Raw genomic sequence first — 56401 nt, forward strand, 5'->3', positions numbered from 1 at the left:
CAAGGGCGCGCGATATCGTGGCCCCCCTCGTCGAGGGGGTCGACCTCTCCGACGCGGCGATGCCGCACATGTCGGTGCGCACCTGCCGGGTTTGCGGCGTGCCGGCGCGGCTCTTCCGCATCTCGTTCACCGGGGAGCGCGGCTTCGAGATCAATGTGCCTGCCGATCACGGCCTTGCCGTGTGGGAGGCCGTGTGGGCGCAGGGCGAGAGGCACGGCGCCGTCGCCTATGGCACGGAGACCATGCACGTGCTGCGTGCCGAGAAGGGCTTCATCATCGTCGGCCAGGATACGGACGGCACCGTGACGCCGGACGATGCGGGGCTTGCCTGGGCCATCGGCAAGAAGAAGACGGATTTCGTCGGCATTCGCGGGCTCAGGCGCACGGACCTCGTTGCGCCGGGGCGGCGCCAGCTCATCGGCCTGAAGACGCTCGACCCGTCGATCGTGCTGGAAGAGGGAGCGCAGATCGTCGCCGACCCGAATCAGAAGGTGCCGATGAAGATGCTGGGCTTCGTTACCTCCGCCTACTGGTCGGAGAACTGCGGGCATTCCATCGCGCTGGCGCTGGTCGAGGACGGCCGCGCCCGCATGGGCGAGCGCCTCTATGTGCCCATGCCGGACGGCACGATCGAGGTGGAGGTCACCTCCACCGTCTTCTTCGACGAGAAGGGAGAGCGCGTCCATGGTTGAGGCCGCCCGCCGCACTTCGCCGCTCGAAGGTCGCGCCTTCCGCGGCCACGGCATCGTTCTCGCGCCTGCCGCCCCCGCCAGCCGCCTGTCGCTGCGGGCTGCGGAGGAGGCGCTGCCCGCCCTCTCGAAGGCGCTGGGGCTTTCCCTACCGCGCCGGCCCAAGACAAGCGCCGCGGAAGGCGGGCGTGCGGCGCTGTGGCTCGGTCCCGACGAGTGGCTGGTGATCGACGAACAGGGCGCCGACCTGCCGGCGCTTGCCGCCGGCGTTTCCGCACTGCATTCGGCGGTGGACATCTCCCACCGCAACACGGCCATCCTGGTGTCCGGGAAGCGGGCGGAGGAGGTGCTGGCGGCCGGTTGCCCGCAGGATCTCTGCGAGGCCCGCTTTCCCGTCGGCGCGGCCTCGCGTACCGTCTTCGGCAAGGCGGAGATCGTGTTGTGGCGCACCGGGAAGACCGTCTTCCGCGTCGAGTGCTGGCGTTCCTTCAGCGACTATGTGTTCTCCCTTCTGGAGAAGGCGGCGCGCGAAACCATGTAGGCCCGCGCTGGAACCTCTGCAGGGTTGCGGCGTTCTTCCCCTCTCATGAGAAGGAACAGTGCCCATGCCCGACCCCGAGAAGCGCAAGGCTGCGGAGCGCGAACGCGCCCTGCAGGAGGGCCTGGAGGGAAGCTTCCCGGCCAGCGACCCGGTCTCCGTCACCCGCACCGGCCGCGCCGGCCGGCCGGAGGCCGGTGGCAGGAAGGAGAAGATCGAGCCCGGGCATGAGCATGACGAGGAGCTGGACGAGGGGCTGGAAGACACCTTCCCCGCCAGCGATCCCGTCTCGGTAACCTCCAGCACCCACGCCGGCGCACCCGATCGCAGGAGATAGGCGGCCTTACGGTTGCCTCAGTCGCGCGCCACCCGCCAGGCCGCCGCCGCTCCCAGCGCGGCAAGCGGCACGAAGGCGGCGAACACCCATATGGCAACGTCGTGCATTGCCGCCCCGTTCGCCCCCGCAAAGCCCGCCATATTGGCCACAATGCCCGACAGCGCTGCTCCCAGCGCGAAGGCCACCTGCTGCACGGTCGGCATCGCGGCGGAGGCCTGGTCGCGCTCGGCGGCGCTGGCGGCGGCCACCACGCGGCGGATGAGAAAGCCCCACAACATGCCGAAGCCCGCGCCCTGGGCGAGGGCAGCCAGAACGATGGCCCAGAGCGGCCCTTCGGCCATCAGGGGGCCGAGCACGGCGATGGCCAGCATGATGGCCAGCGCGCCGGTGCGGATCACCCACCGTTCCGCGGCCTCACCGGCGCCGGCCAGGGCCACCGCGGCAGTGCTCCAGGCCACCGATTCGGCGGCGATGATGTAGCCTGCGCCGAGCGCCGGCACGCCGTGGATGCGGTTGAGCAGAAAGGGTCCGTAGACGGTGAACGAAATCGCCGCCGTGCCGAGCGCCAGATTGGCGATGAAGCCGGCCCCCAGCGTGGTGCGCGGATCGAAGGCGCGGCGGGGAAACATCCTGTCGGCCGTTCGGCGCGCGTCGCTCGCCAGAAAAGCGACAAAGAGGCCCGCCCCCGCCGCTGCCATGAGAAGGGCGCGCCACGCCGCGCCTTCGAGGCCGGCCGCCGCCACCAGAAGGACGGCGCCGGTCAGCAGCGTCAGCCGCTGCAAGGGAAAGCGTTGCGGCGTGAGCGCCTGCGCGCCGACCGGGCTCATGAAGGCAGGCACCAGCACCGCCAGCGCCATGGCCTGCAGCGCAAAACTCCAGAAGCCCCAGCGCCATAGGCCGAGATCTGCGAAGAAGCCGCCGATCAGCGGTCCGCAGAAGGCCGACACGCCCCAGACGGCGGACATGAGCCCGATCAGCCGCGGCCACATCTGGCGTGGGAAAAGCCGGTGGATCGCCACATAGGTGAGCGCCACCAGAAGCCCGCCGCCCAGTCCCTGGGCCAGTCGCCCCGCCAGCATCACGATCATCGACGGCGCCAGTGCGCTTGCCGCACAGCCGGCTGCATAGACGAGGGCTGCGAGGATAAAGGCACGCCGAAGCCCCATGCTGCCGGCCGCCAGCGCTGCACCGGCGCCGGAAAGTATGGAGCCCAGCATGTAGAGCGAGAACGTCCAGCTCACCAGGCGGTCGCCACCGATGTCGGCCACCGCCGCGGGCATCGCCGTGGCCACCAGCAGCGAATCGGCGGCATGCAGCCAGATGCCGAGACAGAGCAGCGCATATTGCGGCAGGTGTCCGGTGCGGACGATCTCCGCCCAGCCGGCTTTGCCCGCCTGCGCGTCGGGGTCGGCGCTCATCTGTCCTTTCCTTTCCCGGTTGCCGCCTCGATGCGGTAGGCGCAGCGTCTCGCGCCGGCCAGGATGTGGTCGATGCGCGAGACGCGCACGCCGCTGCCCAGAACGGTGCGGAACACCGCAAGCTCTGAACGGCAGAAGCCCTGGCAGGCCGTGGCGGCGGCGCAGATCGGGCAGTGGTTCTCGATCAGAAGCAGCGTGCCATCTTCGAGCTTCTCCACCTCCGCCATGTAGCCCTCGCGCCGGCGCAGCCGGGCGAGGGCGGCGACGCGCTGCTCCAGCCCGGAATATGGCTGCAGGGCTTCGTCATAAGCCGTGCGCGCCGTCTCCTCCCGCTCCGCGATCAGGCGGTCGAGCCCCGCCTCGCCGAAGATGCGGCGGATGGAGGCAATGAGCTCCAGCGTCAGTTCCGCATGGCTGTCGGGAAAACGGGCATGGCCCTTCGCCGTCAGCCGCCACAGGCGTTCCGGCCGCCCGCGCCCCTCGGCAACTTCCCGGTAGGAGACGAGCCCCGCCTCCTCCAGTCGGACAAGCTGCTTGCGCGCGGCCACCACCGTGATGCCCAGCCGACTGGCCAGGTGCTGGGCGGTGGCGGCCCCCTTCGTCTTGAGCGCGAAGAGGATGCGTTCTTCTCCACGGGCGTGCGTGGCGTGCGATGCTGCGGCAGTGCGGATCGTCATGATGGCCTCCTCTATTAAAAAAACCATATGGTTTCTTTATTGTCAATCGGCCTGCCGTGCCGCGTGCGGCTCCATCCATCTTGTCGAATCGCCACATCTCATGCAGGGATGGGGCGGCGGGGCGCTAGACGATCGGAAACGCGGCGATGAACGTCTTTTCTGCGGCACCCGCCACAAGGGAATGCGATTCCTGGCATACGATTTCGCCCCAGGCGCGCCGCGCCGCGCTGGAGCGGTATGGGAATTTCGTGCTCGCATACTCCGTGGCCTTCCAGCCGGGGCTTTCGCATTTTGGCGACGAGGAGGGCTTCCTTGCCTATCGCATGGTCGGCCGCACGGCCTTCGTGCTGGCCGATCCGCTGGCTCCGCGGGCGCGCTGGGCGGCTCTGGTGGATTCCTTCGTGCGGGAGAAGGGGGACGTCACCTTCTGGCAGGTCTCTCGCCCCATGGCGAAGCTGCTTGCAGAACGCGGCTTCACGGTGAACGAGCTTGGCCTGGAAAGCTGGATCGCGCTCGACGGTTACGATTTCGCGGGGCCGCGCAAGCGCAGTTTTCGCACTGCGGTGAACCGTTTCGTGCGCACCGGCCACCGGGTGGCCGAGCTTTCGCCCGCGATGTTCGATCCGGCGCGTCTTGAAGCCATCTCGCTCGGCTGGCGCCGCACGCGCACCAACCGGCGACGCGAGCTTTCCTTCCTCGTGCGCCCCGTCGTGCTGGGGGAGGAACCGGGTGTGCGCAAGTTCTTCCTGCTCGACGGCGAAGGCCGGCCCGTCGCCTTTGCCTTCTTCGATCCGCTCTATGAGGACGGCCACATCGTCGGCTATCTCTCGGCAACCCGGCGCTGGCTGCCGGAAACCGATTCCCTGGCTGCCCATTTCCTGGTGCGCCGCGCCATCGAGACCTTCCAGGGCGAGGGCGTGCTGCGCCTCCATCTCGGGCTCATGCCCTTCCATCGCATCCACGACAAGGAGTTCACCAAGGACTGGCTTACCCGCCGGGCCTTCCGCTTCATGCACACCAACTGGCTTGCCCAGCGCCTCGTCTACCCGACGCAGAGCCTTGCCCGCCATAAGGAGAGCTACGGCGGGAAAGGCCGGCAGACCTACTGTGCCATGAACACGCCGCCGGCGCTGCCGCGGCTTCTCAAGCTGGTGCGCGCCTGCAACATTCTCTAGACCGGTTCATCGTTTCAATGAAACGCTGATCCGGTCCATCTCTTTGTTTTTGCGGCATTTGTGCGACGCCAGATGATTCCATCTGGCTGCAAAATGCTGCAGCGGCGGTCAGCCGGCGGCTGCGGCCTCCAGCCCGGCAATATCGAGCTTGACCATCTTCAGCATGGCCTCGGCCACGCGCTGCCTCTTCCGCGGGTCCGGGTCGCTCATCAGCTCGCTCAGCCGCCGCGGCACGATCTGCCAGGAGAGGCCCCAGCGGTCGCGCAGCCATCCGCACTGTTCCTCCGCCCCGCCGTCCTTCAAAGCTTCCCAGAGCCGGTCGATCCCGGCCTGGTCCTCGCATTCGACTGTGATCGAGAAGGCGTGGTTGAAGGTTGCCGGTCCCGCCGCCTCGAGCGCCATGTAGCGCTGGTCGCCGAGGGTGAAGCTGGCGACCTTCACGCTGCCGATCGGGCCGGACGGCGTGTCGGCGGGAAAGGTGGAGATCTCGCCCATGGACGAGCCGGGAATGAGCGCGGTGTAGAAGCGGATCGCCGCCTCCATGTCCTGCGTGAACCACAAGTGCTGGATGACCTTCATGGAACCTCTCCGTTCTGGTGCTGTCGCGTGTTCCGCTGGAAACACATGCCAAGGACGAAGAAGGCCCCCCGTTCCCGACAGGCCGGGCGGCCGGTGTCAGATTGCGGTGATTCCCCCATCGATGGCCAGCGCCTGGCCGGTCATGAAGCTGTTTTCGGGGTCGGCGGCAAAGAGGATCACCCGCACCACCTCGTCCACCTCCGCCAGCCGCCGCATCGGCACGCCGCGGGTCAGGCCCGCCTCCGCCTTGTCGGTCCTGGCGGGCGTCATCTTCAACGTCTCCGTGACCATTTCGGTGCGCGAGAAGGAGGGACACACGGCGTTCACGCGGATGCCCTTGGTGGCATATTCGGCGGCCGCGGCGCGGGTCAGGCCGATCACGCCGTGCTTGGCCGCCGTATAGGCGGCAAGCCGCGGCGCCCCGGCAAGCCCGGCGACGGATGCCACATTGACGATCGCTCCCTTGCGTCCCACCGTGCGGCGGCGCTGCTCCAGGGCCGGCAGCTGGTGCTTCATGGCGTAGAAGACACCCATCAGATCGATGTCGATGATGCGCCGCGCCTCCTCGGAGGGGATGAGGTGGAAGCGCACGAAAGGCTGGGCCACACCGGCATTGTTGATTGCGATGTCGAGGCCGCCGAATCGCTCCTGCGCCAGCCCCACCAGCCGCTCCGAAAGGCTTTCCTCGGTGATGTCGCCGGCCAGGAGCGCCGTTTCCGCGTCCAGCGAGGCTGCGAGCGCTTCGAGGGCCTCTTCACGCAGATCCGACAGGACGAGGCGCGCGCCCTCGCGGGCCAGCTCCCTTGCCAGGCGCCGACCGAAACCTCCGGCGGCGCCCGTCAGGAGCACGGTCAGACCGTCAAAACGCCCCATGCGTTCTTCCTCTCCGCATCGTCCGGTGAACCATGGGGGGCCTGTTTCCGGCGGCCTTCATGGTCCGTCTATCCCCTTGCAGGGCGTGGCTTGCGCTGACGGCCCGCACGTGAAATTCCGCTGCCTTTTCCCGGTTTGCAGCGGCACAGTCAAGCCGTTAACGGCCATCGGGGGCGGTTGTCCTCATGCGGCCGATTGGTCGGGCCGTTCCGGCATGGCAAGCGTCAGCCAGCGGGCGGTCAGCGCCGGCTTGGCGCTGTTTTCGATCTCGACCGTCACGTCGTAGTGGCATTCCACGATGCCGGAGGGGCGCAGCCTGAGCTGCGCGAGCACGAAACGGGCGCGGATGCGGGCGCCGGATTTTACGGGATTGAGAAAGCGAATGCGGTCGAAGCCGAAATTCACGCCGGCGCTCGTTCCCTCCAGCGGCGGCACGGCCTCGAAGATCATCGTCGAAAGCAGCGACAGCGACAGGAAGCCGTGGGCGATGGTGCCGCCATAGGGCGTTTCGCGCGCGGCGCGCTCCGGGTCGGTGTGAATGAACTGATGGTCATCGGTCGCCTCGGCGAAGCGGTCGATCATCTCCTGCGAGACGGTGCGCCAGTTCGACACGCCCACCTCTTCGCCCACCAGAGCCTTGGCCTCTTCGATTCCGATCCTCTGCTCGCGCAACTGCCTACCCCTTCCCGCACGGCCGATTTGCCCGCACAGATACCGTGTCATGCCGGCATTGTCATCCGGGTCTCCGGCTGCGTCGATCGGTGGGGCTCAGCGTCCTTGGGTGGAGGCGGCGCGTTCGAGCTCACCCTGAAGGCGGGCCTCCTCCTCGGCCTTGGGGGTGGTGAAGCGGCCAAGCAGCAGATAGGCCACGGGGGTCAGGTAAAGCGTGGAAAGGGCGGAAAGCCCCAGTCCGCCGACGATCACCCAGCCAAGGGCAATGCGCGCTTCCGCGCCCGCGCCCGTGGCCAGCACCAGCGGCACGCCGCCCACCACGGTGCAGATCATGGTCATGGCGACCGGCCGCAGGCGGATGAGCGCGGCCTGCTCCACCGCCGCGCGCACGCCGAGGCCCCGGTCGCGGAGCTGGTTCGCGAACTCGACGATGAGAATGCCGTTCTTGGCCATGACGCCGACCAGCAGCACGAGGCCTATCTGGCTGTAGACGTTCAGGCTGGTGCCGGTCAGAAGCAGCGCGAAGACGGCACAGGCGAGGCCCAGCGGCACTGTCGCCATGATGATGAGCGCGCTGATGAAGCTTTCGAACTGGGCCGCCAGCACAAGCAGGATGATGATCAACGCGAAGCCGAAGATGGTCAGCATGCTGTCGGCCGTCCCGCCGAGCGTTGCCGCCTCGGCCAGCGGGATGATGCGGGCCCCCTCCGGCAGGTGAGGGGCGGCGATCTCCTCCGCACGGGCCAGCGCGTCGCCCAGCGCAAAGCCGTTTTCCAGGCCGGATGTCACGCGCACCACGCGCATCTGCTCCTCGCGCTGCAGCGAGGGCGGTACGGCCTCCTCGCGCAGGGTGGCGACGGTCGAAAGCGGAACGAAGCGCGCATCGCCGGTGCGCACGAAGATGTTTTCCAGGTCTGTCGGGTCGTTCACCGGGTCGGTGGTGGAAACAAGCTTGATGTCGAAGCTCTTGTCCTCGATGAACAGCGAGCCGATCCGGCGCCCGTCGAGCAGCGCCTGCAGGGATTCGCCGAGGCCGGCGATCTCGATGCCCAGGTCGGCGGCGCGCTGGCGGTCAATCTCCACCTTGAGCTGCGGCTGGGTGGCATCCTGCGTCAGGCGCGGCCTGTCGAAGCGCGGGTCCTTCTCCATCTCCTCGACGATGGCGATGGCCGCATCGCTCAGCCGGTCGTAATCGTAGCCGGCCACGGCAAACTGCAGGCCGCTGCCGGAGCCGCGAATGCCCAGGCTGTTGGGCTGGAAGGCGAAGGCGCGCACGCCGGAGACGCCGGCCGCAAGCCCGTTCACCTCGTCCAGGATCTCCTGCTGGGTGCGCTCGCGCTCCTCCCAGGGGGCCAGGCCCAGCACCAGAAAGCCGCTGTTGGAACCGCCCCAGCCGACGATGGAGAAGGTGTTGCGGATCTCGCCACGCTCGCGCAGCGGCTCGATCAGCATCTCGATGCTGCGCATCTTGCTGGTCAGATAGTCGAGGCTCACCCCTTCCGGGGCGGAAACGCGCATGAAGGCCACGGCGCGGTCCTCGGTGGGCGTGAGCTCCGATTTCACCAGCCCGAACAGCCCGTAGGCGGCGCCGGCAAACAGTGCGGAGGCGAGCAGCACCACCGCCGGCGCGTCGAGGCAGAAATGCAGGGTGCGCGCATAGAGGCGGGAAAGCCCGTTGCCGAGACGACCGAGCGGGCCGGTGGCCGCTTCCTGCGCCGCGCCGCGCTCGCCGGAGACGAGCATGCGCGATGCCAGCATCGGACACAGCGACAGGGCGACGATGGAGGACAGGAAGACGGAGAAGGCTAGCACGAAGCCGAATTCGCGGAACAGCCCGCCCGCCTGGCCGGGCAGGAAGGAGAGCGGCACGAAGACCGCCATCAGCACCGCCGTGGTGGCGATGACGGCGAAGAAGACCTCCTGCGTGCCCAGCACGGCGGCGGCGCGCGGCCCCATGCCCTGGTTGCGCCGGCGCACGATGTTCTCCAGCACGACGATGGCATCGTCGACCACCAGGCCGGTGGCCAGCACCAGCGCCAGAAGGGTCAGGATGTTGATGGAAAAGCCGGCCAGATAGATCGCCGCCACCGTGCCGATCAGCGCCACGGGAATCGCCACGCCGGGAATGACGGTGGCCCGCAGGTCGCGCAGGAACAGGAAGATGACGACGAGCACGATCGTCACCGCAATGGCCAGCGCAATCTCCACCTCATGGATGGCGCCCTTGATGAAGATCGCGTCGTCGCTGGTGACGGCGATCTCCACACCCGGGGGAAGCACCGGGCGGATGCGCTCTACCGCCGCGCGCACGCCCTCGGAGATGTCGAGCGTGTTCGACTGCGCCTGACGCACGATGCCGAGCCCGATGCCGTTCTTTCCGTTGGAGCGCAGGCGGCTTTCGCCGATATCGGGGCCCAGCGCGACCGCCGCCACGTCGCCGAGGCGCACATTGCGTGAAAGCTGGATGTTTTCGAGATCCTGCGGCGTGGCGACGGTGGCCGTCGCGCGCACGATCAGGTCATGGGAGGCGCTTGTGAGCGAGCCGGCGGGGCTGTCGAAGGCGACGGTGGACAGCGCATTGCCGATGTCGCCCACGGTAAAGCCGAGGCTGGCAAGCCGCGCCTGGTCGATATCGACGCGGAAGATCTTGTCGCGTTCGCCATAAACCTGGACATCGGCAACCCCGGGCACGGTTGCCAGCTTGTCGACGATCTCGTCCTCGACATAGACCGTCATGTCCTCGATGCTCATCTCGTCGGAGGTCACGGCCAGGCGCATCACCGGCTGGGCGTCGTCGTCGGCCTTGACGACGGTCGGCACGTCGGCGTCCTCCGGCAGGTCGTTCTGCACGCGGCCCACGGCGTCGCGCACGTCTGAGGCGGCGGCGTCGATGTCGACATTCTCGTTGAACTCGATCGTCACCCGGCTGCGGCCGAAGGACGAGGAGGAGGAGATGGCCGAAACGCCGGCGATCCGTGTCACCGCGCTTTCGATGGTGGCGGTGATCTCGCGGTCGATGGTCTCCGCCGCCGCGCCCTCGAAGCGTGTCGTCACGGAGACGACCGGGCGGTCGACCGCCGGCAGCTCGCGCACCTCGACGCCGTAGAGGGCGGCCAGGCCGGCCACGGCGATGAGCGTGTTGAAGACGAAGGCGAGAACGGGCCGTCGCACGAAAAGCGCGGTGATGCCGCCATCGGCCTGTGTCATCCGTCTTGCCGCGCCCATTGCCCTGTCTCCGCTTACGAGCGCGCCGGCTCCTCGCCGCGCGCCACAGGCACGCCCTCGCGCACGGCGTGAACGCCCTCGATCACCACCTGCTCGCCGGCGGCCAGCGCGCCCTCCACCAGCACGCTGTCGGCATTGCGCTGGATGATGGTGACGGGAACGCGGCGCGCCACGCCGTCGCGCACGGCCCAGACATAGGCGCCCTCGCGCCCCCACTGCACGGCGAGCGGGTCGACCGCCGGGTAGCGCTCGCCGGGAAATGCCATGCGCACGCGGAAGGCCATGCCCGAGCGCAGCGTGTCGGCGGGGTTGTCGATGCGGCCCTGGACGCGCAGGGTGCGGCTCTCCGGGTCCACCTGATTGTCGACGGCGCGCACCGTGCCGCGATAGGTCTCGTCGGGCCGGGCGATGGATTCGGCAGTCAACGGCGCACCCGGCACGACGGCGCGGGCATAGCGCTCCGGCACCCAGAAATCGACGAGGATCTGCGAGCGGTCGGCGATGACCGCAATGTCGTCCGAGGAGGTCACATAGTCGCCCACCGAGACCGGCAGGATGCCCACATGGCCGGCGATGGGGGCGGTGATGGCCCGCCTTTCGAGCGCCAGCCGCGCTTCGCGCAGGGCAAGCTCCGCATTGCGCACCTCAAGCTCGGCATCTGTCTTCTGCACTGCCGTCGCGGTGTTGGAGGAGCGCAGCGCCTCGATGCGCGCCAGGCGGGCGCGCGCGTCGTCCAAGGCAAGCTTGGCGCGATCGACGGCGATGACCTCGCCCTCCGAGTCCAGCCGGGCGATCACCTCGCCGGCCGCCACCTGGCTGTCCGGTTCCACGGCGATCTCGACGATCTGCCCGGAGGCGAAAGGCCGCAGAGCGACGGTGCGCAGCGCGCTGCCCGTGCCGATGGCGCTCAGCCGGTCATTGATGGTGGCGCTTTCCACCGGCGCCATCACCACCGGGCTTCCCGTGGCGCGGGGGCCGCCCCGGCGCGCGCCGGCGGCGGGGGCGGTGGCTGCCGGGGCCTCGCCGATGCCCCATTCCGCCGCCATTTCCGCAGCGCCGGGAAAGAAGCGGTACCAGACGACGGCCGCCACCCCCAGGATCAGGAGGCACAACAGGGCCTGTTTCCACCATTTCATCCGCGTCTCCGGGTGCCATCGCGTGCATGCCGGCGCACGCCGTCTTTGCGCCTTGCCTCCTTCTAGGGCAGAAGTGGGGCGGGCCGCACCTTAAATTGCCGTAACGTGGCGCCCGTTCAGGCCGTGGTGCGCCGCATGCGGCCCACGCTGCCGGCGATCTCGCTATAGGCGGCGCCGGGCAGGGCGCGCCTGTTGGCCTCGCGCAGGAAGCGCAGGGGAAACAGCATCGCCTCGACATTGGCGGACGAAAGCTGCCCGGGCCGCAGCCGGTCTCCGGCAAGCGCGGTCTCGGCCCCGGCAAGCGCCGCGTCGATCTCCTCCGCCTCGGCCAGGCCCTTCTCGCGCAGCAGGCAGCACAGCGCCGACACGGCCATCAGCATGCCCTCCATCTGCAGGTTCGCGGTGTTCATCGGCGGCCTCCCTCCGGGTTTTCTTGCAGGGCGCGGGGCTCGGCAGGCATCGAGGGCCGTTCTCCGCCCAAGCGCCTGCAAAATCATAGCATGCCGCAGCCGCCCCCGTCTCGCATGGCAGGTCGCCCGCGCCGGCAGGAGGAACGTTCCGTCAAATTTGAGGGGGAGGATGGTGGGCGTGACTGGGATTGAACCAGTGACCCCTACGATGTCAACGTAGTGCTCTCCCGCTGAGCTACACGCCCATCCGACGCCGCGCCATACACCACTATTCGCGCCCGGCGTCAAGGGCGCTTTCACGCCGCCTGCAACAGCTTCTCCACTTCGTCGACGAGCTGGCGCAGGTGAAAGGGCTTGGACAGCACCTTCGCATCGCGCGGGGCGTTGGAATCGGGATTGAGCGCCACGGCGGCAAAGCCGGTGATGAACATCACCTTGAGATCGGGGTCGATCTCGGTGGCGCGGCGGGCCAGCTCGATGCCGTCCATTTCCGGCATCACGATGTCGGTCAGAAGCAGCGAGAAGGGCTCCTCGCGCAGTCGCTCGTAGGCGCCGGCGCCATTGTCGAAATCGACCACCTCGTAGCCGGCGCGCTCCAGCGCCTTGACGAGGAAGCGCCGCATGTCGTCGTCATCTTCCGCAAGAAGGATCCGTGCCATGGTAACTTCCGAAATAACCCGCCGCCCCGAAATGCGCGCAGTAAGCGAACGCACGCTATATGCGTTCGGCATGGTAAATATCAAGTGAACGGCGGCATGCAAGGCCGGTGCTCTGGACATGGGGGCGTCCCGGTGGCAGGCTTGCAGGCAACAAGATCAAGGGTTTTGCGGGGTCGAACCACCCACATGGGCGCACAGGCGGACTTTACCGACATCCCTGCCTTCCAGGTGCAGGCGGCAGGCGAGCAGCGGGTTCCCTTCGTCTTCAATTCGCCGCACAGCGGCCGCTACTATCCGCCGCGCTTTCTTGCCATGAGTCGGCTCGATGCCGCCTCCATCCGCCGCTCCGAGGACTGCTATGTCGACGAGCTGTTCGCCGCCGCCGCCTCCCTCGGCGCGCCGCTCCTCGTCGCCAATTTCCCGCGCGCCTATCTGGATGTGAACCGCGAGCCGTGGGAGCTCGATCCGCGCATGTTCCGCGAGCCGGTGCCCTCCTTCGCCAATGTCCGCTCGCCGCGGGTGGCCGGGGGCCTCGGCACCGTGCCGAAGCTGGTGGGCGAAGGGCTCGACATCTATGCCGCGCGCCTGCCGCTGGCCGAGGCGCTGTCGCGCATCGAACACATCTACAAGCCCTATCACGCCTGCCTTGCCGGGCTTCTGGAGCGCACGCGCGCCACTTTCGGCTATGCGGTGCTCATCGACTGCCACTCCATGCCGGCCAATGTGCGCGTCGGCGACGGGTCGGTGCGGCCGGATTTCATCATCGGTGATCGTTTCGGCTCCTCGGCCGCGCGCGCGCTGACAGACCATGCCGTCTCGCTGCTCTCCGCCCGTGGCTATGCGGTGGCCTGCAACAAGCCCTATGCCGGCGGCTTCATCACCGAGCATTATGGCCGGCCGGCCGATCGGCTCCACGCGCTGCAGATCGAGATCAACCGCGGGCTCTACATGAACGAACGCACGCTCGAACGCTCATCCGGCTTCGAGGCGCTCGCCGCGGATCTCGCCGCCTTCATGCGCGCTTTGACAAGCATCCCCGATCCATATTTCCTCGCCATGCCGCTGGCCGCGGAGTAGAACCGTGCGCAGCGGCTCGGCCAGAGCCGCCCCTCGGGCAAAAAAGTGACCGCATCGTTTACACGACACGGTCAGAAGTCTAGGGAGGAAACGCCCAAGGAGGGCATGGATAGAATCAACCTATCCAGCTCGAATTTTATGTTGCGCTGCACAATTGTCAAGCCCCTAATGCAAGCCCGATTGCAGGATCGCCAGCCTGCGAGCCGGGTGGCCGTTTCCTGACGGAGAAAGCCGAATGTCCGAGACCGCGCCCACGCCCGATTTCATGCGCCGCCTGGCGGCCGCCGCGGCGGCCGAGACCCTGCCACGCTTCCGCGGACAGGGTGCCGTCACCAACAAGCACGCGGCCGGGTTCGACCCCGTCACGGAGGCCGACCGCGCGGCGGAAGAAGCCATTCGCGCCCTCATCCGCAGCCATTTTCCCGGCCACGGCATTCTGGGCGAGGAGTTCGGCGCCGAAGGCACGGACAACAGCCATGTCTGGGTGATCGACCCCATCGACGGCACGCGCGCCTTCATCTCCGGGCTGCCGCTATGGGGCACGCTGGTGGGGCTCACCGTCGAGGGCCGGGCGGTGGCCGGCATGATGTCGCAGCCCTTCACGGGCGAGCTCTATTATGCCGATGGCGAGGGCGCGCACTATGAAGGGCCGGGGGGCGGGCGCCGGCTTGCCGTACGGCCCACGACGCGGCTGGAGGAGGCAACGCTGTGCACCACCACGCCGGCGCTGTTCGACGCGCCGCGCAGAAAGCTCTATGACCGAGTGGAGGCGGCGGTGCGCCTGCCGCGCTACGGGACCGACTGCTATGCCTACGCCATGGTGGCGGCCGGCCATGTGGATCTGGTGATCGAAAGCGGCCTCAACGCCTATGACATCGTGGCCCTCATCCCGATCATCGAGCAGGCGGGCGGCGTCGTTACCACCTGGGATGGCGGGCGGGCGGAAGGCGGCGGAGACATCGTCGCTGCCGCCACGCCGGAGCTGCACCAAAGGGCGCTCGAGCTTTTGCGTGGCTGACAGGGCGGCAGAAAGGCCGGGTTCACCGTTTCCGGCGCGCCTCAGCCGGCTCTGGCGGCTTCTTCGCCCGTGCCGGCCCGCGGGCCCTTTGCCGCCGGCCGTGCGAAGGCCGTGAAGGCGGCCAGTGCCTGCTCGCGGTAAAGGTCGATCTCCTGCAGGATCTCGTGCTGTGCGCCGTCGATGGTCAGCGCCCTAGCGGCGCGCAGGCCCCGCGCATAGCGCTCGATGGCGGGGGTGGAGACCACGCGGTCAGCACCGGCGGCCAGGAAGAGCACCGGCAGGCGGATGCGCGCCATGAAATCCGGCGCGCTCACCCGCTCCATGGCGATGATGGCGGCGCGCAGCCAGCCGGCGGTGAGAAGCTCCACGCCAAGCTCGGGATGCTCGCGGAACAGCGCCTGGTTGCGCGCATGGCGGCGGGGATCGCTCGTCACCCGGTTGTGCTCGAAGCCCCCTTCGCTTCCCCGGCGGCCTCCGCCCGGCATCGGCCGTGCGCCCAGCCCGATGGCGAAATAGAGATTGGCCAGCAGCTTGGCCGCGAACGGCGCCCGCGGCTCGCGCAGGGAAAGGAGGGGTGCGAGCAGCACCATGCGCTCCACCCGGCTGGCAAGATCGGGCGCCGCGAGCAGGGCGATCAGCCCGCCCATGGAATGGCCCAGCACCGTGAAGGGAGGGCGGCAGTCCGGCAGTACGATCTCGCGGAAGAACTGGTCGAGATCGGCCACATAGTCGTCGAAGCTGTCCACATGTCCGCGCCGCGGGTCGCGCAGGAGCCGGTCGGAGCCGCCCTGGCCGCGCCAGTCGAGCGTAACAGCGGCGAAGCCGCGCGCGGCGAGGTCTCCCACCGTCTCGAAATATTTCTCGATGCACTCGTTGCGTCCGGGAAGGATGATGGCCGTGCCGCCCTCGCCGCCGGGCAGGGGAAAATGCGCGTGGCGTATGCGCACGCCGTCGCCTGCCGTCATCATGCCGGCCACCGCGCCCTTGGGCACGGGATTGTCCGGTGTTTTGCGCAGCAGATCGGCCATTTCGGGTGTCCCTGGGCACGGGTCCGCACGTGATAGGAAGACAGCCGGGCAAAAGCAAAGGATTTTCTGCGCGCCGCGTGCCGGGGGCGGCCCGTTCTTGCCACCCCCGGCGCTTCCCGGCCACATGGAAGGGACGGCTGGCATGCGCCCGGGAAGCTGCGGTGAGAGGAAGGCTAGACGGGCAAAGCTGAACGCAGGGCGAAGGCGTCGTTCAGCCTGCGTTCAGCTTCCCGCGCGCTCTCGCCGCCTCTTGAATGCGCCGGGCGAAATACCCAGATTTCTACTGCGGTCGCCGATGACGGGGCCGCTGGCTCGCAGGGAGCGCCGCTGAGGGTTTCCGCAAACGGCCAAACGCAAACTTGTTGCTCGACAGGAGGACAGACCATGCGTCACGTCGATTTTTCCCCGCTGTACCGTTCCACGGTCGGTTTCGACCGGCTTTTCACCATGCTCGACTCGCTCGGGCAGCTTGATAACGGCCAGACCTATCCCCCCTACAACATCGAGCGCACGGGCGAGAACGCCTATCGAATCTCGATGGCTGTCGCCGGCTTCTCCGAGGACGAGATCTCGGTGGAGGCGCATCGCAACGTGCTGACGGTCAAGGGCGAGAGGAACGAGGAGAAGCAGGACGAGAACACGGAGGTGCTGTATCGCGGCATCGCCGCGCGCAGCTTCGAGCGCCGCTTCCAGCTTGCCGACCATGTCGAAGTGGAAGGTGCGACGCTGAAGGACGGCCTGCTGCACATCGCGCTCGTCCGCAACATCCCCGAAGACATGAAGCCGCGCAAGATTGCGATCACCACGCCGAAAACCGCCTCGAAGCAGATCGAGTCCAAGGCGGCCTGAGGCCGACGGCGCTTCGAGGGAAGCTGACGGAGCGGCGCCCGGCGGGCGCCGCTTTTGCATGGGGGCCTATCGCGCGCGCCGCGCCAGCAGGTGGTCGACAGACAGCCTGCCCGGCCCCCAGGCCATCAGGGCAAGCGCCATCGCCGCCCACGTCACGTGTATGGGCCAGCCGCTCGGCACGGTAAGCTGGATGACGACCGTCATGGCAAGCAGCGCGAAGGCGGCAAGCCGCGTGGCAAGCCCGGCGACGAGCAGCAGCGGCAGCAGGATCTCGGCCGAACCCGCCAGAAAGGCGGTCAGCCCCGGAGCCGGATAGCTGTAGGGGCCGCCCGGCAGGTGCAGCTTGAACTCCTGCGCGAACAGGAACACCGCCGCATCGTTGAGCTGCAGGAAGCCGTCCCATTTGCCGAGCCCGGACCGCCAGAAGGGAACGGCAAGCCCCAGGCGCAGCACGAACTGGGTGAGCGAGGGAACGGCGATGGCCCGCACAAGGGCATTTGCCTGCTCGACCAGCGCGTGAAGCGCGCGCGTGCTGCCGGCCGGTCCGGTGTGTTCGATCTTGGTCATCCTGCTCATTCCTCGCTCGTGTTGACAGCCGTGAAGACGCCGGCCTCCAGCATGCCGGCGAGATTGCCGGCCAGGTCGAATGCCTCCGCCGCGTCCAGCGCGGCCTGCGCCGCCTCGCCAAGCGGCCGGCCGGCCATCAGGTCTTGCAGGAAGGTCGCACCGCCGGGCGGCAGCCGCCGCACGAAAACCTCCAGATGCGGGCGGGTGATCAGCGCATCTTCCGGGCCTTGCGCTTCGCGCGGCGGTTCCGGCCGGCCTTGCCGGCTGGCGCTGAAGATGCTGACGGCGGCGAAGCGCGAGCGCACGATGCGGGCTGCCGGATGGGCGGTGAAGACCGCCGCGCCCAGTGCCTCCGGCGGAACGGCGGCAAGCGCCTGCGGCGCCAGCGGCGCCGCGTCGGCGGCGTGATAGGCGTCGAGCCAGGCGCGCTCGATGCGCGCCACATCGGCCAGGTGCGGCAGAGCGCGGGCGGGCGCGAAGCCCTCGATGAACTCGGCAAAGCCGCGCCCATATTCGAACAGAAGCGGCGAGGTCGGCGGGCTTTGCCGGACATGGACCAGAGCCATGGCGCGGAAAAAGTCTTCGCCGACGATGCGCCGGGTCGCAGGAAAGGTCTCGGCGAGGGCGTTGACGAGGCTCACCGTCACATTGTTGCGGTATACGGCATAGCGTTTCTTCACCGCCTTGCCGTTCGGCCCGCTCACGAGGGTCGGCTCGGCGCGCTGCGGGTCGAGCAGGCCCGGCGTGAAGGCGGCCGCATAGGCCAGGCGCCCGGCGATGGAAGGGACGAGTTCAGCCATGGGCGGCCTGTCCTTCGGGCAGGGCCGCGTGGCGGTCGAGGATCGCCTGCGCGGCGGCGGCTTCCGCCTTCAGCACCGGCCATTCGGGAATGGCGCTGTCCCATTCGATGAGGGTGGGAACCGGGCCGGTGCGCGCGATCACGATCTCGTAGAGCTTCCACACGGCATCGGCCACCGGCCCGTCATGGCTGTCGATGAGCAGCGGCGCACCCTCGTCGTCCTGCTGTTCGGCATGGCCGGCCAGGTGGATCTCGCCGACATGCTCCAGCGGGAAGTCGGCCAGATATTCGAGCGCCGAGAAGCCGTGATTGGTGGCCGAGACGAAGACATTGTTGACGTCGAGCAGCAGCCCGCAGCCGGTGCGGCGCACGAGGGCGCGCAGGAAGTCGGTCTCCGAAAGGGTGGATTCCCTGAAGAGAAGATAGGTCGAGGGGTTTTCGAGCAGGATTGGCCGGCCGATGGCCTCCTGCATCTGCTCGATGTGGCCTGCCACGCGGGCCAGGGTGGCCGGCGTGTAGGGCAGGGGCAGAAGATCGTTGTAGTAGGTGGTTTCGTGGGTCGACCATGCCAGGTGTTCCGAAACCAGCGTCGGCTCGTATCGCTCGACCAGCGCCTTGAAGCGGTTCAGGTGGTCCCTGTCGAGCGGCTGCGGGCCGCCGATGGACATGCACACCCCGTGCAGCGAAACTGGCCAGCGTTCGCGGATGGCAGCGAGCGCGGCGTGCGGCGGGCCGCCGGCACCCATGTAGTTCTCCGCGTGAACCTCGAAGAAGCCGACGGGCGCGGGGTCGTCAAGGATGGTTTCGATGTGCTGCGGCTTGAAGCTGGCGCCGGCGCGGCCGCCGATATCCAGCCGCGGAAAGCGGGAGCTTCCCGCCGATGGGCCGTGACGCATTTCGCCTGTCATTGTCCGCTTCCCTCCGATTGATCCCGGCCCGCAGGCCGGGCTGGCGCGGCCCGTTTGCGCGGGCCGGCGCCGCCGTTCGGCGCTCAGGCCGGCAGGTCGCGGTCGAGCGGCTCCAGCGAGCCGGTGCGACCGCCGGGCAGCTCCATCGTCTCGCAGGTGCCGGCATCCACCAGCTTCCAGGCATTGCCCTGATAGTCGAGGGTGGAGGTGCCCGCGCAGGTGGTGCCGGGGCCGGCGGCACAGTCGTTCTGGCCGGCCAGCGCCACGCCGTAGCACTTCACCTTCTCCTGCGCCTGGGCGGCGGTCGCCAGCGCGCCGCTCGAAAGGGCAGCGGCCACGGAGCCGGCAATGTAGGCCGCGCTCAATGCGATGGTTTTCTTGGACATGGGTATTCTCCTCTCGCCATTGAAAGATGCGAATGAACGTCGCCGGAAGGCTGTCCGGCGCTTCCGTTTGTCGCAGAACGGGCGGTCACGTGGAAATCAACCGCGCGCGAGTGCGCCCTCACCATTCCGTGAGGGCGATGTGCGCGGCCTAGCCGAGCGCGGCGGCCAGCGCCGAAAGGTCTTCGCGCGTCGTGGCGAAGGAGGTGACGAAGCGGTAGAGCCCTTCGCCGGCCCGTGCCGTCATGTCGCGCGGCACGGCCCAGGGGTGGAAGAAGATTCCTCGCTCGCGCAGCGCGGCGGCCGTCTGCTCGCCCATCAGCGCGAAGACCTCGTTGGTCTGCGGCTGCCAGGCCAGGCGCGTGGCTGCCGCCCGGTCGAGAATGTCGGCCAGTTGCGCCGCCATGGCGTTGGCGTGGCGGGCATTGGCAAGCCAGAGATCGTCGCGGAAATAGCCCTCGAACTGGGCCGCGATGAAGCGCGACTTGGAGAAGAGATGGGCGGCGCGCTTGCGCAGGAAGGGCATGTCGCGAGCCTTTGCCGGGTCCATGACGACGATGGCCTCCGCGCACCAGCAGCCATTCTTGGTGGCGCCGAAGGAAACGATGTCGACGCCGCTGCGCCATGTCATCTGCGCCGGCGTCGTTTCGAGCGCCACCAGCGCATTGGCAAAGCGCGCGCCGTCCATGTGCAGGGGTATGCCGTGGGCACGGCAGATCCCGGCGATGGCGGCAATCGCGTCGAGCGAATAGACGGTGCCGATCTCCGTGGCCTGGGTCAGCGACACGGCCATGGGCTGGCCGGCATGCACGAAGGCGGCCGGAAACTGCGCGATGGCGCGTTCGAGCGCCGGTCCGTCGATGCGGCCCCGCGCGCCGGCCACGCCGTGGGTCCTCGCCCCGCCGGTCAGATATTCCGGCGCCCCGCCCTCATCCTCCACCATATGCGCGTGCTCATGGCAGAAGACCACACCGCCCGGCCGGTTGACGAGCGCCATGGAAAGGGCGTTGGCGGCGGTGCCCGTGGCGACGAAGAAGACCGCCACCTCGCGCTCGAAGATCTCGCAGAAGCGCTCCTCCACCTTGCGGTCGAGGTCGCTCAGCCCATAGGCGGCGGCAAAGCCCGGCGCGTTCTCGGCCAGGGCCTGCGTGATCGCGGGATGGGCGCCGGCCCAGTTGTCGGAGGCGAAATTGATCGGCATTGCGGTCCTCTCAGGCTGCGGCGAGCACAGTGGCTTCTTGCCCGCCGGCATTTCAAGACTTGAGTGCGGGCGGCGGCCAGCGTTCTGTGGATCGTCCCGAACTTGCCGGAAAGGCGCGAATGCCGCAACTTTGTTGCTCAGCCCCTGCGGTTTTTTTGCATTTTCGTCTTGTACGACGCGCCATTTTCTGGCATGTGAGGAAATAGGACAGGATTGCTGTCTTATTTATCCGCTGTCCACCGGTCGGTTTGCGCTATAATGAACGGCGCCGGGCCGGACACCGGGAGGATATGCGGACGTGGCGGGCGAGGGCCGGCAAGGCCCGAAGCGACGTCACGCGAGGGAACGCATCGCGACGCAAATGCGTTCCTCCGGCTTTTCGCAAGATATGCCGAGCGACCGACCGGGACGCGCCGCCAGAGGAAGGGCCGCCCGAAACAGACCCGACGCCCCGCAGGGGGCCGAACGCGGAGGAAGAGACGATGACGGAGCTGACGCCATCTGTACCCACCGGGCAGGTGCCCGCCATGCGGGCCCGGACGGCAGCCGTCAAACGCGCGGGCGCTCCCGCCGGCCTGCCCGCGGCGCAGGGCCTTTACGATCCCGCCCGCGAGCACGATGCCTGCGGCGTCGGCTTCGTCGCCCACATGAAGGGCGTCAAGTCGCACGCCATCGTCCAGGATGGCCTCAGGATGCTGGAAAACCTCACCCATCGCGGCGCGGTCGGTGCCGATCCGCTGGTGGGCGACGGGGCGGGCATGCTGGTCCAGATTCCCGACCGCTTCTTCCGCGAGGAGATGGCCCGGCAGGGCGTCGAGCTGCCGCCGCCCGGCCACTATGGCGTCGGCCACCTGTTCATGCCGCGCGACCCCGCGCTCAGGCAGCACCTGGAAGACATCATCGCCGAGGTCACGCGCGCGGAAGGCCAGGTGCTTCTCGGTTTCCGAGACGTGCCGACGGACAATTCCTGCCTCTCCAAGGCACCGGAGATCGCCGCTTCCGAGCCGGTGCACCGCCAGGTCTTCATCGGCCGCGGCGAGGGCGCGGCGAGCGAGGAGGAGTTCGAGCGCCGGCTCTACATCCTGCGCAAGGTGGTCTCGGGCCGCGTTCACGCCGAGACGGAAGGGCGCGACAACGGCTTTTATATCGTGTCGCTGTCGGCGCGCACCCTCGTCTATAAGGGCATGTTCCTGGCCTATCAGCTTGGCGCCTATTACGGCGATCTGCGCGACCCGCGTTTCGAGTCGGCGCTGGCGCTGGTGCATCAGCGCTTCTCCACCAACACCTTCCCCTCCTGGAAGCTGGCGCATCCCTACCGCATGGTCGCGCACAACGGCGAGATCAACACGCTGCGCGGCAACGTCAACTGGATGGCCGCACGCCAGGCGTCGGTGGATTCGGAGCTGTTCGGCAACGACATCTCCAAGCTGTGGCCCATCTCCTACGAAGGCCAGTCGGACACCGCCTGCTTCGACAACGCGCTGGAGTTTCTCTATCAGGGCGGTTATCCCATGGCCCATGCCATGATGATGCTCATCCCCGAGGCCTGGGCCGGCAACAGGCTGATGAGCCCGGAGCGGCAGGCGTTCTACGAGTATCATGCCGCCCTCATGGAGCCTTGGGACGGTCCGGCGGCCGTGGCGTTCACCGATGGGCGGCAGATCGGCGCCACGCTCGACCGCAACGGCCTGCGCCCGGCCCGCTACATCGTCACCGACGACGATCGCGTCATCATGGCCTCGGAGGCCGGCGCGCTCGCCGTGCCGGAGGAGAAGATCGTCTCCAAGTGGCGGCTGCAGCCCGGCCGCATGCTGCTCATCGACCTGGCCGAAGGGCGCATCATCTCCGATGACGAGCTCAAGGCGCAGATCGCCACCAAGCATCCGTTCCGCGAGTGGCTCAACAACACGCAGCTCATCCTGGAGGAGCTCAAGCCGGTGGCCCCGCGCGAGCTTCGTCGCGACGTTTCCATGCTCGACCGGCAGCAGGCCTTCGGCTATACGCAGGAAGACACGCGGATGCTGATGGCGCCCATGGCCACCACCGGCCAGGAGGGCATCGGCTCCATGGGCACGGACACGCCGATCTCGGCCATGTCCGACAAGCCAAAGCTGCTCTACACCTACTTCAAGCAGAACTTCGCCCAGGTCACCAACCCGCCGATCGACCCGATCCGCGAGGAGCTGGTGATGAGCCTGGTGTCCTTCATCGGCCCGCGACCCAACATCTTCGATCTGGTGGGCACCTCGCGGCGCAAGCGGCTGGAGGTGCGCCAGCCGATCCTGACCAATGGCGATCTGGAAAAGATCCGCTCCATCGGCCACACCGAGGACCGCTTCGACACCAAGACGCTCGACGTCACCTATTCGGTGCTGGAGGGCGCTGCCGGCATGGCCGGTGCGCTCGACCGGCTGTGCGAGCGGGCGGAGGCGGCGGTCGCCGGCGGCTACAACATCATCATCCTGTCCGACCGGCAGATCGGGCCGGACCGCGTGGCCATTCCCATGCTGCTCGCCACGGCGGCCGTGCACCATCACCTCATCCGCAAGGGGCTTCGCACCGCCGTCGGCCTGGTGGTGGAATCGGGCGAGCCGCGCGAGGTGCACCATTTCTGCTGCCTGGCAGGCTACGGCGCGGAGGCGATCAATCCCTATCTGGCCTTCGACACCCTCAACGACATGCACGCCAAGGGCGAGTTTCCGCCGGAGGTGGATGCCGAGGAGGTGGTCAAGCGCTACATCAAGTCCATCGGCAAGGGCATCCTCAAGGTGATGTCCAAGATGGGCATCTCCACCTACCAGTCCTATTGCGGGGCGCAGATCTTCGACGCGGTGGGCCTGCGCTCGGAGTTCGTGGAGCGCTATTTCACCGGCACCGCCACCACCATAGAGGGCGTGGGCCTGGAGGAGATTGCCGCCGAGACGGTGGCCCGGCACGCCGCCGCCTTCAGCGACGATCCCGTGCTGCGCAACGCGCTCGAGGTGGGCGGCGAATATGCCTACCGCATCCGTGGCGAGGAACATGCCTGGTCACCCGATGCCGTGGCCACGCTGCAGCACGCGGTGCGCAAGCGCTCCTGGGACAACTACCGGGAGTTTGCCGAAATCATCAATGGCGAGACGGCCAGGGCCAAGACCATACGCGGCCTGTTCGAGATCAGGACGGCGCAGAAGACCGGGCGCAGGCCCGTGCCGGTGGACGAGGTGGAGCCGGCCTCGGAGATCGTCAAGCGCTTCTCCACCGGCGCTATCTCCTTTGGCGCCATCAGCCGCGAGGCGCACACCACGCTGGCGCGCGCCATGAACGCCATTGGCGGCAAGTCGAACACCGGCGAGGGCGGCGAGGAGGCCGACCGCTTCCTGCCCCTGCCCGACGGCACGCCGAATCCCGAGCGTTCGGCCATCAAGCAGGTGGCCTCGGGCCGCTTCGGCGTCACCACCGAGTATCTCGTCAATTCCGACATGATACAGATCAAGGTGGCTCAGGGCGCCAAGCCCGGCGAAGGCGGCCAGCTTCCCGGCCACAAGGTCGATGCGACGATCGCAAAGGTGCGCCACTCCACCCCCGGCGTCGGCCTCATCTCGCCGCCGCCGCACCACGACATCTACTCCATCGAGGATCTGGCGCAGCTCATCTTCGACCTGAAGAACGTCAATCCGTCCGCCGACATCTCCGTCAAGCTGGTCTCGGAGGTGGGTGTGGGCACGGTGGCAGCCGGCGTCGCCAAGGCGCGGGCCGACCACATCACCATCGCCGGCTATGATGGCGGCACGGGCGCTTCGCCGCTCACATCCATCAAGCATGCCGGCAGCCCGTGGGAGATGGGTCTGGCCGAGACGCACCAGACGCTGGTGCTCAACGGCCTGCGCTCGCGCGTGGCGCTGCAGGTCGATGGCGGCCTGCGCACCGGGCGCGATGTCATCATCGGTGCCCTGCTGGGGGCGGACGAGTTCGGCTTCTCCACCGCGCCGCTGATTGCCGCCGGCTGCCTGATGATGCGCAAGTGCCACCTGAACACCTGCCCGGTGGGCATCGCCACGCAGGACCCCGTGCTGCGCAAGCGCTTCAAGGGCACGCCCGAGCACGTCATCAACTACTTCTTCTACGTGGCGGAGGAGGTGCGCCAGATTCTGGCGGAGATGGGCTTTACCCGGCTCGACGACATCATCGGCCAGTCCGACCTTCTGGAGAAGCGGGCGATGATCGAGCACTGGAAGGCCAGGGGCCTCGATTTCTCGCGCATCTTCTACAAGCCGGAGGCGCCGCGCGAGGCAATCCGCTGGACCGAGCGGCAGAAGCACCCGATCGACGACGTGCTCGACCGCAAGCTGATTGCCGCCAGCCAGCCGGCGCTGGAGCGCAGGGAGCCGGTCGAGCTCGCCTTCGACATCTGCAACATCGACCGCACCGCCGGCGCCATGCTGTCGGGCGAGGTGGCCAAGCGCTACGGCCACAAGGGGCTCAAGGACGACACCATCCGCGTGCGCTTCACCGGCACCGCAGGCCAGTCCTTCGGCGCGTTTCTGGCGCGTGGCATTACCTTCGAGCTGGAAGGCGATGCCAACGACTATGTGGGCAAGGGCCTGTCGGGCGGGCGCATCGTCATCAGGCCCTCGTCGCGTTCGGCGATCGTGCCGGAACGCTCCATCATCGTCGGCAACACCGTGCTCTACGGCGCCATCGAGGGCGAGTGCTACTTCCGCGGTGTGGCGGGCGAGCGCTTCGCCGTGCGCAACTCGGGCGCGGTCGCGGTTGTCGAGGGCGTGGGCGACCATGGCTGCGAGTACATGACGGGCGGCGTGGTCGTCGTGCTCGGCCAGACGGGGCGCAACTTCGCCGCCGGCATGTCGGGCGGCGTTGCCTATGTGCTGGACGAGGCGGGAGACTTTGCCGAGCGCTGCAACATGGCGATGGTCGAGCTCGAACCGGTGCCGGAGGAGGACGACATCCTCGAAAAGCTGCACCACCATGGCGGCGACATCGCGCATATGGGCCGCGTCGACGTTTCTGGCGACATGACCCGCCACGACGAGGAGCGGCTCGCGCACCTCATCTCCAACCACTACCGCTACACGGGTTCGGAGCGTGCGCGCGCGATCCTCGACAACTGGGCGGATTTCCGGCCGAAATTCCGCAAGGTCATGCCGGTCGAATACCGTCGCGCGCTCGAGGAGATGGAGCGCATGCGCATGGGCGTGGCGGCGGAATAGGGTTGAAAACTGGCTGCACGCCTGAGCGGCCGTCAGGAACAAGGGATGAGCATGGGCAAGGTTACAGGCTTTCTGGAGATCGACCGGCAGGAGAACAAGTACCAGCCGGCCTCCGACCGCATTCGGCATTTTCGCGAGTTCACGCTGCCGATGTCGGACAAGGAGGTCGAGAAGCAGGCCGCGCGGTGCATGGATTGTGGCATTCCCTTCTGCCATGGGCCGATGGGCTGTCCCGTGCACAACCAGATCCCCGACTGGAACGATCTCGTCTATCGCGGCGACTGGGAGACGGCGATCCGCAATCTCCACTCCACCAACAATTTCCCGGAGTGGACGGGTCGCATCTGCCCCGCGCCGTGCGAGGAGGCGTGCACGCTGAACCTGGAGGATGTGCCCGTTGCCATCAAGACGGTCGAGCAGGCGATTGCCGACAAGGCCTACGAGCTCGGCTATATCCGCCCGCAGCCGCCGGAGAGGAAGACCGGAAAGCGCGTGGCCATCATCGGCTCTGGGCCGGCCGGGATGGCCGCGGCCCAGCAGCTCGGCCGCGCCGGGCACGAGGTGCACGTCTATGAGCGCGAGAGCCGCCCCGGCGGGCTGATGCGCTATGGCATCCCCGATTTCAAGATCGAGAAGCACTATGTCGACCGCCGCGTCGAGCAGATGCAGGGCGAGGGCGTCACCTTCTTCTGCGGCGTCAATGTGGGCGTCGACAAGCCGGTTGCGGAGCTTCTTTCCGAATATGACGCCGTGCTTTATTGCGGCGGCTCGGAAAAGCCCCGCCCGGCCGGCATTCCTGGCGTGGAGCTTGCCGGTGTCCACGACGCCATGCCCTATCTCGTGCAGCAGAACCGGCGGATCGGCGGCGAGGACATTCAGTCCGTCGCCTGGCCCTCCGAGCCCATTCTCGCCGGCGGCAAGCATGTCGTGGTTGTGGGCGGCGGCGACACGGCCTCGGACTGCATCGGCACCGCCTTCCGCCAGGGTGCGGTGCGCGTGACCCAGCTCGACATCCGGCCGAAGCCGCCGGAGAAGGAGGACAAGCTTACCGTCTGGCCCTATTGGGCCACCAAGATGCGCACCTCCTCCTCGCAGGCCGAGGGTGCGGAGCGCGAGTTCCAGGTGGCCACGCTGGCCTTCATCGGCGAGGAGGGGCAGCTTACCGGCGTGAAGTGCTGCCAGGTGGACGAGAAGCGCCAGCCCATCGCGGGCACGGAGTTCGTCATCAAGGCCGATCTGGCCTTCATCGCCATCGGCTTTGCCGGCCAGTTGGAGACGGGGCTGCTGTCCGAACTCGGCGACCGGCTGGCGATCAGCGTCGACCGGCGCAACTCCACCAACATCGTGGCCAATGACAGGGACTACCGCACCAGCATCGACCGGCTGTTTGCAGCCGGCGATGCGCGTCGCGGCCAGTCGCTGGTGGTCTGGGCCATTCGCGAGGGCCGTCAGGCGGCGCGCGCCATCGACGAGTTCCTGATGGGAACGTCCCTCCTGCCGCGCTGAGGGCAGCTCCTCAGCGCGGTCCCACGTCGTCTTGCAGCAGGAAGTCGTCGGCCCGGCCGGGCTTCGGCGCTTCGGGTTGCGGGCGTTCGGCGCTCTCCCCCGGCGGCAGAGCGCCCAGAAGGGCCGCGCCCCCGTCAAGTTCGGGGCCGGCCAGGGAGACGGGATGCGTGCGGCTTCGGTCGGCCGGCTCCTGCGGGGCAAGCCCCGGCGCCGTCAGGCTGTCCGGGTCCAGCCGCTCGATGCCCGGCTCCACCGCCGCGCCCAGAAGCTTGGCCAGCGGCTTCTCCACATAGAAAGCGATCTTGCGCTTGGCCGGCCGCGTCAGGTTGATGCCGTCGCTGCCGCGCAGGCGCACCGGCTGGCCGTTCATGTCCGGCCCGGTGAAGACGAAGGCCCCGTTCTCGTCCACGAAGCCTTCCCAGATATCGACGAAGGTGCCGCCCACCGCCTCCGCCGCCCGGCTGTGGATGTCGTTGAAGGCCAGCATGTCGGAGGACATGGAGGAGGACTTGAAGGGCGGCAGGCCCGTCCACACCAGCGGCAGCCCCTCCTCCCCGATCGTCTCGGCAAAGGCGTTCACGCGGCGCGTGTATTCCTCCACCCACGGGCCGCTCTGCGGGCTCTCGCGCCGACCGGCGACGACGAGCGGCTGGCGGTCGTTCGAGCCGATCATGACGACCACCACATCCGGCTCCACCTCTTCGAGAATGGGGCCGATGGCGGCGTTCCAGTGGTAGAAGTCGTCGCGCACGAAACCGGAGGAGCCGTTGGTGCGGTCGACGATGCGCACCCCCGGCGCGTCCGCATAGGCCGCCATCAGCCCCTCGGCCAGTCCGGCGGCCAGGAAATCGCCGACCACCAGCACGACGCGCGCATTGTCCAGCTTCTCCACCGTCGGGGCAGGCGGCGGCGCCGGGGCGGCTGCGGCCGGCGGCGCGCGGCGCGCGGCCGGGGCCTGCGGCGGCCGGCCGGGGGCTGCCCGCTGCGGCTGGCGCGCCGGCGGCAGCGCCTCACGCGGCGGCGGGCCGCCGAACAGCATGTCGAACAGCCCGCGCCTGCGGATAAGCTCCTGGGCAGACGCGCTGTCGCAGAAGGAGGGCAGCGCGGTCACAAGCAGCGCCATCGCCAGAACGGCGAGCGCCGGCCGCCAACCGGGGCGGGTCTGTCGGCGCTGGGTCCTGGCCATGGCGTGCTTCCTTCCCTATTGCCCTCTCAGCTTGCGCAGCACTTCCTTGCTCGGGTGGCCGGTGGGCGCCAACCCCATGCGCTCCTGAAACGCCTTGATGGCGCTGCGCGAGCCGGACCCGATCTTGCCGTCGATCGGCCCGCTGTAGTAGCCGAGCGCGCCAAGACGCTTCTGCAGCTCCTCCGTCTCTTCATAGGACAGGCGCTCGAAGGGCCGGTTCCAGTCGCGCACGAGCCCGCCATAGCCGGCGATCTCGTCGGCCAGCAGGCCGACGGCCAGCGCATATTTGTCGGCATTGTTGTAGCGCTTGAGCACGAAGAAGTTCTTCACCACCAGGAAGGCCGGCCCGGCGCGGCCGTCGGGCACCTTCAGCTCCGCGCTGTCGGAAGGGCGCGGAAAGGGCTTGCCGTTGGCGCGTACCACGCCGATCGAGGCCCAGCGCGAAAGCGGCATGGTGCCGGCGGGAAACTTGCGTCCCCCCGGCAGCACCACCTCGTATCCCCAGGTCTCGCCCGTGCGCCAGCCGTTCTTTTGCAGCAGGTTGGCGGCGGTGGCCAGCGCGTCGGGCACCGAATTCCAGATGTCGCGCCGCCCGTCGCCGTCCATGTCCACCGCATAGGCGAGATAGCTCGTGGGAATGAACTGGGTGTGTCCCATGGCGCCCGCCCATGAGCTGGTGAGCTGTTCGGCGGAGATGTCGCCGTTCTCGACGATCCTGAGCGCGGCCAGTAGCTGGGTGCGGGCGAACTTCGCGCGCCGCTGGTCGGCATAGGCCAGCGTTGCCAGCGAGCGGGGCAGGCTGCGCATGATGCGGTCGTTCTTCAACGCCTCGCCATAGTTGGATTCGATCGACCAGATGGCGAGCAGGATGTGGCGATCGACGCCGAACCGCCTTTCGATGCGGTCGAGCCAGGGTTTCCACTGGCGGGCGAGCTGCCGGCCCCTGCGGATGGCGTCCTCCTGCACCCGGTTATCGAAATATTCCCACGGCTCGGCGCGGAACTCGGGCTGGTAGCGGGCCTTCTCCAGCACCTCCGGGTCGGGCGCGGCAACGCCCCGAAAAATCCGGTCATAGGTGGCGCCGGAAATGCCGTTCTGGACGGCCACATTGCGGAAATCGGCGATCCAGCGCTGGAAACCCGCATCGGCACGCGCTGGCAGGCCAGCCAGCAGGACAAGGCCAGCAGCGGCGAGAAGCATGGCCGTCGTGGCTCTTTTCGCAAACATTCCAACCTCCATCGGAACAACCAAGCGGTCTTATCGCCGATTGCGGTTAGGAAAGAGTTTACCATATATAACCGGGCCAAGGCCGGGCAGGGCCCGCACCTGCGGCATTTACGCTAAAGGAAGGGCCGGCCTTGCCCAAGCATCCTGCGATGCGTTCAAGGCAGCAAGATGTCGAGGGGATTTGCCGCATGAAGAAAATCCGTAAAGCCGTCTTTCCCGTCGCCGGTCTGGGCACCCGCTTTCTGCCTGCCACCAAGGCGGTGCCGAAGGAAATGCTCACCGTGGTGGACAGGCCCGTCATCCAGTATGTGGTGGAGGAGGCGCGCGAGGCCGGCATCGAGCATTTCATCTTCGTGACGGGGCGGGGAAAGACCGCCATCGAAGACCATTTCGACATCCAGGTGGAACTCTACGAAACGCTCTCGAAGCGCGGCAAGACGGATGTTCTGGAGGCGCTGCGGGCCATTGAGCCGCGGGCCGGCACCTTCAGCTACACCCGCCAGCAGGAGCCGCTGGGTCTTGGCCACGCGGTGTGGTGCGCGCGCGAGCTGGTGGGGGGAGAGCCCTTCGCGCTGCTGCTTCCCGACATGATCATGCAGTCGAGCCCCGGCTGCCTGAAGCAGATGGTGGAGCTTTACGCCAGGACCGGCGGCAACGTGGTGTCCGTGGAGGAATGCGACCCCGCCCAGACCCACAAATACGGCATCGTCGGGCGCGGCAAGGAGGCCCACACGGGTTTCGAGATCACCGCCATGGTGGAAAAGCCGAAGCCGGAGGACGCCCCCTCCAACTTCTTCATCTCCGGCCGCTACATCCTGCAGCCGGAGATCTTCACCCTTCTGGAAACACAGGAAAAGGGCGCGGGCGGCGAGATCCAGATCACCGACGCCATGCTGCGCCTGCATGCCGAGCAGCCCTTCTACGCGCATGTCTATCGCGGGCTCACCTTCGATTGCGGCACGCCGGAAGGCTTCGTCGAGGCCAATCTGGCTTTCGCCCTGCAGGACGAGCAGATGCGTCCGCGCCTTCGCAGCCTGATGGAGAGGCTGGCGCGCGGGGCCTAGGCGGCTGTCTGCGGCCTTGGCGGCCGGGCCTATCGCTGCAGCGTCACACCCATGAAGACGCTGGTTTCCTCATAGTCACGGTCGGGCAGGCTGCTGTGCTGCCGCTCATGTCGGGCGCGGCCGGTCAACCCGGCATAACGGTTGAGCCACCAGGTCAGGCTCGCCTCGCCGCTCAGGATCAGGTCATGGCCGTCGCCGGCGTAGTCGCGCCAGGCGGCGCCCAGCGCCACGTCGCCGGAAAGATTGGCGCGCAGCCGCCGCTCGATCCGCAGCGTGCCGGCATAGAGCAGCGAACCGCTTTCGCCGGCATTCGTCGAGCCTTCCACGGTCGTGGTGCCGTCGAGGCGCACATTGGTGCCGCGCATGGGCGACCAGTCGAGTGCCGCCGCCAGCTCCAGCCCGGAAACGGTGTCAAGGCGCGAGTCCTCGAAATCCTCGGCCACCCAGCCGGCGGAGACCTCGCCGGCAAGCTTCTCCGTCAGGTCGAGTGCCAGGCCGGCGCGCCCCGCCAGCCGCGTGGCGGAGCGGGCATAGCCGGCGCTGTCGCGGTCCTCGTCATGGAAGCGCCGGCCCGCCTCCACCTCCAGGAAGGGAATGAGCGCCGGCGAAAGCTCGTAGCCGCCACGCAGCCTCATGACCGCCAGGGTGGAGTTGCGGTCGCTCTGGGAAAGCGTGTCGCCATTGGCAAGCCGCGCATCGCCATACCAGTCGCGCGTTACCGCGCCGGTCACGCCGAGGCGCAGCCGGCCGAGTGCCCTTTCTACGCCCAGTGCGCCGTCGAGGGTGTGGCGCAGGGGCTGGCGCTCCACGCCCGCCACGAAAACGGGCGATGATGCCGTTTCGCGCCGCACCTCGTAGGAAAGCGCGGCGCGGGCCGACAGGCCGTCGGCAAGGTCGAGCTCCAGCGCGGCGTCTGCCCCGCCCTCAAGCTCTGAATCCTGCTCGCCGGAGATCGTCTCGCGATAGGTGGCATAGCCGTTCAATGCTGCCCGATGGCGCGGCCAGTCGGAGACGGCGTTGAGCCGCAGCGTCGTCTCGGAGAACAGGGCTTCGCTGCCCTGCGGGCTGTCGTTGGCGTTGGAGGTCCATCGCAGCCCCTGTTCAAGGGTGGGGACGACGGTGAAGCTGCCCACCCGCAGGCCGAGCGGCGCATAGGGGTCGTCTTCCCGTGTCGGGCGCCGGCCCTCGATCGGCTGCACGGGCGCGTTGGTGCGCAGCGGTAGCGGGCGGATCGCCTCGGCTCCCCCGTCCAGAGAGGCCGTGCTCGTGGCTTCGACCGCCCCTGTTTCGGGTGCTTCTCTCTCTGCCGGCGCGTCGGCGGCCTGCCGGGCGCGGTCTGCGCGACGTTCCCTTGCCGTGGAGGGCGTGCGCGGCGGGCCTTGGGAATCGAGAGAGGAAAAGGGCGTCTGGTCGGCATCGGCGCCCCGGTCGGGAAACAGCGTGCCGTTTTCCCCTGTCTCGGCGGGCAGCGCGCCGGCGCTTGCAGGCTGATAGACCGGCGAGGGGATGCCGGCATTCCGCGTCTCGCTCACCGTGCCGCGCAAATCCGCCTCCTGGCCGGCTGCGGGCAGCGCCAGAAGCGCGCCCACTGCGCAGGCAAGGCAGAAGGATCGGCTTTTCCTTTGCAAGCGAATGTGCGGCATGCCCACCCCGAAACCTCCCCGGCGCGGCCGCACCAGGGTAACCAAAGGGTAAATGGCGTTGGTTAACACAAGGTTGAAAGCCCGTGCCCGCGCGGGGACAGAGTCCGCACCGCGAAGCGGACGAAAAGCCAACGATTTGGCTTTTCGAGCGACGAACGCCCGGAGCCATGGCAGAGGGCCGTGGACGCGTCGCAAACAAGCAGAGAGGTGCGATCGGCGCGCTCCGTTTTCCGAGCTCCTTGGCAAGACCCGGCCTGTAGCCCAGGCGCGGGAACGAAGAGGCATGGGCGGGCCAGGCAGGTGGAAAAGCGCGCAATGGTTGGACATCGCGCGCCGAAAGCGCTAAGCGCAATTCCCATGTTGAAGACGGATACCGCACAGATCGTCGCCGAGGGCGCCATTGCCTCGGCCATGCGCACGCTGGATGCCGACCGGGCTGCGCTTGCCGCTCTTGAGGAGGCGCTCAAGGACGGGCTTTCGCAGCCCTTTGTCGAGGCCGTACGGCTCATCAAGGGGCTTTCCGGCCGCGTCATCGTCACCGGCGTCGGCAAGAGCGGCCATATCGGCTCCAAGATTGCCGCCACGCTCGCCTCCACGGGAACGCCGGCCTATTTTGTGCATCCGGCGGAGGCCAATCACGGCGATCTCGGCATGATTGCCCGCAACGATGCCATCATCGCCCTGTCCTGGTCGGGCGAGAGTGCGGAGCTCAAGGGCATCGTGGCCTACGCACGGCGCTTTTCGATTCCGATCATCGCCGTCACCTCGCGCGAGAAGTCGGCGCTGGCGCGCGAGGCGCGCGTGGTCCTCCGCCTGCCGCGCGTTTCCGAGGCATGCCCGCACGGGCTGGCGCCCACCACCTCGACGCTTCTGCAACTGGTCGTCGGCGATGCGCTGGCGGTCGCGCTGCTGGAGGCGCGCGGCTTCACCGCCGATCATTTTCGCACCTTCCATCCCGGCGGTCAGCTCGGCGCCAATCTCACCCATGTCGGGGACATCATGCGCCGCGGCGACGACATTCCGGTTGTGCGGCCGGGCACGAAGATGCCGGAAGCGGTGATGACGCTGTCGCAGAAGCGGCTGGGCTGCGTGTGTGTGGTGGAGGAGAGCGGGCGGCTTGCCGGCATCGTCACCGACGGGGATCTTGCCCGCAACCTGCACCGCAACATGGCAGAGCTGGTGGTGGAGGACATCATGACGCGCCAGCCCAAGACGGTGAGGCCGCAAACCCTGGCAAGCCAGGCCATGGCGCTGCTCAACGAGCACAATGTCAGCGCGCTGGTGGTGACGGAGGGCGAGCGCCCGGTGGGCATCGTGCATTTCCACGATCTCTTGCGCCTGGGCGTCGCGTAGGGCGTCGCGCCGCAGGCGTCAGACCCAGCCGGAAAGCTCGCGGCGCACCAGCTCCTCGATCACCGCCATGCCCTCCTCGCTGTCGTTCAGGCAGGGGATGTGGGCAAAGTTCTCGCCGCCCGCCTCATGGAAGATTTCGCCCGCGCCGATGGCGATCTCCTCCAGCGTCTCCAGACAGTCGGAAACGAAACCGGGATTGAAGACGGCGATCGACTTCACGCCCTCGCGCGCCAGCCTCTCCACCGTCTTGTCGGTATAGGGCTGCAGCCATTCTTCCGGCCCGAAACGGGACTGGAAGCAGGTGAGCAGCCTCTCCTCTTCCCAGCCCAGACGCCGGGCAAGCAGCCGCGAGGTCTTCCGGCAGTGGCAATGATAGGGGTCGCCGCGGCGGAAATAGCTCTGCGGAATGCCGTGATAGGAGGCGATCAGGACCTCCGGCTCGAAATCGAGCGTTGCCAGGTGGCGCTCGATGGAGCGGGCGAGCGCCTCGATGTAGACCGGCTCGTCATAATAGGCAGGCACCGTGCGGATGGCCGGCTGGAAGCGCATCGCCAAGAGCGCCTTGAAGAAGCTGTCGTTCACCGTGGCGGTGGTGGTGGCGGAGTATTGCGGATAGAGCGGAAAGAGCACGATGCGGTCGCAGCCGCGTTCCATCAGGCTCTTCGTCACGGCCTCGATGGAGGGCTTTCCGTAGCGCATGGCCCAGTCCACGATCACGGTCCCGTGGTCGGTCAGCGCCTGCCCCAGCTTCTCCGCCTGGGCGCGGGTGAAGGTGCGCAGCGGGGATTCGTTGCGCTCCCGGTTCCATATCTTTGCGTAGGCGGCGCCCGACTTCTTCGGCCGTGTGTTGAGCACGATGCCGTAGAGGATCGGATACCAGATGGCACGCGGCCACTCGATGACGCGCGGGTCGGAAAGGAATTCGGCCAGATAGCGGCGCATCGGCCCGTAGTCCGTCCCGTCCGGCGTGCCGAGATTGACGAGCAGCACGCCCACCTTGCCGATGTGGACGGGCGGATGGTCCGCCGGTTTCGGGCCTGCCGCCCTGGCCGTCTCGCGGTCGATGGTGATGGTCATCATGTGCTCCTGTCGCTGACACCGCACCTAGCGAAGTTATCCGCAAAAACAATGGCGCTTCTGGCCGCAGGCAAAAGGAATGCCCCGCGCGGGCGCGGGGCACTCGGCGAAGGGGCGCGCCGGCCGCCGGCCTATGGGGCGGGCGGCACCGTCAGCGTGGCGCCGATGACGAGGCGGCGCGGGGCGAACTGCGGGTTGGCCTCGGCGATGAGCGACCATTTGGCCGGGTCGCCGTAATAGGTCCGCGCCAGGTCCCAATAGGTGTCGCCACGCACGATGACATGGGTGTTGCCCATGGCGGGTTCGGCCTCCTCCATCGTCTCCCCCGTGTCGGCCATGCCTTCCGTTTCGGCGGGTGTGTCCTCCATGGGTGCGTCCGCCGTGCCGGCCATCGGCGCGGCCGCGACGCGAATGCGGCCGTCGGTGTAGGGCTGGTAGGGCCGGTTCTCGGCCAGATAGTCGGCCACCGCCTGCTCCAGCCCCGGCCCGTAGTCATAGGCGTTCATGGCGTTCTCGGCGAACAGGCTGTAGCCATCTCCCCCCGCTCTCATGAAATTGTTGGAGGCGATGGTGTAGGTGGTCTCCGGGTCGATGGGCGCCCAGCCACCCTCCGTCTGCACCTCGACGGATGAGATGCGGCTGCCTGGCTCGGCGGCGGGGTCGAAGGTGTAGCGCAGGCCCGAGACCTGCGGGAAGCGCCCGGCCCCTTCCTCGATGCGGCTGACGCCGCTCTCCAGCGAGGCGACGACATCCGCCCCCTTCAACTGGAAGGTGGCGAGCGTGTTCTGGAACGGCAGGACCTCCAGCACCTCGCCCATGGTAATCTCGCCGGCGTCGATGGAGGCACGCAGGCCACCGCCATTGGTGATGGCGAACTGCACGCCCTGGTCGCGCGTGCGCGCCAGCATGGCATCCGTCACCAGATTGCCCATTGCGCATTCCATCGCCCGGCAGCTCTCGCGGCTGCCGTCGATGGCGGCGGCAGCCTCGGAGACGACGGTGCTCTTCAATTCCTCGATGGGGCCGGCCAGCTCCTCCACGCGGGCCACCACCGCCGCATCCTTCTCGACCGAGGCGTCGATGAGATGGACGTCGCCCGAGGCATCCGTCACCGTGCCGGCGTCGTCGAAGACGACGTTCAGCTCGCCCAGATACTTGGAGTAGGAAGCGGCCTGCACCACCGGCACCCGATAGCCCGACGGGTTGTCGACAAAGGTGGGGTAGGGGCCTTCGGCACCCTCGATCGTGTTGGAAAGGAGCGTGTTGGTGTGGCCGCCCACCACCACGTCGACACCGGGAATCCTGGCGATGGCGGCAAGGTCGCGCGGATAGCCCACATGGGTGAGCGCGATGATCTTGTTCACGCCCTGCGCCTCCAGCGTCTCGACCGCCGCCTGGATGCCCTCGACATCCTCGATGATGGAGACGTTCTCGCCCGGGGAGGAAAGCTCCGCCGTGTCGTTGGCCACGGCGCCGACGATGCCGATCCTTTCGCCGCCCACCTCCAGAACCACGTATTCCTTCACCCGGTCGCCAAGGGCGGATGCCTCGCTGGCCTTCACATTGGAGCCCAGGACCGGAAACTCGACCTTCTCCAGGAAAGCGGCGAGGCCGTCCTCGCCGTCATCGAATTCGTGATTGCCGACCACCATGGCGTCGGTGTTCATGAGATTGAGGAACTCCGCCTCCACCGTGCCCTTGTAGGTGGTGTAGAAGAGCGAGCCCTGGAAATTGTCGCCGGCATTGAGGAACAGGACATTCTGGCCCTCCAGCGCAGCGCGGCGCTCGCGCACGGCCGTGACCAGGCGGGCGGCGCCGCCGAAGCATTCGCCGGCCGCATCGTCCTCGGCGGAGCAGGTGGAGTCGTACTTGTTGATCGGCTCGATGCGGCTGTGCCAGTCGTTGATGTGCAGGATGTTGAGCGCATAGTCGGCAAAGGCGGGCGCCACGGACAGCGCCAAGGCCGATGTGCCGAAAGCGAAGAGCGCGAGTCTTTTCATGATTGTACTCCCGAATGCTTCCCTGATTGTTCAGCTCTACCGCCGCAGCGTGTCGGTTTCGCAACGCGCCGGGCATGGTTTCATCGGCCTGCCGGCGATGCAAGCGAAACCTTGAAGGGCGCAAGGAGGGGAGAGGGAGCAGATTCGGAAGCGCCGCACGGCGGCCGGTCCGTGGTCGGTGGGGCGCCGGCGGCAAGGTCAGCATGCCGCCGGCCAGCCCGCATGTACGCGCGGGGGGGTCAGCCGGCCCGGGTGAGAACGAAGCTCTGGCCGCTCGAACTCGTGCAATTGAGCTGGTGGACGCGCCCGCCGCCGGCGTCGACCTTCAGGCAGTCGACAATCTGCGGGTCGCGCACCCGCGACTGCACGGAAATGCGCACGAGACCGCCCGGCTGCTCCTGATAGCTTCCAGTGGCGAGAACCTCGCCCGTGTCGGGTGCGCGGGTCTCGAAGGCGCCGGCCCTGAAGGTCGAGCGGATGCCCTCCGCACCGACCCATTCCCCATCGACGTTGCTTGCGCGCGCCGGTGCGGGGCCCGGCCCCATGCCTGCACCCATGCCCACGCAGCCGGAGACGGCCAGCAGAGACAGCAGCGCGGCGCAGGACGCGATCTTTCTGGTTGTGACCATATCGGCCTCCTCACTTGAAATCGCCATTTCTTCGCCGCTCATGCCGTGCGAAGGCAAGCAAAAATCGACCGGGACCGGCGCTAGCGCACCAGGATGTTGCGGAATTGCCATGGGTCCCGGGTGTCGATGTCCTCGGGAAAAAGGCCGGGACGGCCGGCCAGCGGGGTCCACTCCGTGTAGTACCCCTTCACCGGCCCGAGATAGGGAAGCTGGATATCGAGGCAGCGGCGGTAGTCCATCTCGTCGGTCTCGACGATGCCGGCTTCGGGGTTCTCCAGCGCCCAGACCATGCCCGCCATCACGGCCGACGTGACCTGCAGGCCCGTGGCATTCTGATAGGGCGCGAGCCTGCGCGTCTCCTCCAGCGAAAGCTGCGAGCCGAACCAGTAGGCGTTGCGGGCGTGGCCGTAGAGGAGCACGCCGAGCTCGTCCATCCCGTCCACGAGCTCGTCCTCGTCCAGCACATGCTGCACGGGCTGCGGCGTGCCGCCATTGCCGAACATCTCGTGCAGCGAAAGCACCGCGTCGTTGCAGGGGTGATAGGCATAGTGACAGGTGGGGCGGTAGACGACCTTTCCGTCTTCGCCGCGCAGGGTGAAAAAGTCGGCGATGGAGATCGACTCGTTGTGGGTGACCAGAAAACCGTATTGGGGACCGGGCGTCGGGCACCAGCTGCGCACCCGCGTATTGGCGCCCGGCTGCTCCAGAAAGATCGCCGCCTTGCAGCCTTCCTCCTGGTCGCGGGCATTGTCTGGCCGCCAGGTTTCGTGCGTGCCCCAGCCGAGTTCGGCAGGCTGCATGCCCTCGGCGATGAAGCCTTCGACCGACCAGGTGTTCCAGAACACGTTGAGAGGCTTCGGGCGTCTGGTGCGCTGGGTGTCGCGCTCGGCGATGTGGATGCCCTTCACGCCCAGCCTCTGCATGAAGCGTGCCCAGCCCTCGCGGTCGTCCGGGCCGGGCTCCTCGAAGTCGAGCTTCATGTCCTCTGCCAGGTTCACCATCGCCTGCTTGACGAACCAGGAGACCATGCCCGGATTGGCCCCGCAGCAGGAGATGGCGGTGGTGCCGCCGGGGTTCTGCGCCTTTTCCCGGCGCACGGTCTCGCGCAGCGCGTAGTTGGTGCGCGCGGCATTGCCGGCCCCCCGGTCGAAATAGAAGCCGAGCCACGGCTCCACCACGGTGTCGATGTAGAGAACGCCCAGCCTGCGGCAAAGGCGCATCAGGTCCAGCGAGGAGGTGTCGACGGAAAGGTTGACGCAGAAGCCCTGTCCTTCGCCCTTGGTCAGAAGCGGGGTGAGCAGTTCTTCGTAGTTCTCCTTCGTCACCGCAGCCTTGAGGAACCTGATGCCGCGCTCGTCGAGCAGGTGGCGGTGCGTGTCGACCGGATCGACGACCACCATGCGCGACTTGTCGAAGTGGAAATGGCGCTCGATCAGGGGCAGCACGCCACGACCGATCGAGCCGAAGCCGATCATGACGAAGGGACCGGCGATCGCGCCGTGAATGGGCCAGTCTGTATTTGCCATTTCGGGGAGGTCTCCTCGTTGGACGGACGAAGCTTTCAAGCGTCAAAACACAGAACAGCGTCACAATCAAAGGGAGAAACGCACCTTCACGGTGTGGCGGGCACCTCGCCGGTGGCGAAGCGGGCCTTCAGCAGGCACTCCGCATATTCCCCGTGCGCGGTGGAATCGAAGACCACGCCGCCGCCCACATTGAAGACGGCCTCGCCATCGGCATGGAGCGCGATGGTGCGGATGGCGACGTTGAAGCGCATGCGCCCGTCGGGCGCCGTCCAGCCTATGGCGCCGCAATAGACGTCGCGCGGCGCGCCTTCGAGCGCGCGCAGGATCTTCATGGCCGAAATCTTCGGCGCGCCGGTCACGGAACCGCAGGGAAAAAGGGCGGCCAGAATGTCGGTGAGCGTGACGCCGGCGGAAAGCCTGGCGCGCACGCGGCTGACCATCTGGTGCACGGTCGGATAGGTCTCGACATGAAAAAGCTCCGGCACGTCGAGCGTGCCCACCTCGGTGACGCGCGAAATGTCGTTGCGCAGGAGATCCACGATCATGCGGTTTTCCGCCTGGTTCTTGGGATCGTTGCGCAGCTTCTCCCTGAGGGCGGCGTCCTCTTCCGGCGTGTCGCCGCGCGGCATGGTGCCCTTCATCGGCAGGGTTTCGATGAAGCCGTCGCGGGAGACCTCGAAGAACAGCTCCGGCGAGCGCGACAGCACCACCGGCCCGCCGAGATCGACATAGGCGGCGTAGCGCACCGGCTGGCGCTCGGTAAGCCTGTCGAAGAGGGCCAGCGGATCGCCCTGCCAGCGTGCGGTAACGGGGAAGGTGAGGTTGCCCTGATAGCAGTCGCCGCGCCGCAGGTGGTCGTGGAGGCGCAGGAAACGCGTCTCGTAGTCTGCAAAGCTCCAGGCGGCGCGCGGCGCAATGAGGCGCGGCGGAGGACCTTCGGCCGAGGGCACGGGCTCTTCCGCCGGCGCGTCGAACACGCCTAGGCACATCAGCGGCGCGCGGCGGTCCGGCGGAAGGTGGGGCCGCAAGGCGGGCTCCAGCACATAGCCGGCCTCGTAGGAGATGTAGCCCGCCAGCCACAATCCGCGGCGGCGGGCGGCCTCGGCCCGCGCCAGCGCGGGGTGCAGCGCATCCGGCGTTTCGGCCAGCAGGATTTCCCGCGGCGCGGCGAAACACAGCGTCTCGCCCTGCAGGTCGTTGCGGAAGAGCGCGATGGGGCGGCGTGGGCTCGGCATGTCGGCGAGGATATCACTCCTCGTCAAGCGCTTGCAGCTCGTCGATCAGCCCCTCGATCACGGCGAGTCCCCTGCTCCAGAAGGAGGGATCGGAGGCATCGAGACCGAAGGGCGCCAGAAGCTCGGAATGATGCTTCGTGCCGCCGGCCTTCAGCATGTCGAAATACTTTTCCTGAAAGCCCGTCTCGGCCTGCTGATAGACGGCGAAGAGCGAGTTCACCAGACAATCCCCGAAGGCATAGGCATAGACGTAGAACGGCGCATGGATGAAGTGCGGGATATAGGCCCAGAAGGTTTCGTAGCCTTCCCGCAGCCTGACCGCCGGGCCAAGGCTTTCGGCCTGCACCTCCAGCCACAGCTCGCCGATGCGCTCGGAGGTGAGCTCGCCCTTGCGGCGCTCGGTGTGCACCTTGCGTTCGAACTCGTAGAAGGCGATCTGGCGCACCACGGTGTTGAGCATGTCCTCCACCTTCTGCGCCAGCATCGCCTTTCGCTCGCGCCGGTCGCCGGTGCGCGCGAGCAGCGAGCGGAAGGTGAGCATCTCGCCGAAGACGGAGGCGGTTTCGGCGAGGGTGAGCGGGGTGGCGGCCATGAGCGCGCCCTGCCCGCCGGCCAGCACCTGGTGCACGCCGTGGCCGAGCTCGTGAGCGAGCGTCATCACGTCGCGCGGTTTGCCCATGTAGTTCAGCAGCACATAGGGGTGAACCGAAGGCACGGTGGGATGGGCGAAGGCTCCCGGCGCCTTGCCGGGGCGCACAGGCGCGTCGATCCAGTTCCTCTCGAAGAAACGGGCGGCAATGTCGGCCATCTCCGGCGCAAAGGAGCGGTAGGCGGAAAGCACGGTCTCCCTTGCCTCGTCCCAGCCGATGACGGCCTGCGGCGTCTCGGGCAGGGGGGCGTTGCGGTCCCAGTGGTTGAGCGCGTCCATGCCGAGCCACCTGGCCTTCAGCGCATAGTAGCGATGCGACAGGCGCGGATAGGCCGCGCGCACGGAGGCGGCCAGCGCGTCCACCACCTCGCGCTCCACCCGGTTGGCCAGATGGCGGGAGTCGGCGACATCGCCGAAGCCGCGCCAGCGGTCGGCGATCTCCCTGTCCTTGGCCAGCGTGTTGGTGATGAGCGTGAAAAGGCGGATGTGCTCGCCCAGCGTTCCGGCCAGCGCTTCCGCCGCCTTGCGGCGCTTCTGCGCATCGGCGTCCTGGAGCAGGTTGAGCGTCGGCTCCAGCGTCAGCTCCTCGCCGTCGACGGAAAAGCGCAGATTCGTCATGGTCTCGTCGAACAGCCGGTTCCAGGCGCCGCGCCCGACCACCGCGGTCTCGTGGAAGAGCTGCTCGATGCGGTCTTCGAGCTGGTGCGGCCTGTCCTTGCGGATGTCGAGCACCCAGGGCCGATAGTGGCCCAAGAGCGCATCCTGGGCCAGAGCCGTCTCGATGAGGGCATCGTCGATCTTGTTCAGCTCAAGGGTGAAGAAGAGCAGGTGGGTGCTGGCGTTGGTCAGCTTCTCCTGCATGTCGCCATAGAACTTGGCGCGCGCGGGGTCCGATGTGTCGGAGGCATAGATCAGCCCGGCATAGGAGCCGAGACGGCCGAACAGCTCGTCGAGCGCCTCGTAGGCGCGCACCGCCTCGCCGAGGCGGCCCTCGGCGCCCTTCTGCGCCTCGGCGGCAAGCCGGCCTTTCCATTCCTTCTCGAAGAGCTCCGCCTCGCGCTCGGCGCGGGCAAGATCCTCCCTGAGTTCGCGGCTGTCCATGGCGGGGTAGAGGTCGCCGAGGTTCCATTCGGGCAGCCTGCCGAGACCGGCGGCCTTCCCTGCCGGGGCGGCCTGCGCGGAAAGGACGACGCCGGCGGGGCGGCCAGGAGATCGAGCCATGGAGACACTCCCTGTCTGCGGGCGTTGGCCCGTTGAAATCGCAATGTTCTTGCCCGGCGGAATGCGAAGCATCGTCAAGGATTCGTTCACCGGGTTTCTTGAGCGCCTGTTTAGAAGCCTGTGCGATATTGTTCCAGTATGCCGACGACCACTCTTGCGTGATTTTTTGGAAGCTGTTGCATTCATGTCCGACACAATCCTGATTGTCGACGACGATCCGGTGCAGCGCCGCCTGCTGGAAGCGGCGGTCCGCAGGCTTGGCCACGCACCGCTGTCGGCGTCGGGCGGCGCGGAGGCGCTTGCCGCCCTCAAGTGGGAACCGCGCGCTGTCATCCTCGATCTGGCGATGCCGGACATGGACGGCATCGCGGTGATGCAGCGTATGCGCCGGGCGGGTGTTGCCACGCCGGTCATCGTGCAGACGGCCAGGGGCGGCGTGGAGACGGCGGTGGCGGCGATGCGTGCCGGCGCCTTCGATTTCGTCGTCAAGCCCGTCTCGCAGGAGCGGCTGGGCGCGGCAATCCGCGACGCGCTCAAGGTCGGGGCGCTGGAAGGTGCCGTGCGCAGGAAGAGCGGTCCGGACAGGGGCTTTGCCTTCCGCGACATCGTGACGGGCAGCCCGGCGATGGAGCGCGTCATCCGGCTGGCGCGCAAGGCGGCTGCCTCCGACATTCCCATCCTCATCGAGGGGGAGTCGGGTGTCGGCAAGGAGATGATCGCCCGCGCCATCCGCGGCGAAAGCGCCAGGCGCAGCAAGCCTTTCGTGACCGTCAATTGCGGCGCCATCCCCGAGAATCTGGTGGAAAGCATCCTGTTCGGCCACGAGAAGGGCGCGTTTACCGGCGCCACGGAGAAACACCGCGGCAAGTTCGTCGAGGCGGATGGCGGAACGCTCTTTCTCGACGAGATCGGGGACCTGCCGGCCGAGGTGCAGGTGAAGCTGCTGCGCGCGGTGCAGGAGGGGGAGGTGGACCCGGTGGGCGGGCGCGGCACGGTGAGCGTCGACATCCGGCTGATCTCGGCCACCAACCGCAACCTTCTGGAACGGGTGAAGGAAGGCCGCTTCCGCGAGGACCTGTTCTACAGGCTCAACGTGTTTCCGATCATGGTGCCGCCGCTGCGCGAGCGCCGGGAGGACATCCCGCTGCTGGTTCAGCATTTCATCGAGCGCTTTTCGCACGCCGCGGCCGGGGCGCGCGTGCGCGGCATCACCGGCGAGGCGCTGGAGATGCTGTCGGCCTATGACTGGCCGGGCAACATCCGGCAGCTCGAAAACGCCGTCTTCCGCGCCGTCGTGCTGAGCGAGGGAGAGATGCTGACGGCGGCCGAATTCCCGCAGATCCGCGCCCAGGTCGAAGGCATCGACGAGACGCTGCTCGCCGCCCGCCAGGGCGGGCCGGCACCGCAGGAGGCGGAAACGCGGACCAGACGGCAGGCCGCATCGCCGCCCGGCCATCTGCGCGCCTTCGGGGAGGATGGCCACATCCGCACCCTGGCGGCGACGGAGCGCGACATGCTGCGCCTTGCGATCGAGCATTACGGCGGGCAGATGAGCGAGGTCGCCCGGCGGCTGGGCATTGGCCGCTCCACGCTCTATCGCAAGCTCAAGGAGATGGACCTCGATCCCTCCGCCACGCGCCAGCGCGGCGCGTGACGGCGCCACCGGCCTTCGTTGACGTTCGATTCACCAAGGCCGGCGCCGGGGAGCGCGGTGCCACGTTGTCGCCATGCTCTTGATGCATTGCGGTTTTGCTAAGTCTCGATTAACCATTATCGCCGAGAGTGAGGGTACCTTTCGGGGTCGGTGATCGGCTCTCGTTTCGGGGACAACTTCAGCCCAAGGCCACGGTTTGAAAAGCGACGACGTTTTACATCGCCGATTGCGCGGGAGAGGGAGCAGACCGGCCGGGCTCTTGGCCGGGATCATGCTTGCCCTGGCGTTCCTGCTTGCCGCCGCCCCGCACGCAAGCGCCGAGACACGCACGCTCAAGCTCTACTTCCTGCACACCGGTGAACGCGCCGAGATCACCTACAAGCGCAACGGGCGCTATCTGCAGAGCGGTCTCAGGCAGGTCAACCACATCCTGCGCGACTGGCGGCGCAACGAGCCGACAAACATGAATCCCCGCCTGCTCGACCTGCTTTGGGAGGTCTATCGCGCCTCCGGCTCGCGCGACTATATCCATGTGGTCTCCGCCTATCGCTCGCCGGAGACCAACGCGATGCTGCGCAAGCGCTCCAGCGGCGTCGCCAAGAAGAGCCAGCATATGCTGGGCAATGCGATCGACTTTTTCCTGCCCGACGTCAACCTCACCAAGCTGCGCAACGTTGCGCTGAGGATGCAGGAGGGCGGTGTCGGCTACTATCCGCGTTCGGGCTCGCCCTTCGTCCATCTCGATGTGGGCAGCGTGCGCCATTGGCCGCGGATGAGCCGCAGGGAGCTGGCATCGGTGTTCCCCGACGGCAAGACGCTGCACGTGCCGTCCGACGGCAAGCCTATGCCCGGCTACCAGCAGGCGCTTGCCGCCTATGAGGCGCGAAAGCGCAGCGGCGGCACGATCCAGGTTGCTGACGATTCGCGGCCCAACCGCGGGCGCGGGCTTCTGGCCATGATCTTCGGCGGTGGCGCGGACGAGGAGGAGGACAACGCGGAGACGCAGATTGCCTCCACCGCGCGCCCCGCACGCGCGGTGCAAGAGGCACGCACCGCGCAGCAGCCGCCGGCCCGCCGGGCGGAACCGCAGCGCGAGGAGGAGACGCCGGGAACGATTCTCGCCGCGTTGCCGGCCCGCGCGCTCCCCGTTCCCCGCCTTGCGCCGCGCCCGCAGGCGGAGGTGGGAACGCCGCCGCCCGGGCAGGCCCCGGCAGCCGAAACCGCCGAGCAGCCGACACCGGAGCCGCAACAGGCGGATGTGCAGGTGGCCCTTGCCGATGTGCCGCTGCCCACCCGCCGGCCGGATTATACACCGCCCGGTGCGCAGGATGCGCGCGAGGAGGCGGCGCCGGTGGCGACGGCCTTTGCCACGCCGGTGCCACGGCCGCAACCGTCGCGCTCGCCCGACGTGATCGCCGAGCTTCTGGCAACCCAGCCCGAATCGCAGGACGAAGACGACGTTCCACCGCCCGCTCCAAGGCCGGTGCCGGCGCGCGCCGCCGGGGATGAACGGCCGGCCTATGCCCTTGCCGCGCTGTCCGTGCCGGTGCCGGCACAGGCCAGGCGTGAAGACGAAACGAGCAGAAGAACCATTGCAGGCGATGCGCGCGGCGAGGAGAAGCCGGCTCTTGCGGCCGCTTCGCCGCGAGCAGCGCTGTTGCAGAAGGACAGCGGGATTTCGCCGGAAATGCTGGTTTCCGGCAGCGTGCCGACGACGCCTGAGAAGGGACCGCGGCCCGGCCCGCAGGATGCGGGCGGCGCGCGCAAGCCGATGGTGCTGCCCACCACCGCGACACTGGCCAGCCGCATGCTCAGCCGCGAGCCGATGCTCGAAGCGGTTCTGCCGCCGCCCGCCGTGCCGGCCTTCAGCCCGGTGATCGCGGCCGCGCCCAAGGCCGTCTATACGACGGGCTTCCGGCGGGACCTCGATGTGGCGGACGCCCGCCAGTTCAGCGGTCGTGCTGTCACCTTCCTGTCTTTGGCGAAGTTCGACTAGCGCTTTTTGCGGGCGAGGGCCGCGGCCTCTCGTGCCAGCCTCTCCACCGCGTCCCAGTTGCCCGCGGCAAGCTCCGCCTCGGGCGCCACCCAGGAACCGCCGATGCACACCACATTGGGCAGGGAGAGATAGTCGTTGGCGTTGTCCGGCGTAATCCCGCCCGTCGGGCAGAAGCGCACGGTCGACAGCGGCGAGGCAAGCGACTTCAGGAACGCCGAGCCCCCGGCCTGCTCGGCCGGGAAGAACTTCAGGACCTCATAGCCTTCCTCTCTCACCGCCATGATCTCGCTCGGCGTCACCGCGCCGGGCAGGAAAGGCACGTCGGAGCGGGCGGCGGCGTCGAGCAGCTCCTGCGTGGTGCCGGGCGAGACGATGAAGCGCGCGCCCGCGCTGGCAGCGTTGGAGAAGTCCTTGCCCGTAAGGATCGTGCCGGCGCCGACAATGGCCTCCGGCACCTCGTCGACCACAAGGCGAATGGCATCCAGCGCGTCCGGCGTGCGCAGGGTGATTTCCACCGCCGGCAGCCCGCCCCTGGCGAGGGCACGCGCCAGCGGCACCGCATCGGCGATGCGCTCGATCTTCAGCACCGGAATGACCGGCTGCCCCGACAGGATCTCCAGAAGCTCTTCTGTCTTCGTTTTCTTCATCACCGGCTCCAGCACATCGTCCTTGCGGCACCTCATAGCCCGATTCAGCGCGAATTCAAATGCCGCGCCGCGCGGCGGCGGCCGCGCCCACCCGCTGGCGCAGCGCGACGATGCCCGTCCATAGCGCCCTTGCGGCGCGGCTGAGCGGCAGCGCATCGCGAATCCCGGCAAGGGTGCGCGGCCCGGCGGTTCCGTCGGGCGTCAGGCCGTGCTCGGCCTGGAAGCGCCGCAGGATCTGGCGCGTCTGGGCGCCGAAGATCCCATCGACGGCGAGCGGGTAGCCAAGCGCGCGCAGCAGAAGCTGCAGATGCCGCACCGCTTCGCCCCGGTCCCCCTCTTGGAGGCGCTCTGCCGCGGGGGGTGCCTTCGCCGCCGCCAGACGGCGGGCATGGCGGCGATAGGCGAGGGCAAGCTTTACATGATAGCTGCGCGCGGCATAACGCGGGCCGTTATAGGCGCGGGCAAAGGCCGGCCAGTCGCGCCGGCGCAACGTTTCCGTCAGGCCGGCCCTTTCGATATAGCGCAGCATCAGGTCGAGCTGTCCGCCCACCCCGCTGCGCGCCGTCTCCGCCAGCGCTTCCGCGCTTTCATAGCCGAGCCAGGCCCAGTGGGCGCCCATCACCTGGCCGAGGCCCCACGAAGTCGATTCGTAGGCGGCGTGCCGGTCGATCTCTGCCGCCCGCTTCAGCATGCGCCAGCGCGCGGCCTGGCCGGGCGGATTGCGTATCGCGCCGGCGGTTGGCGCGGCAAGGCCGGCGCGGCGCGCCCTGGCGCGCAGCGCGGGGGAAAGGCGGCGGTCAAAGTAATGGCCCTCGAAACGGATGAGCGGCTCGCGTCTGCCGTCTACGAGCGTGTAGGCGCGTCCGCCACTTTCCACCTCGATCACGGCAAGGAGCGCGGCCGGCTCCACTTCGAGACGGCGGGCTGCCTCCCGGACGAGTGTCGTCGTTTTTTCTGAAAACATGCGCAAACCTCCCTGCTGCTCGGCCCATTTTGCGCCGGTCGCGGGAAGCGGGGACAAAACTGTCTTGCCCTCCTGGGCAACCCGCTGGAAATGCACCGTATTTTTCTTCCCTGCCGCTGCTGTCGCGGGATTCTGTCCCCGCCATGAGCGCATTTTGGCGTGCCCGCCGGATTGCATTGTGCGGCCCCCGCACCTACCTCTGCCAGCGATGTGGGGTATGCCGGCTGCCAGGAGAACGCCATGATCGACCCAAAGAAGCTGCTCAACGACCTTCTGGGCTCGCGGGTTCCGGGGACGGAATCGACGGTGGGCGACAAGGCGGGCCAGATCACGCAGCTTGCCAAGGACAATCCGCTTGCCACGGGAGCGATCGTGGCGGTGCTGCTGGGTACGGGGAAAGGGCGCAAGCTGACGAAGAGTGCCCTGAAGCTGGGCGGCATGGCCGCCATTGCCGGCCTCGCCTACAAGGCCTATCGGGACTATCAGGCCGGCCGCCAGCCGGGCGAGACCCCGCAGGAGCAGGAGCTGCTGCCGCCGCCTGCCGATACGACCTTCGATCCCGCCCAGGCGCCGCAGGGCGAGGACGCCTTTGCCCTTGCCCTGGTGCGGGCCATGATCGCGGCCGCCCGCGCCGACGGCCATATCGACGCGCAGGAGCGCCGGAAGATTGCCGAGCGGCTGAAGGAAACGTCGATCGGTGCGGAGGCGGAAGCCTTTCTCGTGGAAGAGCTCGCGCGCCCTGTCGATCTCGATGCGCTGGTGGCGGCGGCGGAGACGGACGCGCAGAAGGTCGAGCTCTACACCGCCTCGCGTCTTGCCATCGAACCGAAAAGCCGCGCCGAGCGCGGCTATCTGGACATGCTGGCCGGGCGGCTGAAGCTGCCGGACATGCTGGTCGATCACATCGAGGCGACGGTGGCGGAGACCACCGCCTGAGCCTCACCGGCTTGCCAAATCGCGGTACGGCCTGCATAACTGCGGCTGCGCCCATGCGGCGCGGGCGGCAGTGATCGGCCGCCTCTGCAGCAAGGACGGCGGCGCATCCGGGGCGCGGATGCCCGGCCTGTCCACCATCACGTCCTGCAGTTCGTGCGCGTTCGCACGTCGAGCGTGGGGGATGTGTTGTCCAGAATTTCTGCCATTGTCTTCTTTCTGCTTGCCGGTCTTGCCTCCTCCTTCGCGGCAGCGCAGGAGCGCCTGACCGTGTTCGCCGCCGCCAGCATGCGCGAGGCGATGGAACAGGCCGCCGCGGCGTTCGAGGCCGAAAGCGGGGTCGAGACCGTGGTCTCGCTCGCGGCAAGCTCCGTGCTGGCCCGCCAGATCGCGGCGGGTGCGCCGGCCGACATCTTCATCTCCGCCAATCTCGCATGGACCGACTGGCTGGAAGAGCGGGGCTTCCTCCGCGCCGAAAGCCGCAGGAATGTGGCAGGCAACGATCTGGTGATCGCGGCTGGCGGGCCGATGCCGCGCATTGCGGATGCCGGTGTGCTCCTCGGCCGAGGCCGATTCGCCATGGGCGATCCGGGCCATGTGCCGGCCGGCGCCTATGCCAAGGCGGCGCTCGAAAGTCTCGGCCTCTGGGAGGCGCTGAAGGGCAGGGCCGTCTTCGGCGAGAATGCGCGCGTCGCGCTGGAGCTGGCACGGCGCGGCGAGGTGACGGCGGCCATTGTCTACGGTTCCGACCAGAAGGCGGTGGAGGGCGATCTTGCCCGCCTCTACACCTTCCCGCCCGGCAGCCATCCCCCGATCGTCTATCCGGCGGCGGCAACCGGGAATGCGGCGCCGGCGGCAGATGCGTTCCTGGCCTTCCTCTCCGGCCCGCAGGGGCAGGCAATATTCCGGGGGCTGGGCTTTGCGGCACCGCGGTGAGGCCGGCGGGCGGCGGGGCGTGCGATGAGCGAGGTGGACATCATCCTGCTCTCGGCCAAGGTGGCGCTGGCCGCCATCCTGTTTGCGCTGCCGCCGGCCTTCGCCGTGGCATGGCTTCTGGCACGCCGGCGCTTTGCCGGCCGTGGCTTGCTGCAGGCGCTCGTCACCCTGCCGCTGGTGCTGCCGCCGGTGGCCACTGGCTACGGGCTTCTCCTTCTGTTCGGCGGGCAGGGGCCGCTCGGGCGGCTGATGGAGAACTTCCTTGGCCTCACCTTCGCCTTCCGCTGGACGGGGGCCGCGCTGGCTGCCGGCGTCATGGCCTTTCCGCTGCTGGTGCGCCCCATCAGGCTGTCGCTCGAGGCCGTCGACCGGGGGCTGGAGGATGCAGCGGCCACGCTTGGCGCCCGGCGGGTGACGGTCTTCTTCACGGTCACGCTGCCGCTGGCGTTGCCGGGCCTCGTCGCCGGCGCCGTGCTGGGCTTTGCCAAGGCGCTGGGCGAGTTCGGCGCCACGATCACCTTCGTCTCCAACATTCCCGGCGAAACGCAGACGCTGTCGCTTGCCATCTATGCGCTGCTGCAAAGCCCCGGCGCGGAGCCGGCGGCGCTGCGTCTCATCCTCGTCTCGGTGCTGCTGGCGCTTGGCGCGGTGCTCGTGTCCGAGTGGGCGGGACGGCTTGTCCGGAGGGGCAGCGATGGACGCGCTTGAGGTGGACATTGCCGGCCGCGCCGGCAATTTTGCGGTCGAGGCGCGCTTCCGGGCACCGCCCGGAGTGACGGCGCTTTATGGCCCCTCCGGCGCGGGCAAGAGCACGATCCTCAAGATGATCGCGGGTCTGGCACGGCCGCAGTCGGGGCGGATCGTCGCCGGCGGGCGCGTGCTGTTCGACGCCCGTGCCGGCATCGACCTGCCGGCGCGGGCGCGCGGCATCGGCTTCGTCTTCCAGGAGGACCGGCTTTTCCCGCATCTTTCGGTGCACCGGAACCTCACCTACGCGCGTTGGGCCGGGCGGCGGGCGGCGCGGCGCGACGTGGCGGAGGTGGTGGCGCTGCTCGGGCTGGAGGCGCATCTCGACCGCCTGCCGGCCACGCTTTCGGGCGGCGAGCGCCAGCGTGTGGCCATCGGCCGCGCGCTTCTGGCCGAGCCGGAGATCCTGCTGATGGACGAGCCGCTGTCCTCGCTCGACCGCCAGCGGCGGGCCGAGATCCTGCCCTATCTGGAGGCGGTGGCCAACGAGACGCGCATTCCCGTGCTCTATGTCAGCCACGAGACGGACGAGGTGGCGCGGCTTGCCGACCGGGTGGTGGCGCTGGAGGCGGGGCGCGTGCGCGCGGTGGGAACGCCGGCGCAGATCCTGGCCCCCAGCGGCGACGGAGAGGCCGTGGCCCTTCTGGAAGGCCGGGTGAGCGGCATTGATCCCCGCTACGAGACCGCTACCGTCGATCTTGGCGGCGCGACCGTGGAGCTCGGCGCGCCGGGCCTGCCGCTCGGCGGGCGCGTGCGGCTGAAGGTGCGGGCGGGCGATGTTGCGATCGCAACCCATCGGCACGAGGGACTTTCCATCCGCAACCAGCTCGAATGCACGGTGGAGCAGGTGGTGCCCCGTGGAACGGCGGTCGAGATCACGCTGGCGCTCGGGCGGCAACGGCTGTTCTCGCGCATCACGCGTCAGTCGGCCGAGGCGCTGGCGCTCGGTCCCGGCCGGCGGGTGGTGGCGCTCGTCAAGGCGGTGTCGGTGGAGCAGGCCAGGCTGATGCGGCCGGTGGAGGTGGGGAAGACCGGCATTGGAGGATCGTAGCGCTTGTGGAAGGCCGCAGCATTATTTATGCCTTAACATTCCGAGAAGCAGCCCTATCGGCTGCGATGCGGGGAACGAAGTCAGAACGAGTGAGGAGGAGAACCCATGAAAACGCTGATCGCGGCATTGTCCGCCGTCGCGCTGACGGCGCTGGCATCCGGGGCTCAGGCCGCCTGCGACGATGGCGAGATGGTCATCAAGTTCAGCCATGTGGTGGCGGCGAAGGGCCACCCGAAGGGCGATGCGGCCACCTTGCTCGCCGAGCGGGTGAACGAGGAGATGAACGGCACGGCCTGTATGGAGGTCTTTCCGAACTCCACCCTCTACGACGATGACAAGGTGATGGAGGCGCTTCTTCTGGGCGACGTGCAGCTTGCCGCACCCTCGCTTGCCAAGTTCGAGGCCTACACGCTGAAGTACCGGCTGTTCGACCTGCCTTTCCTGTTTCCCACCCTCGATGCGGTCAACGCCTTCATCAGTTCCGATGCCGGCAAGGACCTGCTGAAGGTGACGGAGGATGAGGGCTATACGGGGCTCGGTTACTGGATGTCGGGCCTCAAGCAGTTCTCCGCCAACAAGCCGCTTCTCGAGCCGGGCGACGCGGCGGGGCTGAAGTTCCGGGTGCAGACCTCGGATGTGGCCGTGGCGATGATCGAGGCGATGGGCGCCTCCGCCCAGAAGCTGGCCTTCAGCGAGGTCTACGGCGCGCTGCAGACCGGCGTCGTGGACGGCCAGGAAAATTCCTGGTGCAACATCTACACCCAGAAGTTCTTCGAGGTTCAGGACGGCATCACCGAAACCAACCATCAGCTTCTGGCCTATCTGGTGGTGACGTCCACGGACTGGCTGGAAGGGCTGGAGCCGGAGGTGCGCGACCAGTTCCTGTCGATCGTCGATGAGGTGACGGTGGAGGCCAATGCAGCCGTGGCCGACAAGGAGGCCGCCTGCCGGCAGAACATCCTCGACGCCGGCGGCGTGATCCGCGAGCTGACGCCCGAGCAGCGCCAGAAGTGGCTGACGACGATGAAGCCCGTCTGGGAGCAGTTCGAGGGCGACATCGGTGCGGATCTCATCCAGGCAGCGGCCTCGGCCGGGTCCTGATTGCATCCGGTTGCGCCCGCAGCGGCGGGCGCAACCGCTCCTCCCGCGTGACAACGAGAAGGCTTCGGCCCGGGGATGCAGCGCGCGGGCATAATCCGATCGGGAGGCTTCGATGACATTGCTGTGGCCATCGCTGGCGCTGTTGGCGTTGGTGGGTGGGCTGTTTCTTGCCGAAAGGCGCTGGCCGGCGGCCATCGAGCGGCTTGAAGAAAACATCCTGTCCATCCTGCTTGCCACGATCACCTTCGTCTCCTTCTCGCAGGTGATTGCCCGCTACGGGTTCAACACCGGCTGGGGCGGGGCGCTGGAGTTCACGCGCATCCTGTTTGCCTGGATGATCCTGTTCGGCATGAGCTACGGCGTGAAGCACGGCATCCATCTGGGCGTGGATGCGTTTATCCGTCTCATGCCGGGGCCGCTGTTTCGCGCGGTGGCGATTTTCGGTGCCGTCTGCATCTTCCTCTATGCCTTCATCCTGCTTTATGCGGGTTGGCTTGCCTGGCTGGGGGCGGACGTTTCCACCAACTGGCGCCAGACCGGGGCCGTCGGCTACTGGACCTTCATGTTCGACCGCGGGACGGGGCTGACCGACCTGCGCTATCCGCTGTGGATGCAGGAGGCCTTCGGCCTGCAGGACAGGGTGCACCGCTGGGTGGCCTATCTGATGCTGCCGGTCGGGCTCGCCCTGCTCGCCTATCGGGGGCTCGAAGGCGTGGTGGCGATCGCCACGGGCCGGCGGGAGCTGCTGATCGCCGGGCACGAGGCGGAAGACCTCGTCAGCGAAAACCGCAACGCGGCAGGTGATTGAGTGGCCAGGCCATGGAACCGTTGATCCTCTTCATTCTCGTTCTCTCTCTGCTGTTTCTGGGCGTTCCCGTGGCAGTGTCGCTGGGGCTGTCCTCGCTCATCGTCATCGCGTTCTTTTCCAACGATTCCATCTCCTCGGTGGCGCTGCAGCTCTTCACCGCCTCGCAGCATTACACGCTGCTGGCCATTCCCTTCTTCATCCTCGCCTCCGCCTTCATGTCCACCGGCGGAGTGGCGCGGCGCATCATCCGCTTTGCCATTGCGACCGTCGGGCACTTCCGGGGCGGGCTGGCGATGGCTTCCGTCCTGGCCTGCATGATGTTCGCCGCGCTTTCCGGCTCGTCGCCGGCTACGGTGGTGGCCATCGGCACCATCGCCATCGCCGGGATGCGGCAGGTGGGCTACACGCGCGACTTCGCCGCCGGTGTCGTGGCGAATGCGGGCACGCTGGGCATTCTCATCCCGCCGTCCATCGTGATGGTGGTCTATTCCGCAGCCACGGATGTCTCGGTGGGCCGCATGTTCCTGGCTGGCGTCGTGCCGGGCCTCGTCGCAGGGCTGATGCTGATGATCGCCATCTACGTCATGGCCAGGGTAAAGAACCTGCCGGCGGAGGAGTGGAAGGGCTTCCACGAGATCGTGGAAGGCGGCAAGCAGGCGGGATGGGGGCTGTTCCTCATCATCATCATCCTGGGCGGCATCTATGGCGGCGTCTTCACGCCCACGGAGGCCGCGGCCGTGGCGGCCGTCTATGCCTTCGCGGTGGCGCTGTTCGTCTATCGCGACATGGGGCCGATGAAGGGCGTGCCGTGGGTGCGCGAGGAGGACGGCCGGCGCGCGCGCACCGGCTTCTCCGCCACGGTCTATGCCATCGCCTTCTTCTTCGTGTGGATGATCCTCACCTTCTTCCTCACGGCCGGCTGGGAAGGGGTGAGCCTGTCCGGGCGGGCGCTGGCGGGCCTTGCGCTGTCGGTCTGCGTCATGGTCGCCTATGTGCTGTGGCGCGACGAGGAGAGAAGCCCGCGCAACATTCCTCTGCTCCTCGCGGCCAGCCTGCCGATCTGGCGGCGCAATCTGGCGCTGATGGCACGCAACCTCCTGCCTGCCTTCTTCAACGAGGATACGCGCAAGGTGATGGTGGACGCGGCGCGCACCACGGTGATGCTGATGTTCATCATCGTGAACGCGCTGCTGTTCGCGCATGTGCTCACCGCCGAGCGCATTCCGCAGGCCATCACCAGCCTGATGCTGGATGCCGGCTTCACGTGGTTCACCTTCCTGATCGCGGTCAACGTGCTTCTGCTTCTGGGCGGCCAGTTCATGGAGCCCTCGGGCCTGCTCCTCATCGTGGCGCCGGTGGTCTTTCCCATCGCCATGGAGCTCGGCGTCGACCCGGTGCATCTGGGCATCATCATGGTTGTGAACATGGAAATCGGCATGATCACGCCGCCGATCGGGCTCAACCTTTTCGTCACCTCGGGCATCACCGGCATGAGCCTGGTGCAGGTGGTGCGCGCGGCCCTTCCGTTCGTGGCGGTGCTTTTCCTGTTCCTGATCCTCGTCACCTATACGCCGGTGCTTTCCACCTGGCTGCCCTACAGCCTGATGGGACCGGAGATCGTGACACGCTGAGGAGGGGCGTTAAGCACTTCTTAACCCTGCGAGGGGACTATATGTCCTTCGGATCGGCTTTCCTCCTCCCAAGCGCGGTTCGAACGGGGGCGGCGCCCCTGGTGCCGCCCCTTCCGTTCGGGCTGGATTTCAAGCCACGTGCCGGCGAAAGCGCTACCGGCGGCCTGCTTCCAGAAAGTCGCCGATGCGCTCGATGGCGCGCAGGATGTTCTCCTCCGAATTGGCGTAGGAAACGCGGACATAGCCCTCGCCGAGCACGCCGAAATCCGGGCCGCCGATGAGCGCCACGCCCGCCTCCTCCAGCAAGGCGGAGGCCAGCGCCTTGGCCTTCCAGCCGGTCGCCCTGATGTTGGGAAACGCATAGAAGGCGCCCCGGGGCATCAGGCAGGTGACGCCGGGAAGCCCGTTCAGCCCCTCGACCACGATGTGGCGGCGCGCGTCGAAAGCGCGCATCATCTTCTCCACCTCGTCCTGCGGGCCGTCGATGGCGGCGATGCCCGCATATTGTGCCGGCGCGTTGACGCAGGACCAGCAATTGACCGCGAGCTTGCGCACCTTGTCATAGAGCTGGTCCGGCCAGATGGACCAGCCCAACCGCCAGCCCGTCATGGCCCAGGTCTTCGACCAGCCGTTGAGCACGATGAGCCGGTCGCGAATCGCGGGGAAGGTAAGGAGCGAGGTCGCTGCGTGGCCGTCATAGGTCATGACGTCGTAGATCTCGTCTGAGAGGATGGCGACCTGCGGGTGCGCCTCCAGCCCCTTGACCAGCGTCTCGATCTCCTCGCGCGGGGTCACGCCGCCTGTGGGATTGGCGGGCGAATTGAGGATGAGGAGCCGCGTCTTCGGCGAAATGAGCGAGAGCGTCTCCTCCGCCGAGAAGGCGAAGCCGTTCTCTTCGCGCATCGGCACCGGCACCGGGGTGGCGCCCGTGAACTCGATCATCGAGCGGTAGATGGGAAAGCCCGGATCGGGATAGAGAATTTCCACCCCCGGCTCACCGAACATGACGATGGCGGCATACATGGTGGGCTTGCCGCCCGGCAGGATCATCACGTTGTCCGGCGAGACCTCCACGCCCGTGGTGGCGAGGGTGCGGCGGGCCACCGCTTCGCGGGCCGGCAGAATGCCGGTGGCCGGCGTGTAGCCGTGATGGCCGTCGCGCAACGCCTTCACCGCGGCTTCGACGATGTGCTCCGGCGTTTGGAAATCGGGCTGGCCGATGCCGAGATTGATGATGTCGCGGCCCTGATGGGCCAGTTCCGTCGCCCGCGCGAGGACGGCGAAGGCATTCTCCTCGCCGATGCGGTCGAAGGCGGCTACAGTCTGGAGCATTGGGCGTTTCCGTCCTGGTTCTGTTGTGCTGCGTGCGCTTTTGTGAGGCTTCGGGCGGAAATCGTCAATTGAAGGAGCCACCCGGTGGATGATCTGAAACACTGGACCGCGCGTCCCGCGCCGGCGCGGGCGCTGCTTGCGGGCCGCTATGTGCGGCTGGAGCCGCTCGATCCCGACCGCCATGGCGATGGGCTCTACGCAGCGTGCAGCGTGGCGGATGCGGCGCAGCGGTTCCGCTGGCTTGCCGAAACGGCCCCGCAAAGCCGCGCGGCGCTCCAGCCCTGGCTCGAAAGGGCCGCGGCCAGCCACGACCCGCTGTTCTTTGCCGTCGTCGATGCCGCGACAGGGCAGGTCGGCGGCCGGCAGGCCCTCATGCGTATCGACCGGGCCAATGGTGTGGCGGAGATTGGCAGCATCTACTGGGGCCCGACGATCGCCCGGACGCGCCTTGCCACCGAAGCCTTCTTCCTGTTTGCCCGCCACCTGTTCGACGATCTCGGCTACCGCCGTTTCGAGTGGAAATGCAACGCGCGCAACGAGCCGTCGAAAAGGGCTGCCCTGCGCTTCGGCTTCCGCTACGAGGGCACCTTTCGCCAGCACATGGTGATAAAGGGCGAAAACCGCGATACGGCATGGTATGCGATTCTCGACCATGAATGGCCGGCGATCCGGGCGGCGCTCGAAACCTGGCTTTCGCCGGAAAATTTCGATGTGTCGGGACGGCAGAAAAAGCGGCTGGAGGCGATGATGCAGATGGAGCGTGCCGCAGGCAGGCAGGGCGAGACGGATGCGAGAGGTTGACCGGCGATGAAGGAAAATCGTGAAGCTGCCGTCGCCGCGGCCCTCATTCTCGTGGG

At 67.8% G+C, this 56401-nt stretch carries 49 protein-coding genes and 1 tRNA gene (2 of these 50 only partly in view); 22 read left to right on the forward strand and 28 right to left on the reverse strand.

The genetic code is table 11. From position 1 onward, the window contains the following. The 3 genes from NYR58_RS04730 to NYR58_RS04740 all read left to right on the forward strand — a co-directional run. Positions 1-692, forward strand: the end of a protein-coding gene (locus NYR58_RS04730; RefSeq protein WP_261519327.1) for a sarcosine oxidase subunit alpha. 2305 nt of this gene lie to the left of the window's left edge; 692 of the gene's 2997 nt are visible here — the last part of the coding sequence; the start codon falls outside the window, past its left edge; the stop codon is at positions 690-692. Beyond that, positions 685-1230: a sarcosine oxidase subunit gamma gene (locus tag NYR58_RS04735; RefSeq protein ID WP_261519328.1), complete on the forward strand. Its 546-nt coding sequence runs from the start codon at positions 685-687 to the stop codon at positions 1228-1230. The genes NYR58_RS04730 and NYR58_RS04735 overlap by 8 nt, the downstream gene beginning before the upstream one ends. A gap of 64 nt (positions 1231-1294) precedes the next feature. Further along, positions 1295-1564, forward strand: coding sequence for a hypothetical protein (locus NYR58_RS04740; RefSeq protein WP_261519329.1), 270 nt, complete (start codon positions 1295-1297; stop codon positions 1562-1564). A gap of 17 nt (positions 1565-1581) precedes the next feature. On the opposite strand, the gene NYR58_RS04745 is transcribed toward NYR58_RS04740, so the two are convergent. Beyond that, positions 1582-2982 (reverse strand): MFS transporter, encoded by a 1401-nt coding sequence (locus NYR58_RS04745; protein WP_261519330.1) that lies wholly within the window; start codon positions 2980-2982, stop codon positions 1582-1584. Next, the gene (locus tag NYR58_RS04750; RefSeq protein WP_261519331.1) at positions 2979-3659 is read right to left on the reverse strand and encodes a helix-turn-helix transcriptional regulator; all 681 of its coding nucleotides are present in this window, start codon (positions 3657-3659) and stop codon (positions 2979-2981) included. Before NYR58_RS04750 ends, NYR58_RS04745 begins: the two co-directional genes overlap by 4 nt. Before the next feature lie 146 nt (positions 3660-3805). On the opposite strand from NYR58_RS04750, the gene NYR58_RS04755 reads away from it, so the two are divergent. Further along, the gene (locus NYR58_RS04755; RefSeq protein WP_261519332.1) at positions 3806-4834 is read left to right on the forward strand and encodes a DUF2156 domain-containing protein; all 1029 of its coding nucleotides are present in this window, start codon (positions 3806-3808) and stop codon (positions 4832-4834) included. Between the two features lie 108 nt (positions 4835-4942). Here the strand turns inward: NYR58_RS04755 and NYR58_RS04760 are convergent, their stop codons facing one another. The 8 genes from NYR58_RS04760 to cpdR form a co-directional block, all read right to left on the reverse strand. Continuing rightward, the gene (locus NYR58_RS04760; RefSeq protein WP_261519333.1) at positions 4943-5413 is read right to left on the reverse strand and encodes a VOC family protein; all 471 of its coding nucleotides are present in this window, start codon (positions 5411-5413) and stop codon (positions 4943-4945) included. A gap of 96 nt (positions 5414-5509) precedes the next feature. After that, on the reverse strand, positions 5510-6286 hold the full coding sequence (locus tag NYR58_RS04765) for an SDR family NAD(P)-dependent oxidoreductase (RefSeq protein WP_261519334.1): 777 nt from the start codon (positions 6284-6286) through the stop codon (positions 5510-5512). Positions 6287-6469: 183 nt separating this feature from the next. Further along, the gene (locus NYR58_RS04770) at positions 6470-6958 is read right to left on the reverse strand and encodes a MaoC family dehydratase (protein ID WP_261519335.1); all 489 of its coding nucleotides are present in this window, start codon (positions 6956-6958) and stop codon (positions 6470-6472) included. Positions 6959-7054: 96 nt separating this feature from the next. Beyond that, positions 7055-10183 (reverse strand): efflux RND transporter permease subunit, encoded by a 3129-nt coding sequence (locus tag NYR58_RS04775; protein WP_261519336.1) that lies wholly within the window; start codon positions 10181-10183, stop codon positions 7055-7057. Between the two features lie 14 nt (positions 10184-10197). Then, on the reverse strand, positions 10198-11319 hold the full coding sequence (locus NYR58_RS04780) for an efflux RND transporter periplasmic adaptor subunit (protein WP_261519337.1): 1122 nt from the start codon (positions 11317-11319) through the stop codon (positions 10198-10200). A 116-nt stretch (positions 11320-11435) separates the two neighbouring features. Then, a complete protein-coding gene (locus NYR58_RS04785) occupies positions 11436-11729 on the reverse strand; it encodes a hypothetical protein (protein WP_261519338.1) in 294 nt (97 codons plus the stop codon). A 170-nt stretch (positions 11730-11899) separates the two neighbouring features. Continuing rightward, positions 11900-11974: transfer RNA gene (locus NYR58_RS04790), tRNA-Val, on the reverse strand. Between the two features lie 51 nt (positions 11975-12025). Beyond that, complete coding sequence (gene cpdR, locus NYR58_RS04795) at positions 12026-12388, reverse strand: cell cycle two-component system response regulator CpdR (RefSeq protein WP_261519339.1); 363 nt, start codon at positions 12386-12388, stop codon at positions 12026-12028. A 186-nt stretch (positions 12389-12574) separates the two neighbouring features. Between cpdR and NYR58_RS04800 the strand changes: the two genes are divergently transcribed. Beyond that, positions 12575-13465, forward strand: coding sequence for an N-formylglutamate amidohydrolase (locus NYR58_RS04800; RefSeq protein ID WP_261519340.1), 891 nt, complete (start codon positions 12575-12577; stop codon positions 13463-13465). Between the two features lie 235 nt (positions 13466-13700). Then, the gene (hisN, locus tag NYR58_RS04805) at positions 13701-14483 is read left to right on the forward strand and encodes a histidinol-phosphatase (RefSeq protein WP_261519341.1); all 783 of its coding nucleotides are present in this window, start codon (positions 13701-13703) and stop codon (positions 14481-14483) included. 41 nt (positions 14484-14524) lie between these two features. Here hisN and NYR58_RS04810 read toward each other — a convergent pair whose 3' ends face one another. Next, positions 14525-15511: an alpha/beta fold hydrolase gene (locus NYR58_RS04810; RefSeq protein WP_261519342.1), complete on the reverse strand. Its 987-nt coding sequence runs from the start codon at positions 15509-15511 to the stop codon at positions 14525-14527. Between the two features lie 384 nt (positions 15512-15895). On the opposite strand from NYR58_RS04810, the gene NYR58_RS04815 reads away from it, so the two are divergent. Next, positions 15896-16360: an Hsp20 family protein gene (locus NYR58_RS04815; RefSeq protein WP_261519343.1), complete on the forward strand. Its 465-nt coding sequence runs from the start codon at positions 15896-15898 to the stop codon at positions 16358-16360. Between the two features lie 66 nt (positions 16361-16426). Here the strand turns inward: NYR58_RS04815 and NYR58_RS04820 are convergent, their stop codons facing one another. The 5 genes from NYR58_RS04820 to NYR58_RS04840 form a co-directional block, all read right to left on the reverse strand. Next, entirely contained in the window at positions 16427-16927 is a 501-nt protein-coding gene (locus tag NYR58_RS04820; RefSeq protein ID WP_261519344.1) for a DoxX family protein, read from the reverse strand. A gap of 5 nt (positions 16928-16932) precedes the next feature. Next, the gene (locus NYR58_RS04825) at positions 16933-17727 is read right to left on the reverse strand and encodes an HvfC/BufC N-terminal domain-containing protein (RefSeq protein ID WP_261519345.1); all 795 of its coding nucleotides are present in this window, start codon (positions 17725-17727) and stop codon (positions 16933-16935) included. Beyond that, positions 17720-18634: an MNIO family bufferin maturase gene (gene bufB / locus NYR58_RS04830; RefSeq protein ID WP_261519346.1), complete on the reverse strand. Its 915-nt coding sequence runs from the start codon at positions 18632-18634 to the stop codon at positions 17720-17722. The genes NYR58_RS04825 and bufB overlap by 8 nt, the downstream gene beginning before the upstream one ends. Before the next feature lie 83 nt (positions 18635-18717). Further along, positions 18718-19020 carry a BufA1 family periplasmic bufferin-type metallophore gene (locus tag NYR58_RS04835; protein WP_261519347.1) on the reverse strand — a complete coding sequence of 101 codons (303 nt, stop codon included), beginning with the start codon at positions 19018-19020 and terminating at the stop codon, positions 18718-18720. 148 nt (positions 19021-19168) lie between these two features. Next, complete coding sequence (locus NYR58_RS04840; RefSeq protein ID WP_261519446.1) at positions 19169-20212, reverse strand: threonine aldolase family protein; 1044 nt, start codon at positions 20210-20212, stop codon at positions 19169-19171. Between the two features lie 488 nt (positions 20213-20700). Between NYR58_RS04840 and gltB the strand changes: the two genes are divergently transcribed. Both gltB and NYR58_RS04850 read left to right on the forward strand, forming a co-directional pair. Beyond that, complete coding sequence (gltB, locus tag NYR58_RS04845) at positions 20701-25428, forward strand: glutamate synthase large subunit (RefSeq protein ID WP_378074556.1); 4728 nt, start codon at positions 20701-20703, stop codon at positions 25426-25428. Between the two features lie 51 nt (positions 25429-25479). Beyond that, positions 25480-26934, forward strand: coding sequence for a glutamate synthase subunit beta (locus tag NYR58_RS04850; protein WP_261519448.1), 1455 nt, complete (start codon positions 25480-25482; stop codon positions 26932-26934). A 10-nt stretch (positions 26935-26944) separates the two neighbouring features. Here the strand turns inward: NYR58_RS04850 and NYR58_RS04855 are convergent, their stop codons facing one another. Beyond that, on the reverse strand, positions 26945-28120 hold the full coding sequence (locus tag NYR58_RS04855) for an SGNH/GDSL hydrolase family protein (protein ID WP_261519348.1): 1176 nt from the start codon (positions 28118-28120) through the stop codon (positions 26945-26947). A gap of 15 nt (positions 28121-28135) precedes the next feature. Next, complete coding sequence (locus tag NYR58_RS04860; protein WP_261519349.1) at positions 28136-29347, reverse strand: lytic murein transglycosylase; 1212 nt, start codon at positions 29345-29347, stop codon at positions 28136-28138. Between the two features lie 188 nt (positions 29348-29535). Here NYR58_RS04860 and galU point away from each other — a divergent pair, with 188 nt between their 5' ends. Then, positions 29536-30411 (forward strand): UTP--glucose-1-phosphate uridylyltransferase GalU, encoded by an 876-nt coding sequence (gene galU / locus NYR58_RS04865; RefSeq protein WP_261519350.1) that lies wholly within the window; start codon positions 29536-29538, stop codon positions 30409-30411. 29 nt (positions 30412-30440) lie between these two features. Here galU and NYR58_RS04870 read toward each other — a convergent pair whose 3' ends face one another. Continuing rightward, positions 30441-32054: an outer membrane beta-barrel protein gene (locus NYR58_RS04870; RefSeq protein ID WP_261519351.1), complete on the reverse strand. Its 1614-nt coding sequence runs from the start codon at positions 32052-32054 to the stop codon at positions 30441-30443. A 357-nt stretch (positions 32055-32411) separates the two neighbouring features. On the opposite strand from NYR58_RS04870, the gene NYR58_RS04875 reads away from it, so the two are divergent. Continuing rightward, positions 32412-33407: a KpsF/GutQ family sugar-phosphate isomerase gene (locus tag NYR58_RS04875; protein WP_261519352.1), complete on the forward strand. Its 996-nt coding sequence runs from the start codon at positions 32412-32414 to the stop codon at positions 33405-33407. Positions 33408-33425: 18 nt separating this feature from the next. Here the strand turns inward: NYR58_RS04875 and hemH are convergent, their stop codons facing one another. From hemH to NYR58_RS04905, 6 genes are all read right to left on the reverse strand, one after another. Then, complete coding sequence (gene hemH, locus NYR58_RS04880) at positions 33426-34484, reverse strand: ferrochelatase (RefSeq protein WP_261519353.1); 1059 nt, start codon at positions 34482-34484, stop codon at positions 33426-33428. 131 nt (positions 34485-34615) lie between these two features. Further along, positions 34616-36484, reverse strand: a complete 1869-nt coding sequence (locus NYR58_RS04885) for a 5'-nucleotidase C-terminal domain-containing protein (RefSeq protein ID WP_261519354.1) — start codon at positions 36482-36484, stop codon at positions 34616-34618. 239 nt (positions 36485-36723) lie between these two features. Continuing rightward, positions 36724-37113 carry a hypothetical protein gene (locus NYR58_RS04890; RefSeq protein WP_261519355.1) on the reverse strand — a complete coding sequence of 130 codons (390 nt, stop codon included), beginning with the start codon at positions 37111-37113 and terminating at the stop codon, positions 36724-36726. A gap of 80 nt (positions 37114-37193) precedes the next feature. Continuing rightward, positions 37194-38639: a homospermidine synthase gene (locus NYR58_RS04895; protein WP_261519356.1), complete on the reverse strand. Its 1446-nt coding sequence runs from the start codon at positions 38637-38639 to the stop codon at positions 37194-37196. Between the two features lie 86 nt (positions 38640-38725). Next, positions 38726-39874 (reverse strand): aminodeoxychorismate synthase component I, encoded by a 1149-nt coding sequence (locus NYR58_RS04900; protein ID WP_261519449.1) that lies wholly within the window; start codon positions 39872-39874, stop codon positions 38726-38728. 13 nt (positions 39875-39887) lie between these two features. Further along, complete coding sequence (locus NYR58_RS04905) at positions 39888-41744, reverse strand: M3 family oligoendopeptidase (protein ID WP_261519357.1); 1857 nt, start codon at positions 41742-41744, stop codon at positions 39888-39890. Positions 41745-41928: 184 nt separating this feature from the next. Between NYR58_RS04905 and NYR58_RS04910 the strand changes: the two genes are divergently transcribed. Beyond that, complete coding sequence (locus tag NYR58_RS04910; protein WP_261519358.1) at positions 41929-43398, forward strand: sigma-54-dependent transcriptional regulator; 1470 nt, start codon at positions 41929-41931, stop codon at positions 43396-43398. 271 nt (positions 43399-43669) lie between these two features. Beyond that, positions 43670-45394 carry a DUF882 domain-containing protein gene (locus NYR58_RS04915; RefSeq protein WP_261519359.1) on the forward strand — a complete coding sequence of 575 codons (1725 nt, stop codon included), beginning with the start codon at positions 43670-43672 and terminating at the stop codon, positions 45392-45394. On the opposite strand, the gene NYR58_RS04920 is transcribed toward NYR58_RS04915, so the two are convergent. Both NYR58_RS04920 and NYR58_RS04925 read right to left on the reverse strand, forming a co-directional pair. After that, on the reverse strand, positions 45391-46041 hold the full coding sequence (locus NYR58_RS04920) for a 2-dehydro-3-deoxy-phosphogluconate aldolase (protein WP_261519360.1): 651 nt from the start codon (positions 46039-46041) through the stop codon (positions 45391-45393). The two genes, NYR58_RS04915 and NYR58_RS04920, sit on opposite strands and share 4 nt — an antisense overlap. A 55-nt stretch (positions 46042-46096) precedes the next feature. Continuing rightward, entirely contained in the window at positions 46097-47005 is a 909-nt protein-coding gene (locus tag NYR58_RS04925) for an N-acetylmuramidase domain-containing protein (RefSeq protein ID WP_261519361.1), read from the reverse strand. Between the two features lie 240 nt (positions 47006-47245). Here NYR58_RS04925 and NYR58_RS04930 point away from each other — a divergent pair, with 240 nt between their 5' ends. The 7 genes from NYR58_RS04930 (at position 47246) to NYR58_RS04960 (ending at position 54212) form a co-directional block, all read left to right on the forward strand. Further along, positions 47246-47941: a tellurite resistance TerB family protein gene (locus NYR58_RS04930; protein ID WP_261519362.1), complete on the forward strand. Its 696-nt coding sequence runs from the start codon at positions 47246-47248 to the stop codon at positions 47939-47941. Positions 47942-48127: 186 nt separating this feature from the next. Next, positions 48128-48874, forward strand: a complete 747-nt coding sequence (gene modA, locus NYR58_RS04935; protein ID WP_261519363.1) for a molybdate ABC transporter substrate-binding protein — start codon at positions 48128-48130, stop codon at positions 48872-48874. A gap of 24 nt (positions 48875-48898) precedes the next feature. Continuing rightward, positions 48899-49582, forward strand: coding sequence for a molybdate ABC transporter permease subunit (gene modB, locus NYR58_RS04940; protein ID WP_261519364.1), 684 nt, complete (start codon positions 48899-48901; stop codon positions 49580-49582). After that, positions 49569-50672, forward strand: a complete 1104-nt coding sequence (gene modC / locus NYR58_RS04945; protein WP_261519365.1) for a molybdenum ABC transporter ATP-binding protein — start codon at positions 49569-49571, stop codon at positions 50670-50672. Before modB ends, modC begins: the two co-directional genes overlap by 14 nt. A gap of 105 nt (positions 50673-50777) precedes the next feature. After that, entirely contained in the window at positions 50778-51773 is a 996-nt protein-coding gene (locus tag NYR58_RS04950) for a DctP family TRAP transporter solute-binding subunit (RefSeq protein ID WP_261519366.1), read from the forward strand. Positions 51774-51885: 112 nt separating this feature from the next. Next, positions 51886-52581, forward strand: a complete 696-nt coding sequence (locus NYR58_RS04955; protein WP_261519367.1) for a TRAP transporter small permease — start codon at positions 51886-51888, stop codon at positions 52579-52581. An 11-nt stretch (positions 52582-52592) separates the two neighbouring features. Then, positions 52593-54212, forward strand: a complete 1620-nt coding sequence (locus NYR58_RS04960) for a TRAP transporter large permease (protein WP_261519368.1) — start codon at positions 52593-52595, stop codon at positions 54210-54212. Positions 54213-54365: 153 nt separating this feature from the next. Here NYR58_RS04960 and NYR58_RS04965 read toward each other — a convergent pair whose 3' ends face one another. Beyond that, positions 54366-55544: a pyridoxal phosphate-dependent aminotransferase gene (locus NYR58_RS04965; protein ID WP_261519369.1), complete on the reverse strand. Its 1179-nt coding sequence runs from the start codon at positions 55542-55544 to the stop codon at positions 54366-54368. Positions 55545-55628: 84 nt separating this feature from the next. Here NYR58_RS04965 and NYR58_RS04970 point away from each other — a divergent pair, with 84 nt between their 5' ends. Both NYR58_RS04970 and NYR58_RS04975 read left to right on the forward strand, forming a co-directional pair. After that, positions 55629-56345, forward strand: coding sequence for a GNAT family N-acetyltransferase (locus tag NYR58_RS04970; RefSeq protein ID WP_261519370.1), 717 nt, complete (start codon positions 55629-55631; stop codon positions 56343-56345). 6 nt (positions 56346-56351) lie between these two features. Further along, positions 56352-56401: the 5' end (the start) of a hypothetical protein gene (locus NYR58_RS04975; protein ID WP_261519371.1), read on the forward strand. 154 nt of this gene lie beyond the right edge of the window; the window shows 50 of its 204 coding nt (coding positions 1-50); the start codon lies at positions 56352-56354; its stop codon lies off the right edge, out of view.

The organism is Chelativorans intermedius (assembly GCF_025398255.1).
In the GTDB taxonomy this organism is placed as follows: Bacteria; Pseudomonadota; Alphaproteobacteria; order Rhizobiales; family Rhizobiaceae; genus Chelativorans; species Chelativorans intermedius.

Bases quoted from the DNA above. Each gene is read 5' to 3' on its own strand.
- NYR58_RS04775 (WP_261519336.1), bottom strand. From the start codon at position 10,183: ATGGGCGCGGCAAGACGGATGACACAGGCCGATGGCGGCATCACCGCG.
- NYR58_RS04825 (WP_261519345.1), bottom strand. From the start codon at position 17,727: ATGGCTGAACTCGTCCCTTCCATCGCCGGGCGCCTGGCCTATGCGGCC.
- modC (WP_261519365.1), top strand. From the start codon at position 49,569: ATGGACGCGCTTGAGGTGGACATTGCCGGCCGCGCCGGCAATTTTGCG.
- NYR58_RS04760 (WP_261519333.1), bottom strand. From the start codon at position 5,413: ATGAAGGTCATCCAGCACTTGTGGTTCACGCAGGACATGGAGGCGGCG.
- NYR58_RS04885 (WP_261519354.1), bottom strand. From the start codon at position 36,484: ATGAAAAGACTCGCGCTCTTCGCTTTCGGCACATCGGCCTTGGCGCTG.
- NYR58_RS04955 (WP_261519367.1), top strand. From the start codon at position 51,886: ATGACATTGCTGTGGCCATCGCTGGCGCTGTTGGCGTTGGTGGGTGGG.
- NYR58_RS04755 (WP_261519332.1), top strand. From the start codon at position 3,806: ATGAACGTCTTTTCTGCGGCACCCGCCACAAGGGAATGCGATTCCTGG.
- modB (WP_261519364.1), top strand. From the start codon at position 48,899: ATGAGCGAGGTGGACATCATCCTGCTCTCGGCCAAGGTGGCGCTGGCC.
- NYR58_RS04855 (WP_261519348.1), bottom strand. From the start codon at position 28,120: ATGGCCAGGACCCAGCGCCGACAGACCCGCCCCGGTTGGCGGCCGGCG.
- NYR58_RS04870 (WP_261519351.1), bottom strand. From the start codon at position 32,054: ATGCCGCACATTCGCTTGCAAAGGAAAAGCCGATCCTTCTGCCTTGCC.
- NYR58_RS04850 (WP_261519448.1), top strand. From the start codon at position 25,480: ATGGGCAAGGTTACAGGCTTTCTGGAGATCGACCGGCAGGAGAACAAG.
- NYR58_RS04860 (WP_261519349.1), bottom strand. From the start codon at position 29,347: ATGTTTGCGAAAAGAGCCACGACGGCCATGCTTCTCGCCGCTGCTGGC.
- NYR58_RS04910 (WP_261519358.1), top strand. From the start codon at position 41,929: ATGTCCGACACAATCCTGATTGTCGACGACGATCCGGTGCAGCGCCGC.
- NYR58_RS04875 (WP_261519352.1), top strand. From the start codon at position 32,412: ATGTTGAAGACGGATACCGCACAGATCGTCGCCGAGGGCGCCATTGCC.
- NYR58_RS04965 (WP_261519369.1), bottom strand. From the start codon at position 55,544: ATGCTCCAGACTGTAGCCGCCTTCGACCGCATCGGCGAGGAGAATGCC.
- NYR58_RS04930 (WP_261519362.1), top strand. From the start codon at position 47,246: ATGATCGACCCAAAGAAGCTGCTCAACGACCTTCTGGGCTCGCGGGTT.
- NYR58_RS04785 (WP_261519338.1), bottom strand. From the start codon at position 11,729: ATGAACACCGCGAACCTGCAGATGGAGGGCATGCTGATGGCCGTGTCG.
- NYR58_RS04765 (WP_261519334.1), bottom strand. From the start codon at position 6,286: ATGGGGCGTTTTGACGGTCTGACCGTGCTCCTGACGGGCGCCGCCGGA.
- cpdR (WP_261519339.1), bottom strand. From the start codon at position 12,388: ATGGCACGGATCCTTCTTGCGGAAGATGACGACGACATGCGGCGCTTC.
- gltB (WP_378074556.1), top strand. From the start codon at position 20,701: ATGACGGAGCTGACGCCATCTGTACCCACCGGGCAGGTGCCCGCCATG.
- hemH (WP_261519353.1), bottom strand. From the start codon at position 34,484: ATGACCATCACCATCGACCGCGAGACGGCCAGGGCGGCAGGCCCGAAA.
- galU (WP_261519350.1), top strand. From the start codon at position 29,536: ATGAAGAAAATCCGTAAAGCCGTCTTTCCCGTCGCCGGTCTGGGCACC.
- NYR58_RS04905 (WP_261519357.1), bottom strand. From the start codon at position 41,744: ATGGCTCGATCTCCTGGCCGCCCCGCCGGCGTCGTCCTTTCCGCGCAG.
- NYR58_RS04950 (WP_261519366.1), top strand. From the start codon at position 50,778: ATGAAAACGCTGATCGCGGCATTGTCCGCCGTCGCGCTGACGGCGCTG.
- hisN (WP_261519341.1), top strand. From the start codon at position 13,701: ATGTCCGAGACCGCGCCCACGCCCGATTTCATGCGCCGCCTGGCGGCC.
- NYR58_RS04745 (WP_261519330.1), bottom strand. From the start codon at position 2,982: ATGAGCGCCGACCCCGACGCGCAGGCGGGCAAAGCCGGCTGGGCGGAG.
- NYR58_RS04960 (WP_261519368.1), top strand. From the start codon at position 52,593: ATGGAACCGTTGATCCTCTTCATTCTCGTTCTCTCTCTGCTGTTTCTG.
- NYR58_RS04750 (WP_261519331.1), bottom strand. From the start codon at position 3,659: ATGACGATCCGCACTGCCGCAGCATCGCACGCCACGCACGCCCGTGGA.
- NYR58_RS04895 (WP_261519356.1), bottom strand. From the start codon at position 38,639: ATGGCAAATACAGACTGGCCCATTCACGGCGCGATCGCCGGTCCCTTC.
- NYR58_RS04810 (WP_261519342.1), bottom strand. From the start codon at position 15,511: ATGGCCGATCTGCTGCGCAAAACACCGGACAATCCCGTGCCCAAGGGC.
- NYR58_RS04835 (WP_261519347.1), bottom strand. From the start codon at position 19,020: ATGTCCAAGAAAACCATCGCATTGAGCGCGGCCTACATTGCCGGCTCC.
- NYR58_RS04925 (WP_261519361.1), bottom strand. From the start codon at position 47,005: ATGTTTTCAGAAAAAACGACGACACTCGTCCGGGAGGCAGCCCGCCGT.
- NYR58_RS04780 (WP_261519337.1), bottom strand. From the start codon at position 11,319: ATGAAATGGTGGAAACAGGCCCTGTTGTGCCTCCTGATCCTGGGGGTG.
- NYR58_RS04815 (WP_261519343.1), top strand. From the start codon at position 15,896: ATGCGTCACGTCGATTTTTCCCCGCTGTACCGTTCCACGGTCGGTTTC.
- NYR58_RS04915 (WP_261519359.1), top strand. From the start codon at position 43,670: ATGCTTGCCCTGGCGTTCCTGCTTGCCGCCGCCCCGCACGCAAGCGCC.
- bufB (WP_261519346.1), bottom strand. From the start codon at position 18,634: ATGACAGGCGAAATGCGTCACGGCCCATCGGCGGGAAGCTCCCGCTTT.
- NYR58_RS04735 (WP_261519328.1), top strand. From the start codon at position 685: ATGGTTGAGGCCGCCCGCCGCACTTCGCCGCTCGAAGGTCGCGCCTTC.
- NYR58_RS04740 (WP_261519329.1), top strand. From the start codon at position 1,295: ATGCCCGACCCCGAGAAGCGCAAGGCTGCGGAGCGCGAACGCGCCCTG.
- NYR58_RS04890 (WP_261519355.1), bottom strand. From the start codon at position 37,113: ATGGTCACAACCAGAAAGATCGCGTCCTGCGCCGCGCTGCTGTCTCTG.
- NYR58_RS04900 (WP_261519449.1), bottom strand. From the start codon at position 39,874: ATGCCGAGCCCACGCCGCCCCATCGCGCTCTTCCGCAACGACCTGCAG.
- NYR58_RS04920 (WP_261519360.1), bottom strand. From the start codon at position 46,041: ATGAAGAAAACGAAGACAGAAGAGCTTCTGGAGATCCTGTCGGGGCAG.
- NYR58_RS04820 (WP_261519344.1), bottom strand. From the start codon at position 16,927: ATGACCAAGATCGAACACACCGGACCGGCCGGCAGCACGCGCGCGCTT.
- NYR58_RS04800 (WP_261519340.1), top strand. From the start codon at position 12,575: ATGGGCGCACAGGCGGACTTTACCGACATCCCTGCCTTCCAGGTGCAG.